A 53,526-nucleotide genomic window follows, 5' to 3' on the forward strand; every position below is an offset into this window, starting at 1 on the left:
CCGCCGCTGCCGCCGCCAGGCCGAGGCCCAGCGCCGCCCAGCGCACCGCCCGCCCGGCCCGCCGCCGGGCGGGCGGTGCGGGACGGGACGGCTCGGTGCCGTCCGGGGAGCCGACCAGGACCAGCGGAGGCGCGGCGGCCTCGGGTTCCGCGGCGGCCATCGCGGTCAGGTTCGCGCGAACGGTGGCGGTGAAGGTCGGGGACGGGCCGCCCTCGTCCAGCAGCTCGTCGATCAGGGCGTCGGTGTCATGCATGGCGCTTCTCCTCGATACCGGTGGGGTCGATGCCGCCCAGCGCCTGCCGCACCTTGCGGCGGGCGCGGTGGAGCCGGGAGCCGACCGTTCCGCTGGGGATCTCCAGCGCCTCGGCGACCTCCTCGTACGCCAGGCCCGCGACCGCGACCAGCAGCAGCGCGTCCCGGTCCTCGCCCGACAGCCCGGCCAGCGCCGCCGCCAGTTGCGGGCGCACGCCCTGCGCGGTGACGCGGGCGGCGGCGCGGTCCTCGTGCTCCACCACGCGGTCGCCGGGGCTGAGCCGGGACAGCAGCTCGTAGCGGCGGCTCTCGTCGCGGCGGTGCTGCCCGACGAGCCGCGTCGCGATCCCGTACAGCCAGGGCCGCACCGCGCCGCGCCGCGCGTCGAACCGGTCGCGTTTGCGGAACGCCGTGTAGAACGTCTCGGCCGCGACGTCGTCGGCGGCGTCGCGGCCGAGCCGGGCGGCGACGTACCGGTAGATGTCCGGGAAGTACCGGTCGTAGATCACGGTGAACCGTTCCGGCTCACGGCGGGACCGGACGAGCACCGTGTTGTCGTCCACGGCGTCGGATCCGGGCGGAGCTGTCATGGGGGGCTCCTCGGGTCGGCGATTCTTCTCCCTTAGTCCGCACAACCGGTCGATCTTGTTCACGCGAACGGGCCTCCTCCGGATATCGGAGGAGGCCCGCGGTGGACGCCCGGACTACCGGACCCGGTGGGCCCGGATGATCGTCTGGTCGATGCCACTACCGCCGTCATCGGTGGCGGCGACCCGCAGCGACAGCGCCTGGCCTGCAGAAACGACCGGAAGCTGGGCGGTGAAGCGGTTCCCCTTCCCGGTCGCGGGGACGGCCTTCCAGGTCGCGCCGTCGTCCAGCGACGCCCAGACCTTCAGGCCCGTCACCCGGGTGGCCTCCCCCTCGACCCGCGAGACGTCGAACGTCGCGGGCTTCCCGGACGGCTTGCCGTTCAGGTCCAGCCCGAGGTCGTAGTCCACCTGGAGCAGCGGGACCCGCCGCTGCGACGGCGACGAGCGGAACGTCCACGCCGTGGAGGTCCGCACCGACACCGGGATGAACCCCGCGACGTCGTTGTCGTAGGTCAGCCGGTAGGTGCCCGCCCTCTTCGGCAGCGTGAAGTCGCCGAAGCTCGCGGCGCGCTCCCCGATCTTCCTGTCGCCCTCGTACAGCGCCAGGTTCCGCTTGAACGGGTGGTCCGGATCCTGCGGCCTGGGCCCGAAGTACCCGCAGTCGAACCCGTCCGGCCGCGCCTGGAGGTCGACCAGGGCGACGCGCAGGTTGCCCGGCGCGCGGGTGACCGGCGGCGGAGCGCAGGCGCTCGCGGTCAGTCCGTTCCCCGACACCGGGCCGGGGCGCAGCGGCTGGCGGCCCCAGGTGTAGGTGACGCTGGTGCCGGGCCTGCGCCCGGTGATCGGGAGCTGGTCCACCCAGTCACCGTTGTTGACCGCCTCCGGGAACGCCTCGTCGAGCCAGAGACCCGGCGTCAGGTGGTCGGTGCGGGTCGACCCCGCCGGGACCCGGCTGCTGGCCTCGAACCCGCCCAGCAGGCTGCCGTTCGGCGACAGCCCGTAGCGCTTCTCCGTCAGCCCCTTGGAGGTGTCGCCGTCGAACGCCGCGAACCGCTGGTGGACCCGCGCCATCCGCTTCCGCTCGGCGGGCGTGATCACGTGGCGCGGCGCACCGGTGAACGGGTGGATCCCGTCGTAGACCGCGCCGTCGGCGACCTGCCGGGAGGAGAGGGTGGCGCTGAGGCTCCCGGTGCTCGCCTTGCCCGTCAGCCGGGCGTACACGGGCTCCTTCACGGGGTCGGTGCTGTAGACGCCCACCCCGGTCATGGCCTGGCCCGTCACGCGCTCGGCGGACAGGGCCAGCATCGTGGTCTCCGTCAGCGTCCCCTGCACGCCGACCGTGGCGCGCTCGGCGGACGCCCCGTCCAGCACGACGGTGCGGTCACGGTCGACGACCACCTCCGGCGTCCCGGCCACGGCATGGCCCTGCGCGTCCCCCGTCCAGTCGTCCAGGGTGCCGAGCACGCTGTACCGGCCGCGCGGCACCCGGATCCTCGTGCTGCCGTCGATGGTGGGCTCGATCGACTCGGCGAACAGCGCGAAGTCGTCCAGGTTGACCACGTTCGCGAAGGTGGACAGCTCCTCGGCGGGCGTGCCCGGCGGCGGGGTGGCGACGACCGTGAGGGTGTGGCTCGGCGGTTCCACGTGGAACGTCACCGGGGTCCGCGTCCTGGCGCCGCCTCCGTCGGCGACGACCTCGGCGGTGTAGAGCCCGGGGCGGAGCCTGCCGGGGGTCACCGTCAGCGTCGCGGTGGCGGTGCCGCCCGCGGGGACGGCCAGCCGGTTCGTCGACAGCTTCGCGGCGCCCTTGAGGGCCTTGCCGTCACGGCCGAGGACGCGGACCGACAGCGCCGCCCGCACCGCGCCCGCCCGCGACGTCCAGCTCACGTTCGCGGTGAGCGCCGGGTACTTGGGGTAGGCGGAGGTTCCGGCGTGCGGCGCGGCCTGGCGGGCCACCAGCGGGGAGGTCACGGCGGTCCCGGCGTCCAGGCGGCCGGAGCCGCGCTCGAACGCGTCGCCCCTGATCGGGTCGGCCGAGCCGACCAGCGCGGCCTTGAGCCGGTCGAACGTCCAGTCCGGGTGCTTCTGGGCGAGCAGCGCCGCCGCGCCCGCCACGTGCGGGGCTGCCATGGAGGTGCCGGACGCCCTCGTGTGGCGCGCGTCCACGGGCTCGCCCATGGCCGTGCCCTTCGCGCGGGCGGCGACGATGTCCACGCCGGGCGCGACGATCTCGGGCTTGGCCGCGAACCGGCCGACGCGCGGGCCCCGGCTGGAGAATCCGGCCAGCGCGTCGGCCGCGTCCACCGCGCCGACCGTCAGCGCGGAGTCGGCCGTGCCGGGCGCGCCGACGGAGCCGATCCCGCCGTCGTTGCCCGCCGCGACGACGAACAGCGTGCCGTGCTTGGCGGCCAGCCCGTCCAGCGCCTTCGACAGGGGGTCGGTGCCGTCGGTGGGGCCGCCGCCGAGGCTCATGTTGACGATCCGGGCGCGGGGGGCGGCCCACTCCATGCCCGCGATGACGTTGGAGTCGCTGCCGTATCCCTGGTCGTCCAGCACCTTTCCGACCAGCAGGCCCGCCTCGGGCGCGACACCCCTGCGCGCCCCGCCGGAGGCCCGGCCGGTGCCCGCGACCGTGGCGGCGACGTGGGTGCCGTGGCCGTGCCGGTCCACCGCGTCCTTGGCCTCGCTGAAGTTTCGGGCCTCGGCGACGCGGTCCTTGAGGTCCGGGTGGGAGGTGTCCGCCCCGGTGTCGAGGACGGCGACCTTCACGCCGTTTCCGGTCGCTCCGGCCTTCCACGCGGCGGGCGCGCCGATCTGGGTGAGGTTGCGGTCGAGCCGGGGAGCCGCGACGGTCGGCAGGGCCGTCGCCCGTACCCTGCGGTCGAGCCAGACGTGCCGGACGCCGACCGCCCGGCGGGCCGACAGCGCCGCGCCCACCCGGAACGCCTGCCCCTTGGGCTGGCGGGCGGCGACCGCGCCGATGCTGCGCAGCTCGCGGCCCTCGGTCAGGGTGCCGCCGAGCGCGGCGCGGGCCCGCACGCCCCCGTCGCGCCGCACGATCAGCGGCAGGTCCCGGCTGCGGGCGTCGTCGTACCCCTGCTCGATCAGCGAGGTGACGTCGAACAGTCCGGGGTCCAGCACCTTCCCGACCAGCCGGGCGACGTCTCCGGGGATCACGACGACGTGCCCGTCCGGGCGGATCGTGGTGTGGAAGGCCCGGGCGCCGCGCCCACGGGCGCGTTCGGTGGTCACCAGCGGCGCGCGGCGGCCCTTGACCGTCCGCAGGGTGACCACGTCACCGGTCAGCAGCGTGACCTTCCAGCTCCGGCCGGTTGGAAGCGGCGAGGCGGCGCCCGGCGCGGCCACCGCCCCTCCGGTGGGGACCGCGACCAGCGCCCCGGCGGCCAGCGCGGCGCCGAGGAGGGAGGCCGCGGTCCCGCGACGTCTGCGTTTCAAAGGGGGATTCCTTCCAGGAGGGGATCTCGGGACGCGGCGCGCCCCATGGGTATTGCTGAGATCCGCCGCTTTCTTTCCATCCGGTCCGGCTCAGGGGTGGCGCGGGGTCTCGTTCGTCCAGCCGAGCGACAGGACCACCCGCTGGCCGTGGAGCGTGCCGGGACGCATGCCCCGGTCCGCCTCGGCGGGGCGGACGACCACGTCCACGCCGGCCAGGATGCGGTGGGTCCCCGGCTCCAGGATCAGCCGGTAGTCGTCGACCGAGCCGTCCTCCGCCGGCGCGCCGCGCGCGACCAGGGCGACGCCCTCGCGTCCGCGCGGGTCCTTGACCCGGCCGATCGAGCGCACCCCGGGTTCGTCGGCCAGCAGCCGGAACACCCCCGCCCGCACCTTCGGGGAGAGCGCCTCGGAGGTGAGCAGCCGGGCGGCCCGCCGCAGCCGGAGGGCGGAGGTGTCGCGCTCCTTCGGGACCCCGTCCAGCTCCAGCCAGGGCGACAGGACCCGGCGCAGCTTCCCGGGATCTCCCGCGGCCTTCCGGAGTTCGGCGTCGCTCGGGACCTCCCGGCACCCGCCCTTGAACACGAGCAGGCGCTTCGCCCGCTCGTCGGGACCGGCGCAGATCTTCGCCCAGCGGGCGTTCCGCGTGCGCTTCTGGGCCGGGGTGACGACGATCTCGGGTGTCCAGGAGGCCGGCGCGGCCCCGGTGGTGCGGCCGGGGACCGTGCTCAGGACGCTCGGCTCCCCGCCGGAGACCACCTTGAACGTCTTCGGGCTGCCCGCCTTCCGCCAGGCGGCCTCGTCCCGCGGGCCGAGGGGGCGGGCGCCCAGGTCGCGGACGTAGGTCACGTCCCGGTCGCCGTCCGAACGCGCCTGCCACCGGTCGGTGTGGGAGCTGTGGCCGAGCACGGTGTAGCCGCCCTCGGCCGGACCGACGTGGTACGCCGATCCGTCCACCGTCTGGACGCGCCAGTAGCGACCCGTCGGCTCCTTCTCGGCCTGCTGGGCCGCGGCGAGCAGCACGGTCCGCGCGTCCATCTCGACGGCCCGGGGACGGGGCGGCGCGGCCGGCGCGCCGTCGCCGAGCGTGGCCACGCCCACGGCGGCGGCCGCTCCGGCGGCGACCAGCCCGGCGAGTCCGAGCCGGAACCGGGGCCCGAAGGCGAGACGGCGGGGGCGCCCGCCGGACATGTCCTCCTCCAGCCGGGTCAGGGCGCGGGAGCGGACGGCCCCGGACGGGGGCGGCGGCCGGTCCAGCAGGTCGCGGACCAGGTCGATCTCGTTCATGCGGGCGACTCCTCGGTGATCAGCATCGGGTTGGTCCCGCCCAGCGCCTCGCGGAGTTTCCGGCGGGCCCGGTTCAGCCGGGAGGCGACCGTTCCCTTCTTCAGGTCCAGGGCGGCGGCGACCTCCTCGTAGGACAGGTCGGCGAGCGCGACGAGCAGCAGCACGTCCCGGTCGCCCGCCGGGAGCCGGGCGAGCGCGCGGGCCAGGTCGGGGCCGACCTCCCCGGCGCGCACCCGTCCGGTGACGTGCTCCTCGTGGCCGGGCGCGGGCCCCTCGGCCGGGGAGCTGGCCAGCGCCCGGTAGTGGCGGCGCTCGGCGCGGCGGTGCAGGCCGACCACGTTGGTGGCGATGCCGTACAGCCACGGCCGCACCGGGCCCCGGCGGGGGTCGAAGCGGTCGCGGCGGCGGAACGCGGCCAGGAACGTCTCGGCGGCCAGGTCGTCGGCGGCGTCGGTGCCGAGGCGCCGCGCGATGTAGCCGTGGATCTCGTCGAAGTGGCGGTGGAAGACCTCGGCGAACGCCTCGGGCTCGCGCCTCGACCGCACGATCGCCGCGACGTCGCCGTCGGGCGGGCGGCTCTGGTCCATGGAGGGGGGTCCTTCCGGTGGGGAGGCCGGTCACCCCCTTCTCATCCGTAACGCCGATCCGTGTTCACGGTCGCGCCGTGTTTCCCCGGGAGCGGGTCGGGGACGCCTCGTCCCCTGGGTCGAGGCCGGGTCCTCCGGTGTGACGAAACCCCGGCCGGACGGGACCGCGCGGGAACCGGAATACACCGCTCATACGTCCTGTTGTAGAGGTCAGCAGCAAAGTTGAGTCCGGTCGGCTCAAGTCATTTGACAAGAGATCGGCCAGGGGGCAACCTGGGAAGCAGCAGAGGACTCGACCGGCCGCGAACCCACGGGGGCGGCGACCGGATCCCGATAGCGATCAGTTCGACGGAGGACGAGACATGGCACGTGCGGTCGGCATCGACCTCGGGACGACCAACTCGGTCGTCGCGGTACTGGAGGGCGGCGAGCCCACGGTCATCGCCAACGCGGAGGGGTCGCGGACCACGCCGTCCGTCGTCGCCTTCGCCAAGAACGGCGAGGTCCTGGTGGGCGAGGTCGCCAAGCGCCAGGCGGTGACCAACGTGGACCGGACGATCCGTTCGGTCAAGCGCGAGATGGGCACCGACTGGAAGACGACCATCGACGGCAAGGAGTTCACGCCGCAGCAGATCAGCGCGTTCGTGCTCCAGAAGCTCAAGCGGGACGCCGAGTCCTACCTGGGCGAGCCGGTCACCGACGCGGTGATCACCGTTCCGGCGTACTTCTCCGACCACCAGCGGCAGGCCACCAAGGAGGCCGGCCAGATCGCGGGCCTGAACGTCCTGCGCATCATCAACGAGCCGACCTCGGCGGCGCTGGCCTACCACCTGGAGAAGGAGAACGAGGCCACCATCCTGGTCTTCGACCTCGGTGGCGGCACCTTCGACGTCTCCCTGCTGGAGGTCGGCGACGGCGTGGTCGAGGTGAAGGCCACCTCCGGCGACAACCACCTCGGCGGTGACGACTGGGACAACGCCGTCGTCGACTGGCTGGTGGAGAAGTTCAAGAACTCCAACGGCGTCGACCTGTCCAAGGACAAGATGGCGCTGCAGCGGCTGCGCGAGGCCGCGGAGAAGGCGAAGATCGAGCTGTCCGGCGCGACCGAGACGCAGATCAACCTGCCCTACATCACCGCGTCCGCCGAGGGCCCGCTGCACCTGGACGAGAAGCTCACCCGCGCCGAGTTCCAGCGCATGACCGCCGACCTGCTGGAGCGCACCAAGGCCCCGTTCAACCAGGTCCTCAAGGACGCCGGGATCACCGTCAAGGACATCGACCAGGTCGTCATGGTGGGTGGCTCCACCCGCATGCCCGCGGTGTCCGAGCTGGTCAAGGAGCTGACCGGCGGCAAGGAGCCCAACAAGGGCGTCAACCCCGACGAGGTCGTCGCCATCGGCGCGTCCCTCCAGGCCGGCGTCCTGAAGGGCGAGGTCAAGGACGTCCTGCTGCTGGACGTGACCCCGCTGTCGCTGGGCATCGAGACCAAGGGCGGCATCTTCACCAAGATCATCGAGCGGAACACCACGATCCCGACCAAGCGGTCGGAGACGTTCACCACCGCCGACGACAACCAGCCGTCCGTGGAGATCCAGGTCTACCAGGGCGAGCGCGAGATCGCCGCGTACAACAAGAAGCTCGGCACCTTCCAGCTCACCGGTCTGCCGCCGGCGCCGCGCGGCGTCCCGCAGATCGAGGTCACCTTCGACATCGACGCCAACGGCATCGTCAACGTGTCGGCCAAGGACCTCGGCACCGGCAAGGAGCAGTCGATGGTCATCACCGGCGGCTCGGCGCTGCCGAAGGACGACATCGAGAAGATGATGCGCGAGGCCGAGCAGTACGCGGAGGAGGACCGCCGCCGCCGCGAGGAGGCCGAGGTCCGCAACCAGGCCGACTCGGCCGCCTACGGCACCGAGAAGTTCCTCAAGGAGAACGAGGACAAGGTCCCGGCCGAGCTGAAGTCCGAGGTGGAGGCCGCGGTCGCCGACGTCAAGAAGGCCCTGGAGGGCACCGACGTCGAGGCGATCAAGACCGCCAACGAGAAGCTCGCGCAGGTCAGCCAGAAGATGGGCGCGGCGATGTACGCCCAGGCCCAGCAGAGCGGCGAGGCCGCCGGGGCGAGCGCCGACGGCGGTCCGACGGCCGACGCGCAGGACGCCAAGGACGACGAGGTCGTCGACGCCGAGATCGTGGACGAGGACAAGCCGAAGGGTGGTAACGCGTGACCTCACCTGACAAGGGAGAGGAGCGCGAGGGCCCGGTGATCCGCGACAAGCGACGCATCGACCCCGAGACCGGCCAGGTGCGGGAGCAGGCGGAGACGCCCGCTCCCGCGGCCCCGGCCGGCGGGGAGCAGCCCGTCGCGGACGGCGAGGCCGCCGCGCTCAAGGAGCAGCTGGCCGAGCGCACCGCCGACCTCCAGCGGCTCCAGGCGGAGTACTCCAACTACCGCAAGCGGGTCGAGCGCGACAAGGGCACGATCCGGGAGCTCGCGATCGGCAACGTCCTCCAGGAACTGCTGCCGATCCTCGACGACATCGGCCGCGCCCGGGACCACAACGAGCTGGTCGGCGGGTTCAAGTCGGTCGGCGAGGCCCTGGAGTCCACGGTCGGCAAGCTCGGCCTGGAGAGGTTCGGGGCGGAGGGCGAGCCCTTCGACCCCACCGTGCACGAGGCGCTGATGCACTCGTACTCGGCCGACGTGACCGAGACGTGCGTGGCGACTGTGCTGCAGCCCGGTTACCGCATCGGGGAACGGGTCCTGCGTCCGGCCCGCGTCGCGGTCGCCGAGCCGGACCCGAACGCCGAGTCCGCCGACTCCGCCGAGTCGACGGGCGAGTGATCCGGATCCGGGCGGTCCCTCCCCGTGTGGGCGGGGGGCCGCCCGGGGCACGTACGACACGTACGGGCATGACGCTGACCGAGACAGCAGAGAGCGGGGCACAGTGAGCACCAAGGACTACCTGGAGAAGGACTACTACAAGGTCCTGGGTGTCTCGAAGACGGCCTCGCAGGACGAGATCAAGAAGTCCTACCGCAAGCTGGCGCGCCAGTACCACCCGGACGCCAACAAGGGCGACCGTGAGGCCGAGGAGAAGTTCAAGGAGGTCTCCGAGGCCTACGACGTCCTGTCCGACGAGAAGCGCCGCAAGGAGTACGACGCGGTGCGGTCGATGCCGGGTGGTTTCCGCGGCGGCCAGGGCGGCGGCTTCGGTTTCGACCTGGGGGACCTGTTCGGGCAGACCGGGGGCACCGCGAGCGGCGCCGGGGACAGGCTGGGGGACCTGTTCGGCGGGCTGTTCGGCGGGCGCGCCGGCAGGACCACCACCGGGACCCGGCGCCCGCGCCGGGGCTCGGACGTGGAGACCGAGGTGACGCTGTCGTTCGGCCGGGCGCTGAGCGGCGTCACCGTTCCGATCAAGCTGACCAGCGAGGCGGGGTGCCCCACCTGCCACGGCACCGGCGCCAAGGCCGGGACCGTGCCGCGGGTGTGCCCGGGCTGTGAGGGCACCGGGCAGGAGACGCGCAACCTCGGCAACTTCGGGTTCCAGGAGCCGTGCCACATCTGCCACGGCCGGGGGCTGGTCGTCGACGACCCGTGCCCGACCTGCCACGGCAGCGGCCGGGCCACCGGGACCCGCACCATCCAGGCCCGCATCCCGGCGGGCGTGGCCAACGGGCAGAAGATCCGCCTGCGGGGCAAGGGCGCGCCGGGCGAGAACGGCGGCCCGGCGGGCGACCTGTACGTGAACATCAAGGTGCTGCCGCACCGCGTGTTCGGCCGCTCCGGCGACAACCTCACGCTGACCCTGCCGGTCACGTTCGCCGAGGCCGCGCTGGGCGCGGAGGTGAAGGTGCCGACGTTCCAGGGCCAGCCGGTGACGCTGCGGCTGCCGGAGGGGACCCCGAACGGCCGCACCCTCCGGGTGAAGGGACGCGGCGCGACCCGGCGCGACGGCACCAAGGGCGACCTGCTCGTCACGGTGGACGTGCAGGTGCCGAGCAAGCTGGACGACACGACGCGCAAGGCGCTGGAGGCCCTGCGGACGGCCGAGGACGGCGCGGACCTGCGCGCCGACCTGCTGCAACAGGCGCGAGAGGAGTAGCGGTCAGATGCTCGGCGGCGCCATGTCGTCCGGACTGGTGGGCGCCGGGCGCGCGGTGACCAGGACGACGAGGGAAGACGGCGCGGACCGGCGCCGACGAGCAGCGAGCGGAGCGAGCCATGAACACTGACCCGTTCGGCGACGACACTCCCGTCTACGTGATCTCGGTGGCGGCGCAGCTCTCCGGGCTGCATCCGCAGACGCTGCGCACCTACGACCGGATGGGCCTGGTCTCGCCCGGCCGCACCGCCGGGCGGGGCCGCCGCTACTCCATGCGCGACATCGTGATGCTCCGCGAGATCCAGCGGCTCTCCCAGGAGGAGGGCATCAACCTGGCGGGCATCAAGCACATCCTCGAGCTCCAGCGCGAGAACATCCGCCTCGCCGAGGAACTGACCAAGACGCGGGCCGCGCTGGAGGACCTCGCCAACGAACTCGAATCGACCCGGGCCGTCGCCGCGCGGCTGGCGCAGCAGCGGCGGCGGGGGGACTCCGGCGACTCCGCGGGCACCGACCTGGTGCCGATCCGCCACACCAGCGTCGTGGTGTGGCACGAACGCGGCCGCCGGGACTAGAAGGCTTTCGCACGGGGAGCGCTGACGGACATGGACACCAAGCTGACGTTGAAGAGCCGGGAGGCGGTGACCGTCGCCATCCGGCGGGCCTCCTCCGAGGGGCATCCGCAGATCGAGCCCGCGCACCTGCTGGCGGCGCTGCTGGCGCAGCCGGAGGGCACGACCGTTCCGCTGCTGGAGGCGGTCGGCGCGGACCCGAACGCGGTGCGCCGCGAGGTGGAGGAGCAGATCGCGCGGTTCCCGAAGGCGAGCGGGTCGACCGTTCCCGAGCCCCGGCTCTCCGGGCAGCTCAACCGGGTGCTGGCGACCGCGGGGCACCGCGCCGAGGAGTTGCAGGACGAGTACGTCTCCACCGAGCACCTGCTGGTGGGGCTGGCCGCCGACGGCGGTCCGGTCGCGGACCTGCTGAAGCGGTACGGGGCGTCGCCGCAGGCGCTGCTGGACGCGTTCGAGAAGGTCCGCGGCCACCAGAAGGTCACCAGCGAGAACCCCGAGGAGACCTACCAGGCGCTGGAGAAGTACGGCGTCGACCTGACCGCCGCCGCCCGCGAGGGCAAGCTCGACCCGGTCATCGGGCGCGACACCGAGATCCGGCGCGTGGTGCAGGTGCTGTCGCGGCGCACCAAGAACAACCCGGTGCTGATCGGCGAGCCCGGCGTCGGCAAGACCGCCGTCGTGGAGGGCCTCGCCCAGCGGATCGTGGCCGGGGACGTTCCCGAGTCGCTGCGCAACAAGCGGCTGGTCTCCCTGGACCTCGGCGCGATGGTCGCGGGGGCGAAGTACCGGGGCGAGTTCGAGGAGCGGCTGAAGGCCGTCCTGAACGAGATCAAGCAGAGCGACGGGCAGATCGTCACGTTCATCGACGAGCTGCACACCGTCGTCGGGGCGGGCGGCGCCGAGGGCGCGATGGACGCCGGGAACATGCTCAAGCCGATGCTGGCGCGCGGCGAGCTGCGCATGATCGGCGCGACGACGCTGGACGAGTACCGGGAGCGGATCGAGAAGGACCCCGCCCTGGAGCGCCGGTTCCAGCAGGTCTTCGTCGGGGAGCCGTCGGTCGAGGACACCATCGCGATCCTGCGCGGCCTGAAGGGCCGCTACGAGGCGCACCACAAGGTGCAGATCAACGACTCGGCGCTGGTCGCCGCCGCCACCCTGTCGGACCGGTACATCACCGCGCGGTTCCTGCCGGACAAGGCGATCGACCTGGTGGACGAGGCCGCGTCCCGGCTCCGCATGGAGATCGACTCGCGGCCGGTCGAGATCGACGAGCTCCAGCGCGCCGTCGACCGGCTGAAGATGGAGGAGCTGGCGCTCGCCAAGGAGACCGACGAGGCCTCCAAGCAGCGGCTGGAACGGCTCCGCCGCGACCTGGCCGACCGGCAGGAGCAGCTCAACGCGCTGGTCGCCCGCTGGGAGCGGGAGAAGGCCGGGCTGAACCGGGTCGGTGAGCTCAAGGAGCGCATCGACCAGCTGCGCGGCGAGGCCGAGCGCGCCCAGCGCGACGGCGACCTGGAGACCTCCGCGCGCCTGACCTACGGCGAGATCCCCACGCTGGAGAAGCAGCTGGAGGAGGCGTCGGCGCAGGCCGAGAACCGCGACGCGATGGTGAAGGAGGAGGTCGGGCCCGACGACGTCGCCGACGTGGTGGCGTCCTGGACCGGCATCCCGGCGGGCCGCCTGATGGAGGGCGAGACCGCCAAGCTGCTGCGGATGGAGGACGAGCTCGGCCGGCGCCTGATCGGCCAGCGGACGGCCGTGCAGGCGGTGTCGGACGCGGTGCGCCGCGCCCGCGCCGGGATCTCCGACCCGGACCGGCCGACCGGCTCGTTCCTGTTCCTCGGCCCGACCGGCGTCGGCAAGACCGAGCTGGCCAAGGCCCTGGCGGAGTTCCTGTTCGACGACGAGCGGGCCACCACCCGCATCGACATGAGCGAGTACTCCGAGAAGCACTCGGTGGCCCGGCTGGTCGGCGCGCCGCCCGGCTACGTCGGCTACGAGGAGGGCGGCCAGCTCACCGAGTCCGTCCGGCGCCGCCCGTACTCGGTGGTGCTGCTGGACGAGGTGGAGAAGGCCCACCCGGAGGTCTTCGACATCCTCCTCCAGGTGCTCGACGACGGCCGTCTCACCGACGGTCAGGGCCGCACCGTCGACTTCCGCAACACGATCCTCATCCTGACCTCCAACATCGGGTCGCAGTTCCTGGTCGATCCGACGATGGAGAACGGGACCAAGCGCGAGGCGGTGATGAACGCGGTGCGGGCGTCGTTCAAGCCGGAGTTCCTCAACCGCCTGGACGACGTGATCCTGTTCGACGCGCTGTCGACCGACGAGCTGACGCGGATCGTGGACCTCCAGGTGGACCGGCTGGCGGCGCGGCTGGCGGACCGGCAGCTGACGCTGACGGTCACCCCGGCGGCGCGCGAGTGGCTGGCGCTGACCGGCTACGACCCGCTGTACGGCGCGCGTCCGCTGCGCCGCCTGGTGCAGACCGCGATCGGCGACCAGCTCGCCCGCGAGCTGCTGTCGGGCAAGGTCCGCGACGGCGAGGAGGTGGTGGTGGACCTCGACGAGGCCGCCGACCGGCTGACCGTCGGCCCGGCGGAGACGGTGACCCTCACCAAGTGACCGCAAGGGGCCCCGGACGGCGCGTCCGGGGCCCTTCCGCGTTCACCGACCGGTGCGCGCGCCGAGGACGGTGAGGACGGCGGCGGCCAGCCCGGCGTCCGCCGCCGCCAGCGCCGCGCCGTCGGCGCCGAACGCGTCCGACAGCGCGCCGAACGCGAACGGCGCGACGGCCGCGCCGGAGAACACGCCGACCTGGACGGTGTGCCCGGCGTTCTCGGCCCGGCCGGGCAGCAGCCGGATCACGGTGGCGAGCAGCAGCCCCGTCCATCCCCATCCGGCGGAGAACGCCAGCACCGCGCCCACCAGGAACGCCGCCGGGTGCCCGAGGGCGACGAGCGCGAGCCCGGCCGCCCCGGCGGCCATCATCGCGGCGATGACGGCGGGGTTGTGCCGGGGCGCGCGGTCGGTGAGCCCGCCCGCGGCGAGCCGCACGGCGATGGCGAGCAGCGCGCTGAGGGACAGCAGGTTCCCCGCGACCGCGCCCGCGATCCCGGCGTGACCGGCGAGCGCCACGAAGTAGGTGGCGACGGCGTTGTTCCCGGCCGCCGACAGCGCCGCCGCGACCGCCCAGAGCCGCAGCGTCCGGCCCGCCCCGGCGTTCACGGGGTCCGGGACGCCCGGTCGCGCGGCCGGGGCGGCGGCCGGGACGCGGGTCAGCGGGGCGAGGGCCGCGGGGAGCAGGGCGATCACGGCGGCGGCCGCCATCGCGGCGCGCCAGCCGTGGGCGGGCAGGACGAACGCGACCAGCAGCCCGGGGATCAGGGTGGCGGCCCCCAGGGCCGCGCCGACCAGGCCCGACGCCAGGGAGCGGCGGTGCTCGGGGGCGCGGGCGGCGATCACGCGTCCGGCGGCGGGCTGCACGAGGGCGTTGGTCAGGCCGCCCGCCGCCAGCGCCGCGAACAGCACCGCCGCGTGGGTCGCCAGGGAGACGGCCAGCAGGGTCGCCGACGCCGCGAGGGCGGCGACGGTGAGCGCGGTGGGCACCGGGAGGCGGGCCGCCATCCGTTTGGCGAACGGCGAGCCGAGCGCGGTGGCGGCGTAGAAGACGCTCATCGCCAGCCCCAGCGTCAGCCGGGAGACGCGCAGGTCGGCGGCGATGGGAGCGGTGAACGCGCCGACCGTGAACCCGGGCGTGACGGTGACCGTCGCGGTGAGGGCGGCGGCCGTCACCGCGGGCCAGTGCCCCACCCCGCGAGCGGGGAGGGAGAAGGCCGTCATGCCGCGGTCTCCCGGGAAACGGCGGCCCCGTGTCGCGCCCCGGAAGCCCAAGACGAAGCGGTCATGCCGCCACCTCCCAGCGATCATCGCGAACGGGACCGGAACCGAACGGGTCCGGCGACCACGCGGGGCGCTCCCCGGAGATCCGGACGGGACCGTGGCCCACGACATCGAACCCGGTCACACCACCGGACCCCGACCGTCGTCGCGGCCGAGGGCCGCCTCCCTGGGGAACCCGAACGTGCGGGATCCGGCGGCCGAGCGGGGCGCGTTCCCCGACGGGCCGGGCCGTCTCGTGGCTCGCGGCGTCGGACGCGGTCACGCCACCGGCTCCCAGCGGCCGTCGCGGACGCGGCCGAAGGGCACGTCCGCGAAGTGGACGCCGAAGCCGAGCGTGTCGGGCTCGGAGAGCTCGGCGACCAGGAGGGCGCGTTCCTTGGCGGCCAGCTCCGGGTCGTGGTCGACGGCGGCGGACCAGTCGGGGCGGGCGGCCTGCGCCGGGGAGTGCAGGGCGTCGCCGAACGCGAGCAGGCGCCGTCCGCCGGAAGTGATCTCGTAGACGGTGTGCCCGGGGGTGTGGCCCGCGGTGATGCGGGTCCGGACGCCGGGGAAGACCTCCTCGCCGTCGGTGAAGGTGCGCACGCGGGGGGCGAGGGCGTCGAGGGTCTCGGCGGGGGTGCCGTGCTCGATGACGTGCTCGCGGTCGGCCCATTCGGGCGCGGCGACCAGGACCGTGGCGAAGCGGTCCTGCCAGCCGAGGTGGTCGGGGTGCAGGTGGGTGATCGCGACGGCCTCGACGTCGGCGGGGGCGCGGCCCAGGGCGGCGAGCGAGTCGGGGAGCGCTCCGCTGCGCACCGCGCCGGTCAGCGCGTTGGCGGGGTCGTCGGGGAGGGTGACGGGGCCGAAGCCGGTGTCGATGAGCAGCGCGCGGTCGCCGTGCTCGACGAGCAGGCCGCCGAGGCTGGCGACCAGGTTGCCGTCGTCGGCGAGGTACTCGGGGCGGGCGGCCCAGTCGGCGTCGGTGCTGGCGGGGAACCAGCCGCGCGGCTTGAGCCGCACGTCGCCGTCCGGGACGTAGGTGAGCCTCAGATCGCCGAGGGTCAGGGTGCGCGGGCCGGACGGGGTGGTGAGGCGGTTCGTCGTCATGGCCGAGAAACTTACAACTCGAATCATTCTAATTGCAACTGTTCCAACTTGATGTACTCTTGGTCCATGACGCCTGATCGCGAGGAGCTGGCCGTCGCCGAGCGCGAGCTGTGCGGCCTGGTGAACGGGCTCTCCCAGCGGATCGAGGGCCATGTCCGCGTCCGGGCCGCCACGCTCGGCCTGACCGCGCCGCAGGCGACCGCGCTGCGCGAGCTGACCGGCCCGATGACCCTGCGGGAGCTGGCCGAACGGATGAGCTGCGAGCCCTCCAACGCCACCTTCGTCGCCGACAAGCTGGAGAAGCAGGGCCTGGTCACGCGGCAGCCGCACCCCACCGACCGGCGCGCCAAGCGGCTCGTGCTCACCGAGAAGGGCACGGAGCTGCGCGAACGCCTGCTGACCATGCTGATGGAGGACTCCCCGCTCGCCGGGCTCTCCCCCGACGAGCAGCAGACGCTGCACAGGCTGCTGCTCCGCACGGCCGGAAGCTGACCGGGGTACTCAGCCCGGACTGAGTACTTCGACCGAGTCGCCCCGGCACGGCCTCTGCCAGGGTGGGCCCATGGTGCGGTGGAAGCTCGTTCTGGTGCAGCTCGCCGGGGTATGGGCGTTCGGCTCGGTGCTCACCGGGATGCTGGTCATGGCGTTCGTCATGGCCCTGTTCGGCGCCCCGCTCGTCGGGCTGGCGGTGGCCGTGCTCGGGGTGGCCGGGCTGGTGTTCGCGGGCACGGTCACGGCGGACGCCTCGCCGCTGACCCGCGCGCGGGGCACGCGCGTGCTCTGGGCGGTCCTGGTCTTCGCCGGCGGCGCGGCCGGGCTGGGGTCCGGCGCGTACGCCAACTCCGCGCTGAAGCTCCCGTTCGGCGAGAACGAGCTGGTCGTCGCCGTGCTGGGCGGGCTGCCGTTCGCGCTGGCGGCGGCGCTGCTGGCGGTGTGGTGGACGGCGGTGCCGACGCTGCTGGCGGTCGTCGCCGTGGTGGGGGGCGCGGTCACGGTGATCGACGACCGGAAGGACACCACCGCGTACGCCGGCCACCTGGAACGGCTCGGCGTGCCGCGCGAGCTGCTGTTCACCACCCGGGTGACGGGTTACCGGCCCGAGAGCGTCTCGGTGATCACGGCTCCGAGGCTGACGCTCAGGTCCGTCACGGCGGGCGCGCCCGCCCCGGCGTACTACGGGGCCGACCACATCACGGTGCGGGTGGAGCGCGGAACGTTCCCGGCCGCCGGCTGCCGCGCCCGCCTGGTCACCGACCGGGGAGAGGCGGAGCGCCCGTCCTGCGCCGAGGAACGGCCGGGGCTGTGGCGTCGCACGGGCACGATGGTCGAGAAGCCGGAGTGGGGCTGCCCGTGCGGGCTGCGGGAGTACGTGCTGCGGCGGGGGCCGCTGCTGGTGCGCGCCTCCGCCACCGACGGCGTCGCCGCCGCCCTGGTCCGCGACGCGGCGCTGAACGCCCGCCCCGCCACCGAGACCGAGGTCCGCGCGGCGCTGGACGCCATGTACGGGCCGCCCGGCCGCTAGCGCGACGCCTCGACGGCCGAGTGGGTGATCCGGGTGACGGGGTTCTCGGGCGGCTGCGGGATCACCGCGGAGACCGCCACCCCCGTGGCGACGACCAGCGCCATGGCCGCCCGGCGCCGCAGCCTCGACGGCCGCCGCCCGTCCGCGTCGTTCTGGACCGCCATGCCCGCTCCCTTCTCCGGTTCCCTGTGTGATCGAATCTAGGGAGCGGCGGTCCGCGGCGACATGGGCGCACCTACCCAACCCGGGGTGGGGCTGTCCCCACCCCGGGTGTCGGGACTACTTGGGCAGCGTGTCGGTCCAGCGGGCGGTGACGGTGACGGTGCCGCCCTCGGTCATCCACACCAGGCCGCCGTCGGGCATCACGTAGAAGTTGGAGTCGCGGAGCAGCCCGGTCGCCGGGTCGACGACGACGCGGGCCTTGCCACTGGCCAGCGGGATCTGGAGTCCCTGGCCACCGGGCACCCGGCCGAGGTTGGTCACGCCCGGCCAGGCGGCGAGGGCGCGGAACGCGGCGGCGCGGGCCTGCGGCGTGACCGGGGCCGACGAGACCATGGAGATCAGCGAGGTGAGGGTGAACTCCCTGCGGTCGGCGGCGGTGAGCCCGCCCCGGCTGGTGCGGATGTCGCTGCGCGCGACGGCGGCGGAGATCCAGTCACGCAGCGCGTCCGGCCTGCCCGGCAGGCGGCGGACCTGCTCGTAGGTGACCTCCAGCGAGCCCAGGCTGAGCCGCGGCCTCCCCGGGACCTTGTACATCTCCCCCTCGGTCTTCAGGTCGCGCCGCCATGCCTGGCCCCGGCGGTCCGTCCAGCGCTCACCGAGGACGGGCGCGGAGCGCGGGCCGCCCTTCTCGACCTTCCGGACATACCAGTAGGCGCCCTTGCCCTCCGGGGTCCTCTCGGCGGTGTCGGCGGCGGCGAGCAGGACCTGCCGCGCCGACATGGGGGCGGCGGCGGGCGGGCTGTTGGGCGCGGGGGCCGAGGGGGTGCCGGTGCCGACCGCGACGACGGCCACCGCGGCGGCGGCCGTCAGGGACAGGCCGATGGCGGGCCAGGCGAAACGGCGGCGGGAACGGGCCGTCCCTCCGCCGCGCACGGCGTTCTGGAGGCGGTGGCGGCCCTCCGCGACCGCGTCGCGGTCCGGTTCGGGCTTGGCGAGCGCCGCCGCGATCATCTGAAGGTCATCCATGGAGGTCCTCCCGGTTCAGGGTCTTGTTGAGCTTCTTGCGGGCCCGGCTGAGCCGGGAGCCGACCGTGCCGTAGGAGACGCCGAGGGCCTGGGCGACCTCCTCGTGGGTGAGCTGGCCGAGCGCGACCAGCAGCAGCACGTCGCGTTCGCCCTGGTTCAGCCCGAGCAGGGCCTGGGCGACGCGGGGCCGCATGTGCTGCGCCGCGACGGTGGCGACGACCCGGCCCTCGGGGCCGTCGGCGGTCTCGGCCCGGCCGCGCGCCAGGGCCTTGTAGTGGCGGGCCTCCCTGCGGCGGTGCCGGGCCACGATGTTGGTGGCGATCCCGAACAGCCAGGGCCGCAGCCCGCCGCGTTCGGGGTCGAACCGGTCCCGCAGCCCGAACGCGACCAGGAACGTCTCGGCGGCGGCGTCCTCCCCCGCCTGCACGTCCAGCCGCCCGGACACGTACAGGTACACGTCGCGGTGGTAGCGGTCGTAGACGGCGGTGAACGACTCCGGATCGCGCCGGAACAGCGCGGCGAGCTCGGCGTCGTCCGCCCGCTCCTCCACACCGGCACTCATGGTCGTGCCTTCGTCATGCGCGCCTCCTGAGGGGCGTGGGCGACAGCTTTCACCGACCCTTCGCGCGAACCATCGATCGCTTTCCCTGTTCCTCTTAGGAAGCTCTTATTTCCGGGACGCACAGTTTCGGGCATGGTTCGTAGAGCGTTGTCGAAGGGGTGCGCCGCCGTCGGCGCACTGGGGGTGCTGGCCGCCGGGTGCGGCGGTAACGGATGGGCGGAGCGGGTCGCGGCCGCGTCGCCGGTGCGGCTGGAGGGGAACGACGCCGTCCTCCGGCTGGGGAGCGGCGAGTACCGCGTCGATGTCAGGAGGCTCGGGGTCACGGCGCGGACCCGGGACGGCCGCTCGCTGACCCTGGCCGAGCCCGTGCCGGATCTCGGCGAGCCCGGCCGGGTCGCGCCGAAGGGCGGCGCCGTGGCGTGGTCGTTCCCGGAGCGGGGCCTGTCGGTCACCGCCGGGGGGCGGGACGGGACGCTGAAGTGGCCCGTCACCGGGACCGACGGGGGGACCTCGCGGCTGGCCGTGCCCGTGGGCGCGGGCATGGGCGTGCCGGTGGACGACCCGTTCTGGAACTCGGCCGGGTCGCGGTTCGCCGGGGAGGAGATGCGGCTGGCGGGCGACCTGACCATGCCGTTCTGGGGCTACCAGGTCGGGTCGCGCGGCGTGAGCCACATCGTGCCGACCGACATCGGGACGACGGTGAGGTTCGTGTCGCGGAAGGGACGGCTGCACGGCGAGACCGCGCACACGTTCGGCAGGGGCGACGGCACCCGTGACTACACGGTGGCGTTCTCGCTGACCGACGCGTCGCCCGTGGCCCCGGCGAAGGACTACCGCGCCTGGATGCGGTCCCGCGGCGAACTCGGCTCCCTCAAGCGGAAGATCGACCGGAATCCCGAGGTCGGGAAGCTCGTCGGGGCGTTCCACGCCTACCTGTGGGGCGAGGCGAAGTCGGCGGACTCCGTGCGCCACCGCGCATGACGGCCTGGACGGCGGCTGCGTCCGGGCCGAGGTCCGCGGCGGCGCGCCGCGGACGCTGTGCCCGTGAGGCCGGACGCGGTCACCCCGCGGTCCCGCGGGCCCGGACACCGCGGGAGACGGCGCTGATCACGGCGGTGGCCGCCCCGGTGGCGAACAGGGTCCCGAGGGCGACCGCCGCCGCGCCGACCAGCCAGAGCCCGCTGCCGTCGTCGGACCAGTCGTAGGAGGCCGCCGCCGTCAGGCCCACGGTGATGCCGAACGTCGCGGCGAGCGCGTACCGGCGGTGGGCGGCCACCCCGCCGACGATCATCAGCACGGCCACCAGGCCGACGACCTGCCACGCCTCGTAGGGGCCGCTGACGTGGCCGTCGGAGTGCTCGACGTACTTCTGGTCCCAGCCGAGCCAGACGGCCCAGTCGGCGGCGGCGACGGCGGCCAGCAGGACGGCGGCGACAAGGTGGCGGATCATGCGACCAGTCTCGTCGGCCCGCCGGGGGAGCGGCAGAGCGCCGGTACTCATCTTCCGTCTGAGTACCGGTGCGCGTCCCGGTCGGTGAGCGCGCGGACGGCGGCCCGGACGCGGTCCACGTCGCCGCGCTCGGCCTCGGGCAGCGGGGCGTCCACCGAGGCGCGCAGGGCGGTGGCCTCGTCGAGGAGGCGGACGGCGGTCGCGGCGTCGCCCGCCAGGACCGTCGCGCCCGCCATCCCCTCCAGCGCGTGGGCGATCGCCCGGGGGTCGCCGATCCGGCGGGCGGCGGCCAGGGCGTCCTCGTGGAGGGCGCGGGCCCTGCCCACATCGCCCCGCCTCTGGGCGACGAACCCCAGCTCGGTCAGGACCAGCGGCAGGCCCGGCTCACCGTCCACCTTGCGGATCCACGGCAGCCACCTGGCCAGGATGCCCTCGGCGCGGTCCAGGTCGCCCCGGCGGCGCGCGGCCAGGGCCAGGCCCACGTCGGCGAAGTGCTCGGCGACCAGGTTGGACTGGGTGACCGCCAGGCGGCGGGCGCGCTCGTGCAGGGCGTCGGCGGTGTCGGCGTCGCCGGTCAGCAGGTGGATGCGGCCCAGCCCGGAGAGGCTGAACGACACCTGCGCCCACAATCCCAGCTCCTCGGCCATGCGCAGGCTCTCGCGGTGCAGGCGGGCCGCCTCGGGGTAGTCGCCCGCGATCTCGGCGACGTCGGCGAGGGTCCCGGCGGCGTGCAGGCCGCCCCAGCGGTCCCCCACCTCGCGGAACAGGCCGCGGGCCTCGGACGCGTCGCGGCGCGCGGCCGCCAGGTCGGAGCGGGCGCGGGCGATCGTGGCGCGGACGCTCAGCGCGGCGGCCACGCCCCACCGGTCGTCGCGGGCCCGGAACGTCTCCAGCGCGCGCCCGACCAGGTCGGCGGTGACGTCCAGGTCGCCGAAGCCCCGGTGCGCGAAGCCCAGGAACCACCGCGTCCACGCGCGCGTCCCGGGGTCGTCGATCTCGGCCTCCGCGGCGCGGACGGCCGCGCCGCGCGCCCTCTCGTCGGTGCCGTCGCTGGTCAGCAGGGAGAACCCGGCGAGCCAGACCCGCGCCTCGACGGCGCCCGGCAGGTCGCCGCCGCGCGCCAGGGCGCGTTCCAGGGCGCGGCGGGCCTCCAGCACGCGCCCGCGCAGGAACCAGTACCAGGACAGGGCGTTGACGAGGCGGAGCGCCTCGGCGGGCGGCGCGGAGTCGAGGACGGCGCGCAGGTTGGCGTCCTCGGCGTCCAGGCGTTCCAGCCACTCCCGCTGGTCACGGCCGTACAGGCGGGCCGCGGCGCGTTCGGCGAGCGCGACGTTCCAGGCCAGGTGGCGGCGGCGGATCTCGTCGGCCTCGCCCGCCTCGTGGAGGCGTTCCAGGGCGTAGGCGCGGACCGACTCCAGCAGGCGGTACCGCGGGCCCGCGACGACCAGCGAACGGTCCACCAGCCGCGCCAGCGTGTCCAGGACGTTCACGCCGGGCGCGGCGCAGACCTGTTCGGCGGCGGGCAGGACGCAGCCGTCGGCGGGCACGGCCAGGCGGCGCAGGACGACGCGTTCGGCCTCGGTGAGCGGCTCCCAGCTCCAGTCGATCATCGCGCGGAGGGTGCGCTGCCGGGCGGGGGCGTCGCGGCGGCCCGCCACCAGCACGCCGAACCGGTCGTCCAGGCGGGCGGCCAGCTCGTGGACGCCGACGGCCCGGACGCGCGTGGCGGCCAGCTCCAGCGCCAGGGGGATGCCGTCGAGGCGACGGCAGATCGACGCGACGGCCGCGGCGTTGTCGCCGGTCAGCGCGAACCCCGGCGCGACGGCGGCGGCCCGCTCGGCGAACAGCCGCTCCGCGTCCGGCGGGTCCAGCGGCGCGACCGGCCACAGCGCCTCCCCGGCGATCCCCAGGGGTTCCTGGCTGGTGGCGAGGATCCGCAGGTCCGGCGCGGCGCGCAGCAGGTCGGCGGCGAGGGCGGCGACCTGCTCGACGACGTGCTCGCAGTTGTCGAGCAGCAGGAGCAGGCGCTTGCCGCGCAGCCGTTCGGGCAGCGGGACCCGGTCGTCGCGGGCCCCGAGCGCGTTCGCGACGACGTCGGCCGCGCCCGTCCGCGCGCCCCGGTCCAGCCCGGCCAGCTCCACCAGCCACGCCCCGCCGGGCGGGTCCAGGGCGCGGGCGGTCTCCAGGGCGAGGCTGGTCTTGCCGACACCGCCCGGCCCGACCAGCGTGACCATCCGGGACGTGCCGAGCAGGGAGCGCACCCCGGCCACCGCGCCGTCCCGGCCGATCAGGTCGGTGACGGGGGCGGGCAGGTTGCCGCGCGGCCGCTCGGGGGCCAGCGACGGGTCCTGCCGGAGGATCGCCTCGTGCAGGGCGGCCAGCTCGGGGCCGGGGTCGAGGCCGAGCTCGTCGGCGAGGCGTTCGCGCAGCTCGGCGTAGGCGGCGAGGGCCTCGGTCTGGCGGCCGGAACGGTACAGGGCCCGCAGGTGGACGGCCCGCAGGCGCTCCCGCAGGGGATGGCGCTCGACCAGGTCGGCGAGGTCGGCGGTGAGCGCGTCGTGCTCGCCGAGGGCGAGGCGGGCCTCGGCGCGGTCCTCCAGGACGGCCAGCCGCTCCTCCGCCAGCCGCGTGACCTCCGCCCGCGCGAACTCCGCGTCGGCGAAGTCGGCGTAGGGCTCGCCGCGCCACAGGTCCAGGGCCTCGCCGAGCAGCGCGGACCGTTCGGCCGGGTCGTCGGCGGCGCGGCCCCGGGCGGCCAGCTCACGGAACCGGACGGCGTCCACGGAGCCGCCGCGCAGCAGGTAGCCGGGCCGCTGCGACACCACCAGCGCACGCGCCCCCGGCTCGGCCTCCTCCAGCGCCCGCCGGAGCTGCGACACCCGCGTCTGCAACGTGGCGAGGGGGTTGCGCGGCAGGCGCTCGCCCCACAGGTCGTCGATCAGCCGGTCCGCCGAGACGGGCCGCCCCTCGTTGGCCAGCAGGTCGGCCAGCAGCGCCCGCACCTTCAGGTCGGGGATCCGCACCGGACGCCCGTCGTCGGTCCACGCCGCGACCGGCCCCAGCACCCCGAAACGCATGCAGGCAGGTTAACGCCCCAAAGCCGACCCAAAGGATTCCTGAAGCGCCGCTCGGCAGAGTCGGGGCCATGACGAACACCCACCGTGAGATCCGGCTCGCCGCCCGCCCCGCCGCCAAGGCCGGCCCCGAGCACTTCGCCCTCGTCGAGACCGCCGTCCCCGAACCCGCCGACGGCCAGGTCCTCGTCCGCAACACATGGATGTCCGCGGACCCCTACATGCGCCTGCTGATGAACGAGGACGTCGAGGCGGTCCTGCCGCCGTACCAGGTCGGGGAGCCGCTGTTCGGCGCGGCGGTCGGCGAGGTCGTCGCCTCGCGCTCCCCGGAGGTCCCGGTCGGCGCGACCGTGACGCACTTCCTCGGCTGGCGCGAGTACGCCGTCCTGGACGCCGCCGAGGCCACCGTGGTCGACACCGGCCTCGCCCCCGCCCAGGCGTACCTGAGCGCGCTCGGCACCACCGGGCTCACCGCGTGGGCCGCGCTCACCGAGGTGGTCCCGGTCCGCGAGGGCGACGTGGTCTTCGTGTCGGCGGCGGCCGGGGCGGTCGGCAGCGTCGCCGGGCAGATCGCCCGCAGGCTGGGCGCCGCCAGGGTCATCGGCTCGGCGGGCGGCCCGGACAAGACCAAGAAGCTCGTCCACGACCTCGGCTTCGACGCCGCCCTGGACTACCGGAAGGGCGACCTGGCGGGCCAGCTCGCGGAGGCGGCCCCGGACGGCATCGACCTGTACGTGGACAACGTCGGCGGCGACCACCTGGAGGCCGCGATCGAGGCCATGCGGACCGGCGCCCGCGCCGTCCTGATCGGCGCGATCAGCGGCTACGACGCCGCCGTCCCCGGCCCCCGCAACCTCGACAAGATCGTTCAGCGGCGGCTCACCCTGCGCGGCATGCAGGTGAGCGACCACTTCGACCGATTCCCCGAGTACATCGCGCAGGCGGCGGGCTGGCTGGCCGACGGCTCCCTGCGCACCGAGGAGACGGTCATGGAGGGCATCGCGAACGCCCCGGCCGCCCTGCTCGGCCTCCTGACCGGATCGAACACCGGAAAGATGCTGGTGAAGCTCTGATGACCACCCCGAACCCGGCGCCCACGGCGCTGCTCGTCGTCGCGCACCCCCGTCCCGACTCCCTCACCGCCGAGGTGGCGCGGCGGACGGCCGAGCGCCTCCGCGCCGACGGCCACACCGTGGACCTCCTGGACCTGCACGCCGAGGGCTTCGACCCCCGCATGACCCCGGCGGACGAGCCGGACTGGGCCGACCCCGGCAAGCGCTACACCGCCGAGACCCACCGCCACATGGACCGCGTCACGGCCGCCGACAAGATCGTCGTGGTGTTCCCCGTCTGGTGGTTCGGCCCGCCCGCGATCCTCAAGGGCTGGTTCGACCGCGTCTGGAACCACGGCTTCGCCTACGGCCCCCGCGACCTGTCCGGCAAGAGCATGGAGTGGATCGCCCTGGCGGGGCAGACCGCCCGCGGCTACGCCGAATCGGGCCTGGACGAGGTCATGGAGACCCAGCTCCGCGTCGGCATCTCCGAGTACTGCGGCATCAAGGACACCGCGTTCCGGATCCTCTACGACTCGGTCGACGGGACCGCCGCGCTGCTCGACGAGCTGTGACCCCACCAAGGACGAACGGCTCAAACCATGGACGCGGCCGCCCCCGGTCCGCTAGAGAATCGAGGTATGACAGCTTTGGTGTTGGGCCCGCTGCTCCGCCACGTCGGCGAGCACACCGCGACCATCTGGGTGGAGACCTCCCACCCTTGCAGGGTGCGGGTGCACAACGAGGAGCACGGGCTCGACGCGGCCGCGCGGACGTTCACCGTCCACGGCCACCACTACGCGCTGGTCGAGATCGACGGCCTGGAGGCCGGGGCGCGCGTCCCCTACGCGGTCGATCTCGACGACACCCGCGTGTGGCCGGAGGGCGTCACCCGGTTCCCGCCGGCGCAGATCCGGACGCTGGACCTGTCGGACGGGCTCCAGATCTCCTTCGGGTCGTGCCGGCGGGCGCCCGACACGGCGCGGGCGTTCGGGGAGGACGCGCTGGCGGCGCTGGCGCACCAGCTCGCCGACGGTGGCGAGGGGTGGCCCGACGCGCTGCTGATGGTCGGCGACCAGGTGTACGCCGACGAGCTCAGCGAGGAGATGCGCACGTTCATCCGGGCGCGCCGCACCGAGGAGCCCCTCGACGAGCTCGCCGACTTCGAGGACTACACCCACCTGTACAAGCTGGCGTGGAACGAGGATCCGGCGGTGCGCTGGCTGCTGGCGACCCTGCCCACGTTCGTGATCTTCGATGACCACGACATCCGCGACGACTGGAACACCTCCTACGAGTGGCGGGTCCAGATGTGGCGCGAGCCCTGGTGGCGCAACCGTATCGTCGGCGGCATCGCCTCCTACTGGGTGTACCAGCACCTGGGGAACCTGTCGCCGCAGGAGCGCGCCGCCGACCCGATGTACCGGGCCGTCCGCGAGGCGTCCGCCGACGGCGGCGACGGCGGGAAGATCCTCGACGAGTTCGCCGAGCGCGCCGACAAGCAGCCGGACACCGCGCGCTGGAGCTACGCCCACGAGTGGGGCGACGTCCGCCTGGTCGTCGTGGACAGCCGCTGCTCCCGGCTGCTGACGCCGGACCGGCGCGGGATGCTCGACGACGCCGAGTTCGACTGGCTGGACCGGCAGCTGCGCGGCGACGTGGACCACCTGCTGATCGCCAGCTCGCTGCCGTACCTGCTGGCCCCGGCGATCCACCACGGCGAGAACTGGAACGAGGCCGTCGCGGGCGGCGCGTGGGGCCCCCGGATGGCGCGGTTCGGGGAGAAACTGCGGCAGGGCGCGGACCTGGAGCACTGGGGCGCGTTCGACCGGTCGTTCCGCGAGGTCGCCCGGGACGTGATCGAGGTCGGGCGGGGCGAGCGCGGCCGGGCCCCGGCCAGCATCTCGTTCCTGTCCGGCGACGTCCACTACTCCTACCTGGCGCGCGTCACCGACCCCGGCACCGACTCGGTCATCACGCAGGTCGTGTGCTCGCCGCTGCGCAACCCGCTGCCCGCCGCGTTCCGCTGGGCCAACCGCCTCGCCGTCGCCCGGCCGACGGCGGCCCTCCCCCGGCTGCTGGCGCGGTGGGCGAAGGTGCCCAAGCCGCCGCTGCGGTGGCGGATCACCGACGGCCCCTGGTTCGACAACGCCATCGCGACCGTGGACCTGCGCGGCCGTTCCTGCCGGATCCGCTGGGAGACCCCCTCGTCCGAGACGACGCTGACCGGCATGGGGGCCGTCGACCTGACCTGAACCGGGCCGCCGGGTGCGTCCGTTCCGCCCCCTCGCCGGAACGGACGCGCCCCGGCCGGGCCACCGGCGCCGGCCCCCGCCCCCTCGCCGGGAGCGCGCGACGCCGGTGGCGTCCCTAGCGGGCCATGCGGCCCAGCAGTTCCTGCGCCTCGGCCAGCGACGCGGGAAGCTCCTCCGCCCAGATCAGGAAACCGTCGCGTTCGTGCTGGTAGGAACGTTCCCGCCCGCCGACGGCGACCGGGGCCGCGCCGAGCGTGCGCTCCAGCGACCGGTGCAGCGCGTCGAGATGGGCGGCCAGGTCCGGGCCGGACCGCACCAGCGCCGCGGCCCGGCCCATGCCCACCAGCGTCAGCGTCTCGCCGCCCCGGAACACCGCGCGCAGGTCGTGCGCGACGACGATCGCGCGGGCCAGCCGCCGCCACGGCTCGGCCTGGGCGGGCAGGTCCACCACGACCAGGCGGTGGGTGTCGCCGACCGCCGTGCCGGGCGCGCCGCCGAGCGCCCCCGCCGCGCGGTACACCTCGGCCAGCCGGGACCGCAGGTAGGGCATCGTCGTCAGCCCGGTCAGCGGGTCCTCGCAGGTCTGCGCGGCCAGCTCCATCAGCCCCGAGTCCACCCAGCCCTCGGCGGCGCACCGCACCAGCGACAGCGGCGGGTCCGGCCAGTGCAGCTCGGCGAACAGCGCGCCGAGGTCGTCCAGGGTCTCGCCGAGCCCGATCCCGGCGCGTCCGCGCGCCCTCCCCAGCCGCACGCACGCCACCGCCATGCCCTTCCCCAGGCACACCGCCGCCGTCACCGACTCCACGGCCGGGGTCCACCAGTCCCCGGGCACCGCCCAGCCGGCCGCCAGGCTGCGTTCCCGCCACCGTTCCCGCAGTTCGTCCGGCTCATCCCGCATAGTCACTCCTGTCCCCTCGACCCTTCTGAGCTGGGCGGACCCTCTTTCCGGCCCGTGCCGTCACACCTATGACGGCGAAGCGGTTTAGCCATGACGCGGTTTGCGGAATCATTTCCCGCGACACTCGGTGTTCAAGTCATCACCAAGAGCGATCAAGGATCGGGTCGAGGAGGGCGTGCGTGGGCAAGGCCGCGTCGGGGACCGCCCCCACGGGAACGGCGCCGGAACCCAGCGACGCCGTGCTCATCGCCCGGATCCGGGCCGGGGACTCCGAGGCGCTGGGGCTGCTGTTCGCACGGCACCGGGCCGCGGCGCGCGGGCTGGCCGGGCACCTGATCGGGGGCGACGCCGCCGACGACGCGGTGCAGAACGCGTTCGAGAGGATCCTGGACGCGATCCGGCGCGGCGGCGGCCCGCGGTCGGGGTTCCGGCCGTACCTGCTGACGGCGGTCCGCAACAGCGTCTACGACATGTACCGCAACGACCGGCGGCTGCACACCACCGACCGGATGGAGCTGTTCGACCCGGGGCTGCCGTTCGACGACCCGGCGCTGGAGGGGCTGGAACGCACGATGATCGTGCAGGCGTACCGGTCGCTGCCGGAACGCTGGCAGACCGTGCTGTGGCACACCGTCGTGGAGGGCGCCAGGCCCGCCGACGTCGCGCCGCTGCTCGGCCTCACCCCCAACGGGGCCGCCGCCCTCGCCTACCGCGCCCGGGAGGGCCTGCGGCAGGCGTACCTCCAGATGCACCTGGCGCGGGAGCGGACCGCCGAGCACGCCGCCCCCGGCGTCGCCGCCGGGGCCGCCGTGACCGTCGACGCGCGGTGCCGTCCCGTTCTCGACAAGCTCGGCGCGTACGTGCGCGACGGCCTGGCCAGGCGGGACGCCCGCAAGATCGAGGAACATCTGGGCGACTGCGCCCGCTGCCAGGCGATCCACGCCGAACTCGTCGACGTCAACACCACCCTGCGCGAGGCCCTGGGCCCGGTCGTGCTCGGCACGGCCGGCGTCGCCTACCTGGCGGCGGCCCAGGCGGGCGTCGCCGGCGGCGGGATCTTCGGCTGGTTCCGGCACCTGCCCAAACGGCAGCAGCAGGCGCTCGGCGCCGGCGCGGCGGGTTTGGCGATCATGGTCGGGATGGCGCTGGCGATGGTCCCGACCGGCGACAAGAAGCCGATCACGCCCGCCGCCCGGCCCCCGGCGGCCGCCCCGCCCGCCCCCAAGCCGCAGCCTCCCGAACCCCGGCCACCGCGACCACGGCCCCCGGAACCGAAGCCACCGGAGCAGAAGCCCCCGAAGCCCTCACCCCGGCCGAACGCGCCCCGCCCCGCCCCGCCACCTCCCCCGGAGCGGCCCGCCCGGCTCACCGCGAGCATCGGCGCGATCGGGACGCTGCTGCGCCAGCAGACCGGGATCGTGGCGATGGCGGTCCGCAACGACGGCACGGGCCGTTCCGAGAACGTGGTGGCCGACGTGGACCTGCCACCCGACGTCACCTACCGGGGCGCGGCCTCGGGCCGGAACTCGGCGACGTTCACACCGCTGCGCCCACCCGGCGACGGCTGGAACTGCCGCCCCCACAAGCCCCCGACCATCCCCAACACCGCCCTCCACACGCCCAACGGCCGAGCGACGGGTACCCGCCCGTCCGGCGCTCGCACGCCCAGGGCCAACGCCACCAGCACCCGCGCCGCCAAAGCCCGCACACCCGCTGCCCGCGCGTCAGGCAGCCGCGCGGTCGGCGCTCGTACGCCCGGCGCCCACATACCCGGCGCCCACATGCCGGGCTCCGACGTGTCGGGGGCGGAGGTGGCTGGCGGTGGGGAGCACTTGGTTTCGCGGTATACGCGTGTCCGTTGCACGCGCGCCCCGATCAAGCCGGGTGACACCACCTCCGCGTATCTGGACGTCCACGTCGGCGACGCCGCGCCCTACGCCACGCCGCCGCGGGTCACGCTGCGCTCCGGCGGGCACCGGGTCACCGCGCGGGCCGACCGGGGCGTCGCGCCCGACGGGATGCCCGCCCGGTTCGCCGTGGACGGCAACGTCCGGACCGTGCAGACCGGCAACGCGCTGCTCACCTGCGACCCGGAGCGGTCCGGCTGCCGCGCGGCGCTGGACCGCCGGGGGCACCGCCGCGACAACGACTTCTGGGACATGGTCCCGGCCGACCGCGACGACGACCCGAAGACCGCCTCCTCCAGCGCCGCGCGCCTCGACCTGCCGCCCGGCGCGAAGGTGCTGTGGGCGGGCCTGTACTGGTCGGGCGCGGTCCCGTCCGAGCGGGGTGACGACCCGGTGACCGCGAAGCTGCGCGGGCCCGGCGGCGGGTACCGGACGGTCCGGCCCGCCGAGACGCAGCGCGGCCGGCTGCCCGGCTACCCCGCCTACCAGGCGTTCGCCGACGTCACCGCGCAGGTCCGCGAGCACGGCGGCGGAACGTGGTGGGCCGCCGACGTCCCCACCCGCGACGGCTCGGCCACCCACGCCGGCTGGAGTCTGGTCGCGGTGGTCGCCGACCCGGAGGCCCCCTACCAGCAGGCGATGGTGCTCGACGCGGTGCGCGCGCTGGGCCCGCACCGCGACTACCACCGGCGGTTCGACGTCCCGGTGAACGGCCTGCTCGCCGCCGCCCGCCCGGCCCGGATCGGCCTGGTCGCCTGGGAGGGCGACGCCGACCTGCCCGGCGACCGGCTGCTGCTGGACGGGCAGCCCCTCACGCCCGCCGCCGGGGACCGCGACGCGGGCAACGTCCTGGACGGCTCGTCCGACGGCGCCGTCGGGCCCGGACTTACGTTCGGGATAGATGTGGATTACTTCACCGCGGTGCTGGACGGACGCGCCACGCTCACGCTGACCACCCGGCAGGACGCGCTCCTGGCGGGGGTCGTCACCGTCACCGCGCCGATGCGGAGTTGAAAGCGGAGGTCCGGGAAAGACCACCGGGAACCCCGGCCGCACCCCCAGTCGTAAAGATCATGACGAAGCATTAGGGGCAGTCCGGAACGCCTGGTAGCGTCCGCGCTGTCGTCGTCCGGCGCGCCGGCGCCGCCCGCCCTTCCGGGGCGGACCGCGGGGTCCGGCCGGAAGTCGGCGCTCGGCGACGGTCGCGCACGGGCGGCCCGCATGAAAGAGTGGCGAATCGCCGTATTGGCCTACGGGGCAGACGGGCTTCACTACGCTATAGAGACCCGGGTCCTCCGCCGGTCCGCGTCCCGCTCCCCGGCCCGGCCGTGGAGCGGACACCGGGGAAGATCCGCGTTGAGGAAAGGCGGTGTCGCATGGATCGCTGCGCGCTGTTCGTAGACGCCGGCTATCTGCTGGCGGACGGCGCCATGGCGGTGCACGGCACCCGCCATCGCGAGACGGTCTCCTGGGATTTCGGCGGTCTGCTGCAACTGCTGAGCAACCTCGCCCGCGAGCGCACCGGCATGCCGCTGCTGCGCTGCTACTGGTACGAGGCGACGGTCGAGGGACGCCGGGCGCCCGAGCACGAGGCCCTGGCCGACCTTCCCGGACTGAAGCTGCGCCTGGGGCGCATCCGCCCCGGCCGCCGCGAGGGCGTCGACACCGAGATCCACCGCGACCTGATGACGCTGGCCCGCAACGGCGCGCTCGCCGACGCGGTCCTGGTCAGCGGCGACGAGGATCTCGCCCAGGTGGTCGCCGACGCGCAGGACCTCGGCGTCCGCGTCACCGTCGTGCACGTCGCCGTGGACGGCAACTGGACGATCTCCCGGGTGCTGCGCCAGGAGTGCGACGACCTCATCGAGATCGGCTCGGGCCATCTGCGCCCCTACGTGAACCTGCTGGCCGGGGTCGAGAGCGCCTCCTCGTCGTCCTCGTCGTCCACCAGCCCGCTGTCCAACGGCCACGGCGGTTCCGGCAGCTCGATCGGCACGCTGCGGTCCGCCCCGCACAACGGCCCGCCCCCGGCCACCCCCCTCACCGGCCAGCCCCCGGTGGGCAGCCCGACCGGCTCGGGCCTGGTGCCCAGCCAGTCCCCGCCGCCCGGCCTTGGGTCGCTGGGCTCGGGCTCGCTGGGATCCTCGTTCGCCGCCGGCATCGACACCGGCCTCGGCACCACCGTGGGCGGCCCGAACGCCACCTCGTCGTCCTCGTCGCCGGTGTCCAACGCGACGTCCGCCCCGTCCTCCGCCGCGACGCAGGCCCCGCCGCCCTCCGGCCCGCAGTACTCCCCGCCCCCGTCGGCGAGCCCGGTGGGCCCGTCCACGTCGTCGAGCCCGGTCCCGGCGACGCCGCACGGCCCCTACACCGGGCCGCAGCAGATCTCCCCGGCCCCGGTGCAGCAGAACACCCCGACCCTGTCGGACGCGGTCAAGGCCGCCCACCAGGAGGGCCAGGACTTCGGCGAGTCGGTCGCCCGCGACGCCCCCGCGCTGTGGCTGGAGGCGGTCCTGGCGCGCAAGCCGCGCATGCCCTCCGACCTGGAGGCCCGGCTGTTGCAGGGCTCCTCGCTGCCCATCGACTTCCTGCTGCACGACGAGGTCCGGCACGCCCTGCGCCGCGGCTTCTGGGACGCCCTCGAACGCTCCCGCAGGTAGCGGGGCGTATCCCGGCAAAAGATGAACGATCATCCGCGATTACCCGGTTCGACCGACGGGCGGCGGGTAGCGTGGAACCGTGACGCATGTGACGGAAGACGATCTCGACGACCTGGAGTTCGACACCCTGCGCACGGGCGATCACATCGCGGCGGCCCGGCGGTTCGCCCAACTCGCCGACGAGGTGTCCGGCGGGGTCTCCCGCGCCAACGTCCTGCTGCGCGCGGGCGAGCAGTGGCAGCACGCGGGCGACCACGACCAGGCGGCCCGGTTCTACCGCCGCGCCATGGAGGACGGCGGCGAGACCTACGGCGACCCGCGCGCCTACCTCGCCGACGCGCTGTTCGAGCTGGGCCGCGCCGATGAGGCGCGGGCCCTCCTGGACCAGATCCGCGCCGACGCCCCCGACGACCCCGAGGTCTACCGCGCCGTCGCGGAGGTCCTGTACGCCCAGGGCGACCCGGTCGGCGCGCACGAGTGGGCCACCAGCGGCGTGGACCGGATCCTGGCGCTCCGCGACCGCGCCGTGGGCACCGGCATCGGCGGCGGGCCCGAGCCGTCCCCGGCGGACGACGTCTCGCTGACCTCGGACTCCGACGACGTGGCGCTGGCGGAGGACAGCCTGGAGGCGCTGCTCCGGCTGCGCTACCGCGCCCGCGTGGACCTGGGCCGCCCCGAGGACTCCTACGACGCGCTGCTGGACGACCTGCTGAAGAACGCCTGACGTCCCCGCGCCGCACCGGCAGGGACGGTCACAGCGTCGCGATCAGCTCGCTGAGGGACTGGGCCGCCGCGGCGGGGGGCTCGTGCTCGACGACCGTCCAGCCGCGCAGCCGCGCCTCGCGGACCGACCGCTCGCGTTCGGCCGGCCCGGCGGTGCGGTCGGCGTGGGTCCACAGATAGCCGCAGGGGGCGTCCGGCCAGTCCGCCGGGACCGGGGCCGGCGGCTCCCCGTGACCGCCCTCGTGATCGTGCTCGTGGCCGCGGCGCGGCCGGGGCAGGTCGGCGTCCACGAACACGTAGCCCCCGACCCCGCGGTGGGCGGCGCGCTGGGCGAGGGCCACCGCGGGCAGCAGCGGGCCCGCCGCGCCGTGCCCGACCAGGACCAGGGGCACCGACGGGTCGGTCGCCGCGATGACCAGCGAGGCGCGGGCCACGTACCGGGCGCCGGTCGCGTCCGGGACGTCCGGCGCGATCACGTCCAGGCCGTAGGAGCGGAGCATCTCCGGAAGATCCCCCCAGCCGTCGGCGGCGCCGTGCGGGGAGTGCAGCAGCACGACGGTTCCGGGCGTCACATCCACCTCCCAGGCCCGCCGGGTCCGCTTGACGGTGCTCACCGTACACGGGGCGGGCGCGGCGACGCGGGCCCCTGCCCGAACGACACGGCGCCACGCATAGGGTTGGCGGGTGTGAGCGAACGTGATGACCTGCTGAAAGAGATCAAGGACAAGGCCGTCGTGCACGGCGACTTCGTGCTGTCGTCAGGGCGGCGGGCCTCCTGGTACGTGGACCTGCGCCGGGTGACGCTGGACGGCGCGGTGGCGCCGCTGGTGGGACGGGTGATGCTGGACGCGACCGCGGACCTGGACTACGAGGCCGTCGGCGGGCTCACGCTCGGCGCCGACCCGGTGGCGACCGCGATGCTGCACGCCGCCGCCGCGCGCGGGCGCAGGCTGGACGCGTTCGTGGTCCGCAAGTCCGACAAGCAGCACGGCCTGCAGCGCCGCATCGAGGGCCCGGACGTCAGTGGCCGCCGCGTCCTGGCGGTGGAGGACACCTCCACGACCGGCGGCTCGGTGCTGACGGCGGTGGAGGCGCTGCGGGAGGCCGGCGCCGAGGTGGTGGCCGTGGCGACCATCCTGGAGCGCGGGGCGGCCGAGCGGATCGCCGCCGAGGGGCTGGAGTACCGGCACCCGTTCAGCGTCGCCGACCTCGGCCTGGACTGACCCGTCCGGACCGACCCGTCCGGACATCCGACGGCCGCGGGGGTTCCCCCGCGGCCGTTCGTCGACCCGGCGGGCCGCCCGCGCCCGGACGGCCCGGACGCCCTCTCATTTCTTCGGCACGAACCAGGTGCCCCGCTGGCCCGTCTGGCCGCCCTGCTTCACCTGGCCGTAGACGACGACCCGGACGGCGCCCGCGTCGGCCGCGACCACGTCCAGCGGGGCCTCGTCGTACTGACGGCCCTCACCGGGATTGAGCGGGCCGCGGTGCAGCACGTCCTTGGTGTCCGAGACCGTGACGGTCACCACGACGGGCCGGGAGCTGACGTTCCGGATCACCAGGGGGGTGGCCGCCGTGGCCGTGGAGGTCGAGGTGGAGGTGGCGGCCTTGGTCCCCCCCGGCTCCGTGGGCGTCGGGCCCGGCTTGGCGTCTTCGGAGGTGAGCGCGTTGAACAACGACATTCCACCTACCACGACAAGCGCTAATGCCAGTGCCACGGCGACAGCCGCGATCAATATGCGCGCGAGACCCCTAGGGTCCGACCGATGACGTCCCACACGGGGAGATTAGCGATAAGTCTCACCGCTGAGCGACGCACGTGACTCTTCAGAGTCATTAATATTCGCTCCGTTACCCTTGCCCTTCCGCCCCTTCATGACCTCCCGGATGATCGGGATGACGGACAGGATGAGGATCACGGCGACGCCCGGCAGGATGTACTTGTCGATGTCCGGCACGCTCGCGCCGAGGAAGTGGCCCATCAGGAACAGCACGTCGGTCCAGATCACGCCGCCGATGACGTTCCACATGAAGAACCGGCGCGAGTCCATGCCGAGCATCCCCGCCAGGGGGTTGATGAACGTCCGCACGATCGGGATGAAGCGCGCCAGCACCACGGCCTTGGCCGGGCCGAACTTGTTGAAGTAGTACTCGGCCTTCTCCACCCACTCCTGCTTGAAGATGCGGGAGTCGGGCCGGTCGAACAGCTTGCGGCCGTACTTCGCGCCCAGCCAGTGGCCGAGCTGGGCCCCCGCGACGGCGGCCAGGGGGCCGCCGACCAGCAGCGCGGGCAGCGACAACGGCTGGAACTCCTGGCCGTTGACCGTGCTGACCGCGGTGAGGATCCCCGCCGTGAACAGCAGCGAGTCCCCCGGCAGGATGCAGCCGAACAGCAGTCCGGTCTCCGCGAAGATGATGGCGATGACGCCGATCGTGGCGAAGGTTCCGAAAAGCTGCAGCCACGCGGTGGGGTGCAGCCACTCGGTGATGTCCATGGGTATGAGCGCGAGATCCACGTTGTGAGCGTACCCGGCGGGCGCGAAGCTTTCCGGGAGAAGTACGACGTCCAGCCCCTCTTCGGCGGGGTCCGGGGGCCGTTCGCGAGCCGTTCGGCGGCGGGGTGCGCGACCCGCCACGGGGGCCCGCTGGCCTGGCGGGCGAAAAGCGGGATACTGACCGTGGACACGGCATGACCTGCACGGCCGGTACGCCCGGCGCCCGCCCGGGAGCGCGGCGCCGGAACGTGGCGGCACCACTGCGTTCGGAAAGGATGCCCACATGCCCATCGCGACCCCTGAGGTCTACGCGGAGATGCTCGACCGCGCCAAGCGTGACGGCTTCGCGTACCCCGCCATCAACGTGACCTCCAGCCAGACGCTGAACGCGGCGCTGCAGGGCTTCGCTGAGGCCGAGAGCGACGGCATCATCCAGGTGTCCACCGGCGGCGCCGAGTACCTGTCCGGGCAGTCCGTCAAGGACATGGTCGTCGGATCGTCCGCCCTCGCCGAGTACGCCCGCGTGGTCGCGGCGAAGTACCCGGTGAACATCGCGCTGCACACCGACCACTGTCCGAAGGACAAGCTGGACGGCTTCATGCGCCCGCTGATCAAGCTCTCCCAGGAGCGGGTGGCGCGCGGCGAGGAGCCGCTGTTCCAGTCGCACATGTGGGACGGCTCGGCGGTCCCGCTGGAGGAGAACCTCCAGATCGCCGCGGAGCTCCTGGAGGAGTGCGCCAAGGCGAACATCATCATGGAGATGGAGATCGGCGTGGTCGGCGGCGAGGAGGACGGCGTCGCCAACGAGATCAACGAGAAGCTCTACACCACCCCCGGTGACGCCCTGGCGACCGCCGAGGCCGTGGGCGTGGGCGAGAAGGGCCGCTACATCCTGGCCGCGACGTTCGGCAACGTGCACGGCGTCTACAAGCCGGGCGCGGTCAAGCTGCGGCCGGAGGTCCTGAAGGAGATCCAGGAGGCGGTCGGCGCCAAGTACGGCAAGGAGAAGCCGTTCGACCTGGTGTTCCACGGCGGCTCCGGCTCCACCCTGGAGGAGATCCGCGAGGCGGTGTCCTACGGCGTCATCAAGATGAACATCGACACCGACACCCAGTACGCGTTCACCCGCCCGATCGCGGCGCACATGTTCGCCAACTACGACGGCGTGCTGAAGGTGGACGGCGAGGTCGGCAACAAGAAGAAGTACGACCCGCGCTCCTACGGCAAGGCCGCCGAGAACAACATGGCCGCCCGGGTGACGGAGGCCTGCGAGCACCTGCTGTCGGCGGGCAAGAAGATCAGGTAAGGGGATCGGTCAGCCGGTCCGGAGGGGCCCCGTCGCGCGCGGCGGGGCCCTTTCCGCGCCCACCGCGTTGTCTGACGAAACCCGGGTACGCTCCGAACGTGGCCCTTCCCCGCACCTACGAGTCCCTGGACTGCTCGGTCGCCCGCGCGCTGGAGGTCATCGGGGACCGCTGGACCCTGCTGGTGATCCGCAGCGCGTTCCAGGGCGTCCGGCGCTTCGACGACTTCCAGGAGACGCTCGGCATCGCCCGCAACGTGCTGGCCGACCGTCTCACCCGGCTGTGCGACGAGGGCCTGCTGCGGCGCGTCCCCTACCAGGAGCGTCCCGAGCGTCACGAGTACCGCCTGACCCGCAAGGGCGTGGAGCTGTGGCCCGCCCTGGTGTCGCTGATGCTGTGGGGCGACCGCTACTACGCGCCGGACGGGCCGCCCGTCCTGGTCTCCCACAAGGGCTGCGACGGGCATGTGGCCGACGGCCTGGTGTGCTCCTCCTGCGGCAGGGCGCTGGAGCCCCACGAGGTGGAGCCGGTCCCGGGCCCGGGAGTGCGCGGCTGATCCGCGCCTGAGGGTTGTTTCACGCAACTCTTTGCGGTCCAATAAGTTTTATGACGCAACTCGCTGAGGGCAACGGCGCCCGCATCGGGGACGGCGGCTGGGCCGCGACGCTCGACGACGTCCGCATCCGCCCCTACAACGTGACCGACGACGCCCGGCTGCGCCGCATGTCGGCCTGGCTGTCCCGGGGCAGCCTCTACACCCGCTTCTTCTCCGGCACCCCCGCCATCCCCGAGCCCTACGTGCGCTCGCTGGACGGGCTCGACCACTGGAACCGGGAGGCCCTCGCCGCGCTGCTGGACGACGACCTGATCGGGATCGCCGAGTACTTCCGCGACCGCGGCCGGCCCTGGCGCGCCGAGATCGCCATGCTGGTCGTCGACCCCTGGCAGCGGCGCGGGCTCGGGGGGCTGCTGCTGGACTGCCTGTCGGCGCTGGCCCTGCGGCGCGGGATCACCGAGTTCGACGCCGAGGTCGTGTTCGACAACCAGGGGGTGATACGGGCGATCCGCCGGCGGTGGCCGGACGTCCGCTCCCTGAAGGCCGAGGGGTCCGCCCATTTCCGGCTTCCGGTCGCGCCCCCGGGACCAGTCCGTTCGGGTCATGCGGAAGGGCGGCACCCGGGTTGATACGCACCATGCGAGCGGACTTACCATGGCCCGCATGACCCAGAACCTGCTCGGCGGACCGCCCCCGACCGAACTGCCGGACAACACCGAGGCCCGCACGGCCCTGGAGAACGGCGTCGACCCGATCGAGGTGGCCGCCCGCCACCCCGACTACCCGGGCGCGTGGGCCGAACTGGCCGACCGCGCGTTCGCCAAGGGCAGCGTCATCGACTCCTACGCCTACGCGCGCACCGGCTACCACCGGGGGCTGGACCAGCTGCGCCGGGCGGGCTGGAAGGGCCACGGCCCGATCCCCTGGGAGCACGCGCCCAACCGCGGCTTCCTGCGCGCCCTGAACGCCCTGGGCCGCGCCGCCGCCGCGATCGGCGAGGAGGACGAGGCCGAGCGCTGCAAGGCGTTCCTGCGCGACAGCAGCGCCGCCGCGGCGGAGGCCCTCGCGCAGTAGGTCTTCGACACGCGGTCAAGCCCGTCCCACCAGGCGCTTCCGGCACCGCCGCCATGACGCGCCCATGGCCGCGCCGCGTGCGGCGTGTCGCGAGCCCTCGGGCGGTGTCCTCCCCCGTCGCCCTGGTCGCTCCGCTCCGGGCGCTCCCCGGTCCGGACACCGCCGCTCGCGACATGCGGTTTCTTCCGCGCCCGGGTCCGGGTACGATTTGATCGCAAGAGGCCCCTTCGCACTTGCGATCAGGGGCCTTCGTCGTGGGAAGGAAATGTGGCATGCCGGCCATCGTTCTTGTCGGTGCCCAATGGGGAGATGAGGGCAAGGGCAAGGCCACCGACCTGCTGGGTGGCGACGTCGACTACGTCGTCCGCTACCAGGGTGGCAACAACGCCGGCCACACCGTGGTCATCGGCGACAAGAGCTACGCGCTGCACCTGCTGCCGTCCGGCATCCTGTCGGACGACGTCATCCCGGTGATCGGCAACGGCGTGGTCATCGACCCGTCGGTGCTGCTGGCCGAGATCGACGGTCTCCAGGAGCGCGGCATCTCCGCCGAACGCCTGCTGATCTCGGCGAACGCGCACCTGATCATGCCGCAGCACCGGACCCTGGACAAGGTGACCGAGCGCTACCTCGGCAAGGCCCGGATCGGCACCACGGGCCGCGGCATCGGCCCGGCCTACGCCGACAAGATCAACCGGATGGGCATCCGGGTGCAGGACCTGTTCGACCCGAACATCCTCACCCAGAAGCTGGACCTGTCGCTGCGCGAGAAGAACCAGGTCCTCACCAAGGTCTACAACCGGCGCCGCATCGAGACCGGCCCGATCGTCCAGGAGTACCTGGAGTACGGCGAGCGGCTGAAGCCCTACGTGGCCGACACCACGCTGATCCTGAACAAGGCCCTGGACGAGGACAAGGTCGTGCTGCTGGAGGGCGCCCAGGGCACCCTGCTGGACATCGACCACGGCACCTACCCGTTCGTGACCTCCTCCAGCCCCACCGCGGGCGGCGCGTGCGCGGGGTCCGGCGTCGGCCCCACGAAGATCACCAAGGTGATCGGCATCCTGAAGGCCTACACCACGCGCGTCGGCTCGGGCCCGTTCCCGACCGAGCTGCTGGACGAGTGGGGCGAGTACCTGCGCACCAAGGGCGGCGAGTACGGCGTCACCACCGGCCGCGACCGCCGCTGCGGCTGGTTCGACGCTGTGATCGCCCGCTACGCCACCCGCGTCAACGGCATCACCGACTTCTTCCTGACCAAGCTGGACGTGCTGTCCGGCCTGGAACGGGTCCCGGTGTGCGTCGCCTACGAGGTCGACGGTGAGCGCGTGGCCGAGATGCCCACCACCCAGACCGGGTTCCACCACGCCAAGCCGGTCCTGGAGTACTTCGACGGCTGGCAGGAGGACATCACGGGCGCCAAGACGTTCGAGGACCTGCCGAAGAACGCGCAGGCCTACGTGCGCGCCCTGGAGGAGATGTCGGGCGCCCGGATCTCCGCCATCGGCGTGGGCCCGGGCCGCGAGCAGACCCTCCAGCTGCACCCGCTGGTCTGATCCGGACGGACGGAAGGGGGCCTCCCGCGGGGAGGCCCCCTTCCGTTTCCGGGGTCCTCACCTGTCGGCCGCACGTCGTTCGGCCACGGCCTGTAGCGTGCCGGGCGTGAATCTGATCGGGGGGTCCGTGGAGATCCATGGACATCGGGGCGCCCGCGGGCTCCGGCCGGAGAACACGCTGCCGGGTTTCGCGCACGCGCTGGCGCTGGGCGTGGACGCCGTCGAGCTCGACGTGGGCTTCACCGCCGACGGCGTCCCGGTGCTCAACCACGACCAGGTGCTGTCGCCGGTCAACGTCGCCGACACCGGCCCGGCCGAGCCCGGCGACCCGGCGTTCCCCTACGTGGGGCGGGCGATCCGGGAGCTGACGCTGGCGCAGTTCCGGACGCTGGACATGGGCGTGCGGCGCCCGCCGGACGACGAGGACCCGTTCGTGCTGACGCAGCTGCCGCTGCCCGGGACGCGGCCCCCGACGCTGGACGAGGCGTGCGCGCTGATCGGGGCCGCGCCGGACGTGCGGCTGGCCGTCGAGCTCAAGACCGACCCGGGCTGGTCCGGCGCCGAGGTGGAGCGCTTCACCGTCGCGGTCGCCGAGGTGCTGGCCGAACGGGGCCTGGCGGGGCGGGGGCGGGTGCTGGCGTTCGACTGGCGGGTGCTGGTCGCCGCGCGCCGCCACGCCCCCGATCTGGGACGGGTCGCGCTGGTCGAGCGCAAGACGCTCGTCCCGGGCACGGACTGGCTGGCGGGGCTGTCCCCGGCCGAGCCGGCGAACGCGGCGCTGGAGATCGGCGCGACCGTCCTGTCCCCCGAGCGCCATCTGACCACGCCCGGGTTCGTCGCGGCGGCGCGCGCGGTGGCGCTGCCGGTGGCGGTGTGGACGGTGAACGAGCCCGCCGAGATGGACCGGTGCGTCGACCGCGGCGTGGACGCGATCGTCACCGACTACCCCGACCGGCTGCGGGCGGTGCTGGCGGCACGGGGCCTGCCGGTGCCGGCACCGTTCCGGACCCCCGTGCCGGCGCCGACGGCCTAGGGCCTGCTTCAAAGGGGGCCTGGGCCACGCACGCGAGCGCGTTACCTGGCCCGTGGGCCCGACGCCGCAGACGAGGGCTTTGAAACACGATCTAGCCGCTGGCGGTCAGAGCCAGCCGTTGCGGCGGAACCCCCGGTACAGCGACAGGCACGCCAGGGCGATCACGCCGAGGACCATGAAGTAGCCGTACCGCCACTGGGTCTCGGGCATGAAGTCGAAGTTCATCCCGTAGATTCCGGCGATCGCGGTCGGCACCATGAAGATCGCGCCCCAGGCGGAGATCTTCCGCATGTCCTGGTTGTCGGCGACCGTCACCTGGGTCATGTGGGCGTGCAGGATCGGGTTGAGCAGCTCGTCGTAGGACTCGACCTGCTCGCGGACGCGGGTGAGGTGGTCCTCGACGTCGCGCAGGTACTCCTTGATGTCGTCGGGGACGAACCGGCGCCCGGTGAGGTTGCGCAGCGGTCCGGCGAGCGGGCCGACGGCGCGCTTGAGCTGGATCACCTCGCGCTTGAGGCGGTAGATGCGGCGGGCCTCGTCGGTGCGGTCGGGGGCGAAGACGGCCTCCTCGACCTCGTCGATGTCCTCCTGGACGGCGTCGGTGACGCACACGTAGCCGTCGACCACGCGGTCGGCGACGGCGTGCACGACGGCGGTGGGGCCGAGGCGGAGGCGCTCGGGGTTGGCCTCCAGCTGGCGGCGCGCCGGGCCGAGCTCGCCGTGCGCGCCGTGCCGCACGGTCACCACGAAGTCCTCGCCACAGAAGATCATGATCTCGCCGGTCTCGACGACCTCGGCCTGCGCCGGGTCGCGCTGCACGTAGCCGACCGTCTTCATCACGAGGAAGTGGACGTCGTCGTAGCGTTCCAACTTGGGCCGCTGGTGGGCGTGGATGGCGTCCTCGACGGCCAGCGGGTGCAGGCCGAACACCTCGGCCAGCTCGGTCAGCTCGGTGGACGAGGGCTCGTGCAGGCCCACCCACACGAATCCGGCGCTGCCCTCCTCGGGCGCGGTGAGGCCGCCGTCGCGCACCAGGCGGACGGCGTCGGCGACCGAGTCGGTGTTGACGCGGTGCCCGTCGATGTAGGCGGCCCAGTCGATCACCGCGGTGTCGCGGCGCGCCTGCTGGGCGGGGACGGCGTGAGGCCGGCTCCGGGTCTTGAACAGGGACATCGTGCGGGCCGGGCGAACACGGGTCATGGCCATGAGGGGCTCCTAACCCCCGGCCACGAACATGCGAGGACGCGCTCGACCCGGCTGAGCGGTGGTCAGCCCAGGGAGCGCGTGAGGGATGTGGCCGGGCGCCTGATAGAGGCGGACGGGTGGGCAGTCCAGTCCGGACTGTGAGGGTTTTCCGGCGAAGCGCACGTATCGCCAGGACTCATCCCGACCACCTCCTTCCGTACTGGGCGACAAGGCCACAAGCACAAAGCAGCCTACCAGTCACCATTTACGACGCCTCGGGCAACGCGGGAGTTCACACGATCTTCGCGTCCCCGTCCCGGGACGCGCGACCCCCATCGGAGACAACGCCGTCCCTCCCCGAGGATATGCCGACCCTCGACGCGGCGTGGCCCACTAAGCTCACCTCACGTGCGAGTACTCGTCCTTGGATCGGGTGGCCGCGAGCATGCGCTCGTCCGCGCCCTGCGCCGCGACCACGTCGTCTCCGCGCTGCACTGTGCCCCCGGCAACCCCGGCACCGCCGCGATCGCCGACAACCACCAGCTCGACCCGACCGACCCGAACGCCGTGGTCGAGCTGGCCGAACGCCTGGCGGTCGACCTGGTCGTGGTCGGCCCCGAGGCGGTGCTGATGGCGGGGGTCGGCGACGCCCTGCGGCGCGCCGGGATCGCCTGCTTCGGCCCGGACCGCCAGGCCGCCCGGATCGAGGGCTCCAAGGCGTTCGCCAAGGAGATCATGAAGGCGGCGGGGGTGCCGACCGCCGACGCGCGGGTCTGCGAGTCCGCCGAGGAGGTCGCCGCCGCGCTGGACGCGTTCGGCCCGCCCTACGTGGTCAAGGACGACGGGCTGGCCGCCGGGAAGGGCGTGGTGGTCACCGAGGACCGGGACGCCGCCGCCGCGCACGCCGCCGCCTGCGGGCGCGTGGTCATCGAGGAGTACCTCGACGGCCCCGAGGTGTCGCTGTTCGCCCTGTCGGACGGCCAGCACGCGGTGTCGCTGCTGCCCGCGCAGGACTTCAAGCGCGCCTACGACGGCGACGAGGGGCCCAACACCGGCGGCATGGGCGCCTACACGCCGCTGCCGTGGACCCCGCCGGGCCTGGTCGACGAGGTCATGCGGACCGTCGTGCAGCCCGCCGTGGACGAGCTGCGGCGGCGCGGGCTGCCGTACGTGGGCGTGCTGTACGCGGGGCTGGCGCTGACGTCCAAGGGCGTCCGGGTGGTGGAGTTCAACGCCCGGTTCGGCGACCCGGAGACGCAGGTCGTGCTGGACCGCCTGGCCACGCCGCTGGCCGGGCTGCTGCACGCGTGCGCGATCGGCGGGCTGGACCCGGCGTTCCGCCCGATCTGGCGCACCGGCGCGGCCGTCACCGTGGTCGTCGCGGCCGAGAACTACCCGGCCGCGCCGGTGAAGGGCGACGTCATCACCGGGATCGAGGAGGCCGAGGCCGTTCCGAACGCGTACGTGCTGCACGCCGGGACGCGGCGGGACGAGGAGGGCCGGCTGCTCGCCAACGGCGGCCGCGTCCTCAACGTGGTCGGCACCGGCGCGGACCTCGCCGCGGCCCGCCGCGCCGCCTACGCCGCCGTCGAGAAGATCGAGCTGCGCGGCGCCCACCACCGCACCGACATCGCGCTGAAGGCGTCCCAGGACGCCTGAGGGCCCCGGACGGCCCCGGCCCGCGCGGCCGGGGTCTCCCCCGGTGCGCGGAGCATCGCGGGCCACCTGGGAGAATCGAGGCGTGATTGAGCGCTACACCCTTCCGGAGATGGGCCGCGTCTGGAGTGACGCGCACAAGTACGAGCTGTGGTGCAAGGTCGAGACCCTGGTGGTCGAGGCCCACGCCGACGCGGGCACGATTCCGGCGGAGGTGGTGGAGCCGATCCGCAACGCGCCGCCGCCGACCCCCGAGGCCGTGCACGAGATCGAGGCGGTCACCCAGCACGACGTGATCGCGTTCCTGTCGGCGTGGGCCGACAACACCGAGCCGCGCGAGGCGGCCCGGTACGTGCACTTCGGCATGACCTCCTCGGACCTGCTGGACACCGCGCTGGCGCTCCAGCTCGTCGAGGCCACCGACATCCTGCTGGACAAGGCCGACCGGCTCGTCGCGACGCTGCGCGACCACGCCCTGGCGCACCGGGACACCCTGCGGGTGGGCCGCACGCACGGCATCCACGGCGAGCCCGACGTGTGGGGGCACCGGGTCGCGGACTTCGCGTTCGGCGTGGCGCGGTCGCGGGACCGGCTGCGGCGGGCCCGCGAGGCCGTCGGCGTGATGGCGATCTCGGGCGCCGTGGGCACCTACTCCAACATCGACCCGGCCATCGAGCAGCGGGTGGCGGCCGAGCTGGGCCTGCGGCCCGCCGACGTGTCCACGCAGGTGGTGCTGCGCGATGGCATCAGCGAGTGGGTCTCGGCGCTGGCCATCATGGCGACGGTGCTGGAGGCCATCGCGCTGGAGGTGCGGCACGGGCAGCGCACCGAGGTGCGCGAGCTGTGGGAGCCGTTCGGCAAGGGCCAGAAGGGCTCCTCGGCCATGCCGCACAAGAAGAACCCGATCATCTCCGAGCGGCTGGCCGGGATGGCGCGGATCGTGCGGGCGCAGACGGTGCCGGTGCTGGAGGGCATCCCGCTGTGGCACGAGCGCGACATCTCGCACTCCTCCACCGAGCGGATCGCGCTGCCGGACGCCTCGATCGCGCTGGACTACATGCTCAGCCTCACCGACCGGCTCATGTCCGGCCTGGTCGTGGACGCCGGGCGGATGCGCGAGAACCTCGACTCCACCGGCGGCCTCATCTACACCTCCACGGTGCTGCTGGAGCTGGTCGAGGCCGGGATGTCGCGGGACGATGAGGCGTACCCGCTCGTCCAGAAGGCGGCCATGGAGACCTGGGAGACCGGCGTGCCGTTCCGGGAGACCCTGCGCAAGCACGCCGCCGAGGCGGAGCTGACGCTGGACGAGAAGCGCCTGGACGAGGTGTGCCGCCCCGAGCGGTTCGTCGAGCGCCTCGCCCCCATGTTCGAACGGCTCGCCCGGCTGAGCTGACCGCCCCTTCCCCCGGAGGACCCCCCGCGATGGCGACCCTGACCGAGCTGAACGTCTACCCGCTCAAGAGCGGCGGCGGCACGGCCCTGCGCACGGCCGAGCTGAGGGCGACCGGCGTGCGCTGGGATCGCGAGTTCATGCTGGTCACGCCGGAGGGGCGGTTCCTGTCGCAGCGGGAGTACGCGCGGATGGCGCTGCTGCGCCCGGCGTTCGACGGGCGGGAGCTGACCGTCGGGGTGGCCGACCCGGCGCTGGACACCGGCCCGCTCGTCCACAAGCCCGTGGACGACGGGCCGGTGCTCGACGTGACCGTCCACCGCGCGGAGTGCCGGGGGATCGACCAGGGCGACGAGGCGGCGGCGTGGTTCGGCGCGCTGCTGGACGCCGACTGCCGCCTGGTCCGCTTCACCGGGCGGCGGGAGACCTCGCGCGGCGGCGCGGTCGTCGAGTTCGCCGACGGCTACCCCCTGCTGGTGATCTCGCGGGAGTCGCTGGACGACCTCAACGGACGGCTGGACGACCCGCTGCCGATGAACCGGTTCCGCCCCAACCTGGTGGTCGAGGGGCTGGGCGCGTTCGGCGAGGACCGGGTGCGGCGGCTGCGGATCGGCGAGACCGTGATCGAGATGGTGAAGGCGTGCGCCCGCTGCGTCATCACCACCACCGACCAGGACAGCGGCGAACGCGGCCGGGAGCCGCTGCGCACGCTGGCCCGGTACCGCACGATCGACCGCGGCATCCGCTTCGGCCAGAACGCCGTCCCGCGCACGCTCGGCACCCTGACCGTGGGCGACGAGGTCGAGGTCCTGGAACCCGCCTAGCCTGTGTTTCAAAGCCCTGGCCTACGGCGCTCGCCCGGGGCTCGCGCCTCACCAGGTCTTGGCGAGCGCGGCATCGCTTCGCGATCTGACCCGCGGGCCCTCGCCTCCGGCTTCGGGCCCGCAGGTCAGGTCACGCGCTCGCGTGCGCGGCTGAGGCCCACTTTGAAACAGGCCCTAGCCGACGACCTCCACCCGCGGCCCCGGCACGACCTCGCGACGCCCGCCCGCCGGACCAGCGCCGCCAGCAGCGCGTCCAGCGCTGCGACGGGCACGCCCACCAGCAGCGCCGAGTCGTCGGACCGTTCGACGGTCAGCTCCGCGGCGGGACGGAAGACCACCACCGTGGCGCCGGCCCGCACGACCAGGGCGCGGCCGTACGGCAGCCGCCCCCGCAGCGAGTCGGCGATCATCGGGGCCTGCGACGCCCCCGGCCTCACCGTCGTCCCGGCGGCGTCGCGGTCCCAGTGCGCGGTGGTGACGTGGAGCGCGCCGACGCCGGAACCGTCGCGCTCCTTCCCGGCGCGCGCCGCCGCCGTCGTGGCCTCGTCCATCAGCGAGCCCGCGCGACGTCGGTGGCCAGCAGCGGCTGGCGCGGCGCGAGCAGGTCCAGCAGGCCCGCGACGTTCCAGGTGCGGGCTGCCTCGTCCTCGTCCGGGGTCAGGCCGACGACCTGGAGGAACCGGACCGGTAGGCGCTGATCCCGTCGAGGGGGTCGGGTCCGCCAAGAGACCGCTTGGGGACCGTTCCGTAATGCAGGGGTGCGGTGTCACCATGGATTCGTCGGCAGGCGGCGTCGATGGCGTCCCAGCCGGGGGCGTCTTCCACGACGGGTCACCTTAGACTCCCCCGAACGACCACATAAGGCTTATCAAGAGCACAGTGCACTTGATCGGAACTTTCCGGACGACACGGAATCCGACGAATTCGGGGACGGCGCGAACTCCGGGGCCCCCGGCGGACATCTAAATGATCAGAACGCGGCAAGGCGTGCGCGCACCGGACGCCCCACCCCCGGCTCGGTGGTTTACTGGGGTCGCGTTGATGTTGAGGGGACGCCGAAGGCGCGCTCGGCCCCCGTGACCCGCCGTCGCCGTGCGCGGACGGGCAGGCGGTCCCCCACGAACGACCGACAACGTATCCGCAGCTTTAAGGAGTCAGACGGCATGAGCATGGGCCAGGACGTTCGTTATCGCGTGCGCGGCGGGCACCGACTGCAGGGCACCGTCTTCATCCAGGGCGCCAAGAACGCCGTCCTGCCGATGATCGGCGCTTCGTTGATGGCGAGCAAGGGCCGCACGGTCCTGCGCAACGTGCCGATCATCGAGGACGTGCGACGGGCGGTGGAGCTGGCCCGCGCGGTCGGCGCGAAGGCCGAGCTGCACGAGGCCGAGCGCACGCTCGTGATCGACGCCTCGACGCTGTCCAGCCCGGTGCTGCCGGCCGAGACCGCCGCGCAGTTCCGCGGCTCGTTCCTGTTCGTCCCGGCGCTGCTGCACCGGCTCGGCGAGGCCGTGATCGAGGGCGTCGGCGGCTGCAACCTGGGCAGCCGCAACCTGGACTTCCACTACAACGGCTTCAAGCGGATGGGCGCCACGGTCACCGAGCAGGTGAGCGACAACGGCGACGGCATCATCCACATCAAGGCCGGCGACCTGCGCGGCGCCACCCTGTACTGCGACACCCCGTCGCACACCGGCACCGAGAACCTGATCATGGCGGCGGCGCTCGCCAAGGGCCAGACGCTGATCAAGAACGCGGCGCTGGAGCCCGAGGTGCTCGACAACATCGCCATCCTCCAGGCGATGGGCGCGCGGATCAGCGGCGGCGGCACCGGCTTCATCACCGTCGAGGGCGTGGACGAGCTGACGGCCGTCGAGCACACCGTCATGCCGGACCGGATCGACGCCGGCGTGTTCGTGATGGCCGCCGCGATCACCGGCGGCGAGCTGAGCCTGGTCGGCGCGAACCTGGAGCACCTGGGCGTCGCGGGCGACAAGCTGGAGCAGATGGGCGTGGAGTTCCACCAGCAGGGTGCGGTCCTGCAGGTCCGCCGGGAGCGCCCGCTGCGCCCGATCAACGTGATCACCGACGAGTACCCGGGCTTCGCCACCGACCTCCAGTCGCCGATCATGGCGCTGTCCTGCCTGGCCGACGGCCCGTCCTACATCTACGAGCGGATCTTCGACGGCCGGTTCAAGCTGGCCGGGGAGCTGGCCCGGATGGGCGCCGACATCGAGGTCAACGGCAACCGCGCCAAGGTCAACGGCCCGGCGACGCTGCGCGGCGCCGAGGTGGAGGCGCACGACCTGCGCTGCGGCTCGGCGCTGGTGCTGGCGGGTCTGGCCGCCGCGGGCGAGACCACGATCACCTCCGCCTACTACCTGGACCGCGGGCACTCCCACACGGCCGAGCGACTTTCTCAGCTGGGCGCCGACATCGTCCGCGAGATCTCCTGATCAACTACGTTCGGCACGGGGAGTAACCACCCCGGTAAAAGAAATTCACCAACATGCCGGGGGCATCGCCCCCCGACGGCCGGATCACTCGACTTTCGGGCGACCCGGCGACGGGTCGGTCGGATTTCGGCCATCCTGTGAACCAAACGGACGCCGCAGGGGTCTCCTCAGTGCGCATCAGCGCCTTGGGGCGGCCCCTGCGGTGTTTTCGGGTCTTGTTTTTCTACTTCGGACGTCCCAAGATGCAGGATCAAGGCTGGCCGAATGGTGACAAATTACTGACCAGGGGGTCGCGTAGGTTACTTTTTCGCCGCACTCTTGATTCGATTTCGCGTCTGGGCGTCACACAGGGTCGCCCTGACCCGATCTGCCCACTGAGGAACGAATCGCACGGGAACTGCGGTGCTGGGTCAGAAGGCAGGGGCGACAAGCCATGAGTCAACCGTTGGGCGGAGCGTGCGCGAACGCATGGCCGGGGCAGGACCCTCGCCACCCTTGCGGGTGGGAAGCGAGCGGCCGATGACGGCCGCCAGGACGGGGTCGGTGACACCCGACCTCACGATCGGTGTCGTGGGACCGCATGACCTGGTGGAGCGGGTCATGTTGATGGGCCACGGCCCGACACCGGTGCCGAGCAGGCTGGTCGCGGCGGCCTACCGGGACGAACAGGAGGCGGCCGACAAGGTCGTGCGGCTCGGGACCGGGGTGGACGTGTGTCTGTTCGCCAGTCCGGTCCCCTACGACTTCGCACGGAAGGCCGGGGTGCTCACCATGCCCGCGACCTTCGTGCCGTTGAACGGCGCCGCCCTGCAGGGCGCGCTGTTGCGGGCCGCCCTGGACGACCGGTTCGACCCCGCCCGGGTGAGCATCGACGTGCTCGGCCGGGCCGAGGTCGAGGAGGCCTACGCGGAGATCAGCCTGGGCACCGACCAGGTACACCTACGAGAGGAGGCCGCCGGGCCGGGAACACTGGCGGCGTTCCATGAGCGGCTGTGGCGACGCGGCGCGACCACGGTCGCGATGACCTGCGTCCACGCCACCGCGGAACGCCTTGAGATGGCCGGGGTGCCCACCATCCGGGTCCGCCCGACCGGGGCCGCCATCCGCGGTTCGCTGCAGACGGCGGCACTGCTCGGCGCGCACCACCGGCTGGAGGAGTCGCAGCTCGTCGTCGTGCTGGTGGACGTGCCGACGCTGCGCGAGACGCCGCGCCGGGTCACGCCCCGGTACTGGCGTGACGAGCTGAAGCTGGCGCTGCACCGGGTGCTGCTCCAGGAGGCGCACCGGATGAACGCGTCGGTGTGGCCGCTGGACGACCACAGCTACCTGGTCATCGCCACGCGCGGATCGGTGACGGCGACGACCGAGGGATTCCGGACGCCGCCGTTCGTGGAGCGGGTGCGTGAGGAGCTGGGGCTGGCGATCGAGGTCGGCATCGGCATGGGCCGCACCGCGCACGAGGCCGAGTCGCACGCGCGCGCGGCGCTGGCGCGGTCGCAGAGCTCGCAGCGGGCGCAGGGGTTCGCGCTGGACCGCGACGGCCGGGCCCTGGTGCCCGCGCCGCGCACGCCGCCGCGCACCCAGCCGCAGGCCAAGCCGAAGGGGCTGGAGATCCTGGCCCGGCTGGCCGACAAGCTCGGCGACCAGGAGCAACCGCTGATCGTGGACGCGGAGAACGCCGGCAAGATGCTCGGCGTCACCCCGCGCACCGCCCGGCGGCTGCTGCGCACGCTGGTCGAGGAGGGTCTCGCCTGGCCGCTGCCGCCGAACCGGACGCCGCAGCCCGGCCGTCCGCGGCAGCTGTACCGGCTGATCGTGGAGAAGCTGGGGCCCAAGGCGACCACCTAGGACGCTCGTTCGGCCGAGGTTGTTCCCGCGCTTGCGTGGCCGGGAGCGGCCTCGGCCGATCGGAACGCATCCGGGTGGGGCGGCGTACGCTCGAATCCACGAGCGCGTGAACCATCACGGGCCGGACCTCACGGGATCCCGGCATGGACGATCTCCCGCCGCCCTCTCGGCCGCACTCCCCGCTCTCCCGCACCCTGTCGGCCCGCCCGCGCCGCGGCGACCGCGCGCGGGTCGCGCTGGCCGCCGTCTCCTCCGTCGTGGTGCTGGGCGCCGGGGTGGCGGTGTCGGCGATGGTCGGATACACCCCGCCCGGCATCGACATGCCCGCGTTCCTCCAGGCGTCCCCGGCTCCCGAGCCGCAGCCGTCGGCGAAGCCGAAACCTCCTCGCAAGAGCGCGGAGAAGCCCCAGCGGACGGGCTCGCCGGTACGTTCGGAGCCGCCGAGGCAACGCGCGCCGATGGCCGGTTCGCCGGAGCGCCCGCCCGCGAAGACGCAGCGTCAGCGGCCCAGGCCCGTACCTCCGAAGCCCAGGCCGCCCAAGCCCAAGCCCCCGAAGCCGCCGAAGCCGACCACGCCTCCGACCACGACGCCCCCGACCACGACGCCTCCGACCACGACGCCTCCGACCACGACGCCTCCGACGACGATACCGCCGACCACGACACCGCCGAACCCGGTGCTGCCGTCGTTGCCGCTGCCGGGGACGAGCGGGAGCGCCACCCCCTGAGCCGGGCTCAGTTGCGGTGCGGGTAGGCCCGCGCGACCTCCAGGAACGCGTCGTTGTCCTCCGGCGACCCGATGGACACCCGCGCGCCCTCGCCGGGGAACGGCCGGACGCTCACGCCCCGCGCGTCGCACGCCGCCGAGAACTCCATGGTCTGCTCGCCCAGCCGCAGCCACACGAAGTTCGCCTCGGTCGGCGGGACGGTCCAGCCGTCGGCGAGCAGGGCGTTGCGGACGCGCTCGCGTTCCTTGACGGTGCCCTCGACGCGTTCCATCAGCTCGTCGACGGCCTTCAGGGAGGCGACGCCGGCGGCCTGCGCGACCGAGTTCACGCTGAACGGCAGGTAGGTCTTGCGGATCGACTCGGCCACGGCCGGGTGCGCGATCAGGTAGCCGACGCGCAGGCCCGCCAGTCCGTACGCCTTGGAGAACGTGCGCAGCACCGCCACGTTCGGGCGGTCGCGGCGCAGGTCCAGGCCGTCGGGCACGTCCTCGTCGCGGATGTACTCGCGGTAGGCCTCGTCCAGCACGACCAGCACGTCGCGCGGCACGCGGTCGAGGAACGCCTCCAGCTGGGCGCGGCGCACGACGGTGCCGGTGGGGTTGTTGGGGTTGCAGACGAAGACCAGGCGGGTGTTCTCGTTGATCGCCTCGGCCATGGCGTCCAGGTCGTGGGTCTCCTCGACCAGCGGCACCTGCACGGCCGTGGCGCCCGACAGCGCGACCAGCAGCGGGTACGCCTCGAACGACCGCCACGCGTAGACGATCTCCACGCCCGGCTCGGCGACCGCCTCGATGAGCATCTGCGCCACGCCGACCGACCCGCAGCCCACCGCGACGTGGTCGGCGGGCACCCCGTGCTTGGCGGCGATGGCGTCGATCAACGCGGTCGCGCTGTTGTCGGGGTACCGGTTGACGTTGCGCGCGGCCTGCTCGATGGCCTCCTGCACCGACGGCAGCGGCCCGTGCGGGGACTCGTTCGACGACAGCTTGAACGAGCGCCCCTCGGGCGACACCACGACCTTGCCCGGCTTGTAGGCCGCGAACCGGTCGAGGACGGAGCGGAAGCGCGGGGTGATGGCCTCGGACACCGTTGTCCTCCAACGAGATGGGACGGGGCGGGGATGGTGGTCCAGCTTACTCAGCGGCCGTCTGCCGCATCAGCCAGCAGACCGCCACAATGCGGATGAACTCCCAGTCCCGGGCGCTGTCGGGCCACCAGCCACGCTGGAAGGCCTCGTCGGCGAAGCCCTCCAGATAGCCCATCAGCGACTCGGGCCCGGTGTCGGGCAACAGGTCCCGAAGAGCCGCGACATGCTGGTCCACGGCCGCCGCCAGCCCCGGCGAACAGGCCATCTCCGCGACACCGGCATCCCCGATGTCACGGACGAGCAGCCCCAACTCCTCGGACAAATCACTCATAAGGGGAAAAGTTAGCAATGCGCAGGTCATGCCCGGTCCCCCCACCAGGACACGATCCGGTCACGCCGGTCCGCGGGGGCGCAGCATGGGGGGATGGAGCTGCTCGGCGTCGCCCCGCCGGTAGAGGCGAGCCGGACGGCCGCCGTCGCGGGTGGTCGTCCCGCCGGTGGGGATGAGGAAGCGGTCGGTGCCGGTGACCTTGCGGTGGAAGTTCCGCGGGTCGAGCGGGGTGCCCCAGACGATCTCGTAGACGCGGCGCAGCTCCGCGACCGTGAACTCCGGCGGGCAGAACGCCGCCGCCAGCGACGTGTACTCCAGCTTCGCGCGGGCCCGCTCCACCCCGTCGCACAGGATGCGGCGGTGGTCGAACGCGGCCCTGTCGCGGTGGATCAGGGTGTCCACGTCGGCCCACAGCACCTGCGCACGCGACGAGGCGGGCAGGTCGGGGGCCAGCCCCAGATAGGCGACCGACACCACGCGCTGGCGCGGGTCACGGTCGGGATAGCCGTAGGTCGCGAGCTGCTCCAGATGAATGCGGACGTCGGCGAGCCCCGCGCGTTCGGCCATCAGACGGGCGGCGGCGACGGGCAGGTCCTCGTCCAACTGGATGAACCCGCCGGGCAACGACCACGCGCCGTCGTAGGGATCCCGGTCACGCCGCCACATCAACGCGCAGAGCCGCTGTTCCCGCACGGTGAGCACGACGAGGTCGACGGTGACAGCGAGACGGGACACGGACATGCCCTAAACCTAAGGCCTTCCGGGGTGTCCAGGTCTTGTTCCACACGGCGCCCCACACCGAAACCCGAACAACAAAGCCACAAGGGGCACCGGGGGAGAGGGACGAAGCCCCAAGAGGAGGTT

48 protein-coding genes and 1 pseudogene are annotated in these 53,526 nt (G+C 73.6%); 27 read left to right on the plus strand and 22 right to left on the minus strand.

Annotation, left to right across the window (positions count from 1 at the left end; genetic code table 11):
* The 5 genes from AKI01S_RS23575 to AKI01S_RS23595 form a co-directional block, all read right to left on the minus strand.
* Positions 1 to 253: hypothetical protein (locus AKI01S_RS23575; RefSeq protein WP_218009787.1), on the minus strand; the 253-nt coding region annotated here is incomplete at its 3' end.
* A complete protein-coding gene (locus AKI01S_RS23580; RefSeq protein ID WP_067821979.1) occupies positions 246 to 842 on the minus strand; it encodes an RNA polymerase sigma factor in 597 nt (198 codons plus the stop codon). The genes AKI01S_RS23580 and AKI01S_RS23575, both read right to left, overlap by 8 nt.
* A gap of 114 nt (positions 843 to 956) precedes the next feature.
* Positions 957 to 4,298 (minus strand): S8 family peptidase, encoded by a 3,342-nt coding sequence (locus tag AKI01S_RS23585; RefSeq protein ID WP_067821981.1) that lies wholly within the window; start codon positions 4,296 to 4,298, stop codon positions 957 to 959.
* Between the two features lie 90 nt (positions 4,299 to 4,388).
* On the minus strand, positions 4,389 to 5,582 hold the full coding sequence (locus AKI01S_RS23590; RefSeq protein ID WP_067821985.1) for a CU044_5270 family protein: 1,194 nt from the start codon (positions 5,580 to 5,582) through the stop codon (positions 4,389 to 4,391).
* Positions 5,579 to 6,169, minus strand: coding sequence for an RNA polymerase sigma factor (locus tag AKI01S_RS23595; protein WP_067821988.1), 591 nt, complete (start codon positions 6,167 to 6,169; stop codon positions 5,579 to 5,581). Before AKI01S_RS23595 ends, AKI01S_RS23590 begins: the two co-directional genes overlap by 4 nt.
* 362 nt (positions 6,170 to 6,531) lie before the next feature.
* Here AKI01S_RS23595 and dnaK point away from each other — a divergent pair, with 362 nt between their 5' ends.
* The 5 genes from dnaK (at position 6,532) to clpB (ending at position 13,481) form a co-directional block, all read left to right on the plus strand.
* On the plus strand, positions 6,532 to 8,397 hold the full coding sequence (dnaK, locus tag AKI01S_RS23600) for a molecular chaperone DnaK (protein ID WP_067822000.1): 1,866 nt from the start codon (positions 6,532 to 6,534) through the stop codon (positions 8,395 to 8,397).
* On the plus strand, positions 8,394 to 9,014 hold the full coding sequence (grpE, locus tag AKI01S_RS23605; RefSeq protein WP_067822003.1) for a nucleotide exchange factor GrpE: 621 nt from the start codon (positions 8,394 to 8,396) through the stop codon (positions 9,012 to 9,014). Before dnaK ends, grpE begins: the two co-directional genes overlap by 4 nt.
* Positions 9,015 to 9,117: 103 nt before the next feature.
* On the plus strand, positions 9,118 to 10,278 hold the full coding sequence (dnaJ, locus tag AKI01S_RS23610; RefSeq protein ID WP_067822006.1) for a molecular chaperone DnaJ: 1,161 nt from the start codon (positions 9,118 to 9,120) through the stop codon (positions 10,276 to 10,278).
* Positions 10,279 to 10,397: 119 nt separating this feature from the next.
* Positions 10,398 to 10,853: a heat shock protein transcriptional repressor HspR gene (locus AKI01S_RS23615; protein ID WP_067822009.1), complete on the plus strand. Its 456-nt coding sequence runs from the start codon at positions 10,398 to 10,400 to the stop codon at positions 10,851 to 10,853.
* Positions 10,854 to 10,883: 30 nt separating this feature from the next.
* Positions 10,884 to 13,481 (plus strand): ATP-dependent chaperone ClpB, encoded by a 2,598-nt coding sequence (clpB, locus tag AKI01S_RS23620; RefSeq protein WP_067822039.1) that lies wholly within the window; start codon positions 10,884 to 10,886, stop codon positions 13,479 to 13,481.
* Positions 13,482 to 13,523: 42 nt separating this feature from the next.
* Here clpB and AKI01S_RS23625 read toward each other — a convergent pair whose 3' ends face one another.
* Both AKI01S_RS23625 and AKI01S_RS23630 read right to left on the minus strand, forming a co-directional pair.
* Positions 13,524 to 14,699, minus strand: a complete 1,176-nt coding sequence (locus AKI01S_RS23625) for an MFS transporter (protein WP_169814001.1) — start codon at positions 14,697 to 14,699, stop codon at positions 13,524 to 13,526.
* Positions 14,700 to 15,017: 318 nt separating this feature from the next.
* Positions 15,018 to 15,845, minus strand: a complete 828-nt coding sequence (locus AKI01S_RS23630; RefSeq protein WP_067822043.1) for an MBL fold metallo-hydrolase — start codon at positions 15,843 to 15,845, stop codon at positions 15,018 to 15,020.
* Positions 15,846 to 15,911: 66 nt separating this feature from the next.
* Between AKI01S_RS23630 and AKI01S_RS23635 the strand changes: the two genes are divergently transcribed.
* Both AKI01S_RS23635 and AKI01S_RS23640 read left to right on the plus strand, forming a co-directional pair.
* Positions 15,912 to 16,337 carry a MarR family winged helix-turn-helix transcriptional regulator gene (locus AKI01S_RS23635; RefSeq protein ID WP_067822045.1) on the plus strand — a complete coding sequence of 142 codons (426 nt, stop codon included), beginning with the start codon at positions 15,912 to 15,914 and terminating at the stop codon, positions 16,335 to 16,337.
* 70 nt (positions 16,338 to 16,407) lie between these two features.
* On the plus strand, positions 16,408 to 17,367 hold the full coding sequence (locus AKI01S_RS23640; RefSeq protein ID WP_067822047.1) for a hypothetical protein: 960 nt from the start codon (positions 16,408 to 16,410) through the stop codon (positions 17,365 to 17,367).
* Here the strand turns inward: AKI01S_RS23640 and AKI01S_RS50795 are convergent.
* From AKI01S_RS50795 to AKI01S_RS23650, 3 genes are all read right to left on the minus strand, one after another.
* Positions 17,364 to 17,531, minus strand: a complete 168-nt coding sequence (locus tag AKI01S_RS50795; protein WP_157420072.1) for a hypothetical protein — start codon at positions 17,529 to 17,531, stop codon at positions 17,364 to 17,366. The two genes, AKI01S_RS23640 and AKI01S_RS50795, sit on opposite strands and share 4 nt — an antisense overlap.
* 115 nt (positions 17,532 to 17,646) lie before the next feature.
* Positions 17,647 to 18,555 (minus strand): CU044_5270 family protein, encoded by a 909-nt coding sequence (locus AKI01S_RS23645; RefSeq protein ID WP_067822049.1) that lies wholly within the window; start codon positions 18,553 to 18,555, stop codon positions 17,647 to 17,649.
* Positions 18,548 to 19,117, minus strand: coding sequence for an RNA polymerase sigma factor (locus AKI01S_RS23650; RefSeq protein ID WP_067822051.1), 570 nt, complete (start codon positions 19,115 to 19,117; stop codon positions 18,548 to 18,550). Before AKI01S_RS23650 ends, AKI01S_RS23645 begins: the two co-directional genes overlap by 8 nt.
* 132 nt (positions 19,118 to 19,249) lie before the next feature.
* Here AKI01S_RS23650 and AKI01S_RS23655 point away from each other — a divergent pair, with 132 nt between their 5' ends.
* Positions 19,250 to 20,098 (plus strand): hypothetical protein, encoded by an 849-nt coding sequence (locus tag AKI01S_RS23655; RefSeq protein WP_157420074.1) that lies wholly within the window; start codon positions 19,250 to 19,252, stop codon positions 20,096 to 20,098.
* Positions 20,099 to 20,177: 79 nt separating this feature from the next.
* On the opposite strand, the gene AKI01S_RS23660 is transcribed toward AKI01S_RS23655, so the two are convergent.
* On the minus strand, positions 20,178 to 20,567 hold the full coding sequence (locus AKI01S_RS23660) for a hypothetical protein (protein WP_084000142.1): 390 nt from the start codon (positions 20,565 to 20,567) through the stop codon (positions 20,178 to 20,180).
* A 47-nt stretch (positions 20,568 to 20,614) separates the two neighbouring features.
* Entirely contained in the window at positions 20,615 to 23,644 is a 3,030-nt protein-coding gene (locus AKI01S_RS23665; protein ID WP_067822057.1) for an AfsR/SARP family transcriptional regulator, read from the minus strand.
* A gap of 68 nt (positions 23,645 to 23,712) precedes the next feature.
* Here AKI01S_RS23665 and AKI01S_RS23670 point away from each other — a divergent pair, with 68 nt between their 5' ends.
* From AKI01S_RS23670 to AKI01S_RS23680, 3 genes are all read left to right on the plus strand, one after another.
* Positions 23,713 to 24,714: an NADP-dependent oxidoreductase gene (locus AKI01S_RS23670; RefSeq protein WP_067822059.1), complete on the plus strand. Its 1,002-nt coding sequence runs from the start codon at positions 23,713 to 23,715 to the stop codon at positions 24,712 to 24,714.
* Positions 24,714 to 25,268, plus strand: a complete 555-nt coding sequence (locus tag AKI01S_RS23675; RefSeq protein ID WP_067822061.1) for an NAD(P)H oxidoreductase — start codon at positions 24,714 to 24,716, stop codon at positions 25,266 to 25,268. The genes AKI01S_RS23670 and AKI01S_RS23675 overlap by 1 nt, the downstream gene beginning before the upstream one ends.
* A gap of 66 nt (positions 25,269 to 25,334) precedes the next feature.
* Positions 25,335 to 26,948 (plus strand): alkaline phosphatase D family protein, encoded by a 1,614-nt coding sequence (locus tag AKI01S_RS23680; protein ID WP_067822063.1) that lies wholly within the window; start codon positions 25,335 to 25,337, stop codon positions 26,946 to 26,948.
* A 115-nt stretch (positions 26,949 to 27,063) separates the two neighbouring features.
* On the opposite strand, the gene AKI01S_RS23685 is transcribed toward AKI01S_RS23680, so the two are convergent.
* A complete protein-coding gene (locus AKI01S_RS23685) occupies positions 27,064 to 27,846 on the minus strand; it encodes a hypothetical protein (RefSeq protein ID WP_067822065.1) in 783 nt (260 codons plus the stop codon).
* 179 nt (positions 27,847 to 28,025) lie between these two features.
* Here AKI01S_RS23685 and AKI01S_RS54330 point away from each other — a divergent pair, with 179 nt between their 5' ends.
* The 3 genes from AKI01S_RS54330 to AKI01S_RS23700 all read left to right on the plus strand — a co-directional run bounded on the left by AKI01S_RS54330 (position 28,026) and on the right by AKI01S_RS23700 (position 33,137).
* Positions 28,026 to 30,767, plus strand: coding sequence for a sigma-70 family RNA polymerase sigma factor (locus AKI01S_RS54330; RefSeq protein ID WP_067822067.1), 2,742 nt, complete (start codon positions 28,026 to 28,028; stop codon positions 30,765 to 30,767).
* 362 nt (positions 30,768 to 31,129) lie between these two features.
* Positions 31,130 to 32,413, plus strand: a complete 1,284-nt coding sequence (locus tag AKI01S_RS23695; protein ID WP_067822069.1) for an NYN domain-containing protein — start codon at positions 31,130 to 31,132, stop codon at positions 32,411 to 32,413.
* 79 nt (positions 32,414 to 32,492) lie between these two features.
* Positions 32,493 to 33,137 (plus strand): tetratricopeptide repeat protein, encoded by a 645-nt coding sequence (locus AKI01S_RS23700; RefSeq protein ID WP_067822071.1) that lies wholly within the window; start codon positions 32,493 to 32,495, stop codon positions 33,135 to 33,137.
* Positions 33,138 to 33,165: 28 nt separating this feature from the next.
* Here the strand turns inward: AKI01S_RS23700 and AKI01S_RS23705 are convergent, their stop codons facing one another.
* Positions 33,166 to 33,708, minus strand: a complete 543-nt coding sequence (locus AKI01S_RS23705) for a hypothetical protein (RefSeq protein WP_157420076.1) — start codon at positions 33,706 to 33,708, stop codon at positions 33,166 to 33,168.
* 114 nt (positions 33,709 to 33,822) lie between these two features.
* Here AKI01S_RS23705 and pyrE point away from each other — a divergent pair, with 114 nt between their 5' ends.
* A complete protein-coding gene (gene pyrE, locus AKI01S_RS23710) occupies positions 33,823 to 34,359 on the plus strand; it encodes an orotate phosphoribosyltransferase (protein ID WP_067822073.1) in 537 nt (178 codons plus the stop codon).
* Positions 34,360 to 34,464: 105 nt separating this feature from the next.
* Here the strand turns inward: pyrE and AKI01S_RS23715 are convergent, their stop codons facing one another.
* Both AKI01S_RS23715 and AKI01S_RS23720 read right to left on the minus strand, forming a co-directional pair.
* Positions 34,465 to 34,818 (minus strand): hypothetical protein, encoded by a 354-nt coding sequence (locus AKI01S_RS23715; protein ID WP_245681744.1) that lies wholly within the window; start codon positions 34,816 to 34,818, stop codon positions 34,465 to 34,467.
* Between the two features lie 105 nt (positions 34,819 to 34,923).
* Positions 34,924 to 35,652, minus strand: a complete 729-nt coding sequence (locus AKI01S_RS23720) for a DedA family protein (RefSeq protein ID WP_245681745.1) — start codon at positions 35,650 to 35,652, stop codon at positions 34,924 to 34,926.
* 262 nt (positions 35,653 to 35,914) lie between these two features.
* Between AKI01S_RS23720 and fbaA the strand changes: the two genes are divergently transcribed.
* From fbaA to AKI01S_RS23750, 6 genes are all read left to right on the plus strand, one after another.
* On the plus strand, positions 35,915 to 36,937 hold the full coding sequence (gene fbaA / locus AKI01S_RS23725) for a class II fructose-bisphosphate aldolase (RefSeq protein ID WP_067822081.1): 1,023 nt from the start codon (positions 35,915 to 35,917) through the stop codon (positions 36,935 to 36,937).
* 98 nt (positions 36,938 to 37,035) lie between these two features.
* On the plus strand, positions 37,036 to 37,491 hold the full coding sequence (locus AKI01S_RS23730; RefSeq protein ID WP_067822084.1) for a winged helix-turn-helix transcriptional regulator: 456 nt from the start codon (positions 37,036 to 37,038) through the stop codon (positions 37,489 to 37,491).
* Positions 37,492 to 37,541: 50 nt separating this feature from the next.
* Positions 37,542 to 38,120 carry a GNAT family N-acetyltransferase gene (locus AKI01S_RS23735; protein WP_067822088.1) on the plus strand — a complete coding sequence of 193 codons (579 nt, stop codon included), beginning with the start codon at positions 37,542 to 37,544 and terminating at the stop codon, positions 38,118 to 38,120.
* A gap of 25 nt (positions 38,121 to 38,145) precedes the next feature.
* Positions 38,146 to 38,565 (plus strand): DUF3151 domain-containing protein, encoded by a 420-nt coding sequence (locus AKI01S_RS23740; RefSeq protein WP_067822090.1) that lies wholly within the window; start codon positions 38,146 to 38,148, stop codon positions 38,563 to 38,565.
* Positions 38,566 to 38,837: 272 nt separating this feature from the next.
* Positions 38,838 to 40,121 (plus strand): adenylosuccinate synthase, encoded by a 1,284-nt coding sequence (locus AKI01S_RS23745; protein WP_067822092.1) that lies wholly within the window; start codon positions 38,838 to 38,840, stop codon positions 40,119 to 40,121.
* Positions 40,122 to 40,227: 106 nt separating this feature from the next.
* Positions 40,228 to 41,154: a glycerophosphodiester phosphodiesterase family protein gene (locus tag AKI01S_RS23750; RefSeq protein WP_067822099.1), complete on the plus strand. Its 927-nt coding sequence runs from the start codon at positions 40,228 to 40,230 to the stop codon at positions 41,152 to 41,154.
* Positions 41,155 to 41,259: 105 nt separating this feature from the next.
* On the opposite strand, the gene corA is transcribed toward AKI01S_RS23750, so the two are convergent.
* The gene (corA, locus tag AKI01S_RS23755; protein WP_245681746.1) at positions 41,260 to 42,354 is read right to left on the minus strand and encodes a magnesium/cobalt transporter CorA; all 1,095 of its coding nucleotides are present in this window, start codon (positions 42,352 to 42,354) and stop codon (positions 41,260 to 41,262) included.
* 393 nt (positions 42,355 to 42,747) lie between these two features.
* Here corA and purD point away from each other — a divergent pair, with 393 nt between their 5' ends.
* From purD to AKI01S_RS23770, 3 genes are all read left to right on the plus strand, one after another.
* Positions 42,748 to 43,998 carry a phosphoribosylamine--glycine ligase gene (gene purD, locus AKI01S_RS23760; RefSeq protein ID WP_067822105.1) on the plus strand — a complete coding sequence of 417 codons (1,251 nt, stop codon included), beginning with the start codon at positions 42,748 to 42,750 and terminating at the stop codon, positions 43,996 to 43,998.
* Positions 43,999 to 44,080: 82 nt separating this feature from the next.
* On the plus strand, positions 44,081 to 45,391 hold the full coding sequence (purB, locus tag AKI01S_RS23765; protein WP_067822108.1) for an adenylosuccinate lyase: 1,311 nt from the start codon (positions 44,081 to 44,083) through the stop codon (positions 45,389 to 45,391).
* Positions 45,392 to 45,420: 29 nt separating this feature from the next.
* Positions 45,421 to 46,212 carry an MOSC domain-containing protein gene (locus tag AKI01S_RS23770; RefSeq protein WP_067822111.1) on the plus strand — a complete coding sequence of 264 codons (792 nt, stop codon included), beginning with the start codon at positions 45,421 to 45,423 and terminating at the stop codon, positions 46,210 to 46,212.
* Between the two features lie 125 nt (positions 46,213 to 46,337).
* On the opposite strand, the gene AKI01S_RS23775 is transcribed toward AKI01S_RS23770, so the two are convergent.
* Both AKI01S_RS23775 and AKI01S_RS54700 read right to left on the minus strand, forming a co-directional pair.
* Entirely contained in the window at positions 46,338 to 46,763 is a 426-nt protein-coding gene (locus tag AKI01S_RS23775; protein WP_067822113.1) for a hypothetical protein, read from the minus strand.
* Positions 46,763 to 46,897, minus strand: a pseudogene (locus AKI01S_RS54700) (suppressor of fused domain protein); the annotation flags it as partial. The pseudogene AKI01S_RS54700 and the gene AKI01S_RS23775, both read right to left, overlap by 1 nt.
* A 484-nt stretch (positions 46,898 to 47,381) precedes the next feature.
* Between AKI01S_RS54700 and murA the strand changes: the two are divergent.
* The 3 genes from murA to AKI01S_RS52520 all read left to right on the plus strand — a co-directional run bounded on the left by murA (position 47,382) and on the right by AKI01S_RS52520 (position 51,244).
* The gene (murA, locus tag AKI01S_RS23780) at positions 47,382 to 48,668 is read left to right on the plus strand and encodes a UDP-N-acetylglucosamine 1-carboxyvinyltransferase (protein WP_067822136.1); all 1,287 of its coding nucleotides are present in this window, start codon (positions 47,382 to 47,384) and stop codon (positions 48,666 to 48,668) included.
* A 519-nt stretch (positions 48,669 to 49,187) separates the two neighbouring features.
* Positions 49,188 to 50,516 carry a transcriptional regulator gene (locus AKI01S_RS23785; protein ID WP_067822115.1) on the plus strand — a complete coding sequence of 443 codons (1,329 nt, stop codon included), beginning with the start codon at positions 49,188 to 49,190 and terminating at the stop codon, positions 50,514 to 50,516.
* A gap of 143 nt (positions 50,517 to 50,659) precedes the next feature.
* On the plus strand, positions 50,660 to 51,244 hold the full coding sequence (locus AKI01S_RS52520) for a hypothetical protein (protein ID WP_174567413.1): 585 nt from the start codon (positions 50,660 to 50,662) through the stop codon (positions 51,242 to 51,244).
* Positions 51,245 to 51,251: 7 nt separating this feature from the next.
* On the opposite strand, the gene hisC is transcribed toward AKI01S_RS52520, so the two are convergent.
* Genes hisC through AKI01S_RS23805 form a run of 3 tightly spaced genes read right to left on the minus strand, consistent with a single transcriptional unit; the run spans position 51,252 to position 53,403 of the window.
* Positions 51,252 to 52,331, minus strand: coding sequence for a histidinol-phosphate transaminase (gene hisC / locus AKI01S_RS23795; protein ID WP_067822119.1), 1,080 nt, complete (start codon positions 52,329 to 52,331; stop codon positions 51,252 to 51,254).
* 46 nt (positions 52,332 to 52,377) lie between these two features.
* A complete protein-coding gene (locus tag AKI01S_RS23800; protein WP_157420078.1) occupies positions 52,378 to 52,662 on the minus strand; it encodes a DUF6401 family natural product biosynthesis protein in 285 nt (94 codons plus the stop codon).
* A gap of 60 nt (positions 52,663 to 52,722) precedes the next feature.
* Positions 52,723 to 53,403 (minus strand): NUDIX hydrolase, encoded by a 681-nt coding sequence (locus AKI01S_RS23805; protein ID WP_067822123.1) that lies wholly within the window; start codon positions 53,401 to 53,403, stop codon positions 52,723 to 52,725.
* Positions 53,404 to 53,526 lie beyond the last annotated feature (123 nt).

The organism is Actinomadura kijaniata NBRC 14229, from assembly GCF_001552175.1.
Classification (GTDB): domain Bacteria; phylum Actinomycetota; class Actinomycetes; order Streptosporangiales; family Streptosporangiaceae; genus Spirillospora; species Spirillospora kijaniata.

What these genes read in the sequence shown, in the direction of transcription:
- AKI01S_RS23595 (WP_067821988.1), bottom strand. Translation starts at nt 6,169, where the DNA reads ATGGACCAGAGCCGCCCGCCCGACGGCGACGTCGCGGCGATCGTGCGG.
- fbaA (WP_067822081.1), top strand. Translation starts at nt 35,915, where the DNA reads ATGCCCATCGCGACCCCTGAGGTCTACGCGGAGATGCTCGACCGCGCC.
- AKI01S_RS23735 (WP_067822088.1), top strand. Translation starts at nt 37,542, where the DNA reads ATGACGCAACTCGCTGAGGGCAACGGCGCCCGCATCGGGGACGGCGGC.
- AKI01S_RS23590 (WP_067821985.1), bottom strand. Translation starts at nt 5,582, where the DNA reads ATGAACGAGATCGACCTGGTCCGCGACCTGCTGGACCGGCCGCCGCCC.
- clpB (WP_067822039.1), top strand. Translation starts at nt 10,884, where the DNA reads ATGGACACCAAGCTGACGTTGAAGAGCCGGGAGGCGGTGACCGTCGCC.
- AKI01S_RS23665 (WP_067822057.1), bottom strand. Translation starts at nt 23,644, where the DNA reads ATGCGTTTCGGGGTGCTGGGGCCGGTCGCGGCGTGGACCGACGACGGG.
- AKI01S_RS23675 (WP_067822061.1), top strand. Translation starts at nt 24,714, where the DNA reads ATGACCACCCCGAACCCGGCGCCCACGGCGCTGCTCGTCGTCGCGCAC.
- AKI01S_RS52520 (WP_174567413.1), top strand. Translation starts at nt 50,660, where the DNA reads ATGGACGATCTCCCGCCGCCCTCTCGGCCGCACTCCCCGCTCTCCCGC.
- AKI01S_RS23645 (WP_067822049.1), bottom strand. Translation starts at nt 18,555, where the DNA reads ATGGATGACCTTCAGATGATCGCGGCGGCGCTCGCCAAGCCCGAACCG.
- AKI01S_RS23630 (WP_067822043.1), bottom strand. Translation starts at nt 15,845, where the DNA reads ATGACGACGAACCGCCTCACCACCCCGTCCGGCCCGCGCACCCTGACC.
- AKI01S_RS23680 (WP_067822063.1), top strand. Translation starts at nt 25,335, where the DNA reads ATGACAGCTTTGGTGTTGGGCCCGCTGCTCCGCCACGTCGGCGAGCAC.
- AKI01S_RS23775 (WP_067822113.1), bottom strand. Translation starts at nt 46,763, where the DNA reads ATGGACGAGGCCACGACGGCGGCGGCGCGCGCCGGGAAGGAGCGCGAC.
- AKI01S_RS23745 (WP_067822092.1), top strand. Translation starts at nt 38,838, where the DNA reads ATGCCGGCCATCGTTCTTGTCGGTGCCCAATGGGGAGATGAGGGCAAG.
- AKI01S_RS23615 (WP_067822009.1), top strand. Translation starts at nt 10,398, where the DNA reads ATGAACACTGACCCGTTCGGCGACGACACTCCCGTCTACGTGATCTCG.
- AKI01S_RS23715 (WP_245681744.1), bottom strand. Translation starts at nt 34,818, where the DNA reads ATGTCGTTGTTCAACGCGCTCACCTCCGAAGACGCCAAGCCGGGCCCG.
- AKI01S_RS23785 (WP_067822115.1), top strand. Translation starts at nt 49,188, where the DNA reads ATGACGGCCGCCAGGACGGGGTCGGTGACACCCGACCTCACGATCGGT.
- AKI01S_RS23655 (WP_157420074.1), top strand. Translation starts at nt 19,250, where the DNA reads ATGGTTCGTAGAGCGTTGTCGAAGGGGTGCGCCGCCGTCGGCGCACTG.
- murA (WP_067822136.1), top strand. Translation starts at nt 47,382, where the DNA reads ATGGGCCAGGACGTTCGTTATCGCGTGCGCGGCGGGCACCGACTGCAG.
- AKI01S_RS23650 (WP_067822051.1), bottom strand. Translation starts at nt 19,117, where the DNA reads ATGAGTGCCGGTGTGGAGGAGCGGGCGGACGACGCCGAGCTCGCCGCG.
- AKI01S_RS23805 (WP_067822123.1), bottom strand. Translation starts at nt 53,403, where the DNA reads ATGTCCGTGTCCCGTCTCGCTGTCACCGTCGACCTCGTCGTGCTCACC.
- AKI01S_RS23660 (WP_084000142.1), bottom strand. Translation starts at nt 20,567, where the DNA reads ATGATCCGCCACCTTGTCGCCGCCGTCCTGCTGGCCGCCGTCGCCGCC.
- AKI01S_RS23625 (WP_169814001.1), bottom strand. Translation starts at nt 14,699, where the DNA reads ATGACGGCCTTCTCCCTCCCCGCTCGCGGGGTGGGGCACTGGCCCGCG.
- dnaK (WP_067822000.1), top strand. Translation starts at nt 6,532, where the DNA reads ATGGCACGTGCGGTCGGCATCGACCTCGGGACGACCAACTCGGTCGTC.
- AKI01S_RS23685 (WP_067822065.1), bottom strand. Translation starts at nt 27,846, where the DNA reads ATGCGGGATGAGCCGGACGAACTGCGGGAACGGTGGCGGGAACGCAGC.
- AKI01S_RS23740 (WP_067822090.1), top strand. Translation starts at nt 38,146, where the DNA reads ATGGCCCGCATGACCCAGAACCTGCTCGGCGGACCGCCCCCGACCGAA.
- AKI01S_RS23580 (WP_067821979.1), bottom strand. Translation starts at nt 842, where the DNA reads ATGACAGCTCCGCCCGGATCCGACGCCGTGGACGACAACACGGTGCTC.
- corA (WP_245681746.1), bottom strand. Translation starts at nt 42,354, where the DNA reads ATGACCCGTGTTCGCCCGGCCCGCACGATGTCCCTGTTCAAGACCCGG.
- AKI01S_RS23800 (WP_157420078.1), bottom strand. Translation starts at nt 52,662, where the DNA reads ATGAGTGATTTGTCCGAGGAGTTGGGGCTGCTCGTCCGTGACATCGGG.
- AKI01S_RS23770 (WP_067822111.1), top strand. Translation starts at nt 45,421, where the DNA reads ATGGCGACCCTGACCGAGCTGAACGTCTACCCGCTCAAGAGCGGCGGC.
- AKI01S_RS23635 (WP_067822045.1), top strand. Translation starts at nt 15,912, where the DNA reads ATGACGCCTGATCGCGAGGAGCTGGCCGTCGCCGAGCGCGAGCTGTGC.
- AKI01S_RS23670 (WP_067822059.1), top strand. Translation starts at nt 23,713, where the DNA reads ATGACGAACACCCACCGTGAGATCCGGCTCGCCGCCCGCCCCGCCGCC.
- AKI01S_RS50795 (WP_157420072.1), bottom strand. Translation starts at nt 17,531, where the DNA reads ATGGCGGTCCAGAACGACGCGGACGGGCGGCGGCCGTCGAGGCTGCGG.
- AKI01S_RS23640 (WP_067822047.1), top strand. Translation starts at nt 16,408, where the DNA reads ATGGTGCGGTGGAAGCTCGTTCTGGTGCAGCTCGCCGGGGTATGGGCG.
- AKI01S_RS23695 (WP_067822069.1), top strand. Translation starts at nt 31,130, where the DNA reads ATGGATCGCTGCGCGCTGTTCGTAGACGCCGGCTATCTGCTGGCGGAC.